Source organism: Belliella pelovolcani (assembly GCF_900156785.1).
Classification (GTDB): Bacteria; Bacteroidota; Bacteroidia; order Cytophagales; family Cyclobacteriaceae; genus Belliella; species Belliella pelovolcani.
Genome location: NZ_FTOP01000018.1, coordinates 1 through 57,671, shown reverse-complemented (window position 1 = coordinate 57,671; position 57,671 = coordinate 1). Strand labels below are relative to the sequence as shown.

General features: G+C 36.6%; 51 protein-coding genes. 36 read left to right on the top strand and 15 right to left on the bottom strand.

Annotated elements, in window-relative coordinates:
* Positions 1–139 precede the first annotated feature (139 nt).
* The 7 genes from BW935_RS15980 to BW935_RS15950 all read right to left on the bottom strand — a co-directional run bounded on the left by BW935_RS15980 (position 140) and on the right by BW935_RS15950 (position 9,761).
* Positions 140–1,654 (bottom strand): alkaline phosphatase family protein, encoded by a 1,515-nt coding sequence (locus BW935_RS15980; protein WP_076502791.1) that lies wholly within the window; start codon positions 1,652–1,654, stop codon positions 140–142.
* A gap of 53 nt (positions 1,655–1,707) precedes the next feature.
* A complete protein-coding gene (locus tag BW935_RS15975; protein WP_076502790.1) occupies positions 1,708–3,174 on the bottom strand; it encodes a SusD/RagB family nutrient-binding outer membrane lipoprotein in 1,467 nt (488 codons plus the stop codon).
* Between the two features lie 10 nt (positions 3,175–3,184).
* Entirely contained in the window at positions 3,185–6,643 is a 3,459-nt protein-coding gene (locus BW935_RS15970) for a SusC/RagA family TonB-linked outer membrane protein (protein ID WP_084565976.1), read from the bottom strand.
* A 78-nt stretch (positions 6,644–6,721) separates the two neighbouring features.
* Entirely contained in the window at positions 6,722–7,684 is a 963-nt protein-coding gene (locus BW935_RS15965) for a FecR family protein (RefSeq protein ID WP_076502789.1), read from the bottom strand.
* Between the two features lie 345 nt (positions 7,685–8,029).
* Positions 8,030–8,587, bottom strand: coding sequence for an RNA polymerase sigma factor (locus tag BW935_RS15960; RefSeq protein ID WP_076502788.1), 558 nt, complete (start codon positions 8,585–8,587; stop codon positions 8,030–8,032).
* 201 nt (positions 8,588–8,788) lie between these two features.
* The gene (locus BW935_RS15955; protein WP_076502787.1) at positions 8,789–9,169 is read right to left on the bottom strand and encodes a nuclear transport factor 2 family protein; all 381 of its coding nucleotides are present in this window, start codon (positions 9,167–9,169) and stop codon (positions 8,789–8,791) included.
* Between the two features lie 67 nt (positions 9,170–9,236).
* Positions 9,237–9,761, bottom strand: coding sequence for a DinB family protein (locus tag BW935_RS15950; RefSeq protein ID WP_076502786.1), 525 nt, complete (start codon positions 9,759–9,761; stop codon positions 9,237–9,239).
* Positions 9,762–9,810: 49 nt separating this feature from the next.
* Between BW935_RS15950 and BW935_RS15945 the strand changes: the two genes are divergently transcribed.
* From BW935_RS15945 to BW935_RS15930, 4 genes are all read left to right on the top strand, one after another.
* Positions 9,811–10,422, top strand: a complete 612-nt coding sequence (locus BW935_RS15945; RefSeq protein ID WP_076502785.1) for a CGNR zinc finger domain-containing protein — start codon at positions 9,811–9,813, stop codon at positions 10,420–10,422.
* A 93-nt stretch (positions 10,423–10,515) separates the two neighbouring features.
* The gene (locus BW935_RS15940) at positions 10,516–11,319 is read left to right on the top strand and encodes a helix-turn-helix domain-containing protein (protein WP_076502784.1); all 804 of its coding nucleotides are present in this window, start codon (positions 10,516–10,518) and stop codon (positions 11,317–11,319) included.
* Positions 11,316–12,149 (top strand): alpha/beta fold hydrolase, encoded by an 834-nt coding sequence (locus BW935_RS15935; RefSeq protein WP_084565975.1) that lies wholly within the window; start codon positions 11,316–11,318, stop codon positions 12,147–12,149. Before BW935_RS15940 ends, BW935_RS15935 begins: the two co-directional genes overlap by 4 nt.
* 5 nt (positions 12,150–12,154) lie before the next feature.
* Complete coding sequence (locus tag BW935_RS15930; protein ID WP_076502798.1) at positions 12,155–12,544, top strand: VOC family protein; 390 nt, start codon at positions 12,155–12,157, stop codon at positions 12,542–12,544.
* A gap of 36 nt (positions 12,545–12,580) precedes the next feature.
* Here the strand turns inward: BW935_RS15930 and BW935_RS15925 are convergent, their stop codons facing one another.
* The 3 genes from BW935_RS15925 to BW935_RS15915 are packed head-to-tail and all read right to left on the bottom strand — an operon-like array spanning position 12,581 to position 14,355.
* Positions 12,581–13,051 carry a GNAT family N-acetyltransferase gene (locus BW935_RS15925; RefSeq protein ID WP_076502783.1) on the bottom strand — a complete coding sequence of 157 codons (471 nt, stop codon included), beginning with the start codon at positions 13,049–13,051 and terminating at the stop codon, positions 12,581–12,583.
* Positions 13,035–13,922, bottom strand: a complete 888-nt coding sequence (locus tag BW935_RS15920; RefSeq protein WP_076502782.1) for a LysR family transcriptional regulator — start codon at positions 13,920–13,922, stop codon at positions 13,035–13,037. The genes BW935_RS15925 and BW935_RS15920 overlap by 17 nt, the downstream gene beginning before the upstream one ends.
* Positions 13,923–13,959: 37 nt before the next feature.
* Positions 13,960–14,355, bottom strand: a complete 396-nt coding sequence (locus BW935_RS15915; RefSeq protein WP_076502797.1) for a rhodanese-like domain-containing protein — start codon at positions 14,353–14,355, stop codon at positions 13,960–13,962.
* A gap of 471 nt (positions 14,356–14,826) precedes the next feature.
* On the opposite strand from BW935_RS15915, the gene BW935_RS15910 reads away from it, so the two are divergent.
* Positions 14,827–15,123, top strand: a complete 297-nt coding sequence (locus BW935_RS15910; protein WP_076502781.1) for a hypothetical protein — start codon at positions 14,827–14,829, stop codon at positions 15,121–15,123.
* A 50-nt stretch (positions 15,124–15,173) separates the two neighbouring features.
* Here the strand turns inward: BW935_RS15910 and BW935_RS15905 are convergent, their stop codons facing one another.
* From BW935_RS15905 to BW935_RS15895, 3 genes are all read right to left on the bottom strand, one after another.
* A complete protein-coding gene (locus BW935_RS15905) occupies positions 15,174–16,496 on the bottom strand; it encodes a RagB/SusD family nutrient uptake outer membrane protein (RefSeq protein ID WP_076502780.1) in 1,323 nt (440 codons plus the stop codon).
* Between the two features lie 126 nt (positions 16,497–16,622).
* On the bottom strand, positions 16,623–19,808 hold the full coding sequence (locus tag BW935_RS15900) for a SusC/RagA family TonB-linked outer membrane protein (protein WP_076502779.1): 3,186 nt from the start codon (positions 19,806–19,808) through the stop codon (positions 16,623–16,625).
* Between the two features lie 25 nt (positions 19,809–19,833).
* The gene (locus tag BW935_RS15895) at positions 19,834–21,477 is read right to left on the bottom strand and encodes a TlpA family protein disulfide reductase (protein WP_084565974.1); all 1,644 of its coding nucleotides are present in this window, start codon (positions 21,475–21,477) and stop codon (positions 19,834–19,836) included.
* A gap of 604 nt (positions 21,478–22,081) precedes the next feature.
* On the opposite strand from BW935_RS15895, the gene BW935_RS15885 reads away from it, so the two are divergent.
* The 15 genes from BW935_RS15885 to BW935_RS15810 all read left to right on the top strand — a co-directional run bounded on the left by BW935_RS15885 (position 22,082) and on the right by BW935_RS15810 (position 38,325).
* Complete coding sequence (locus BW935_RS15885; protein WP_076502776.1) at positions 22,082–22,318, top strand: hypothetical protein; 237 nt, start codon at positions 22,082–22,084, stop codon at positions 22,316–22,318.
* A gap of 1,489 nt (positions 22,319–23,807) precedes the next feature.
* A complete protein-coding gene (locus BW935_RS15870; protein WP_076502773.1) occupies positions 23,808–24,209 on the top strand; it encodes a helix-turn-helix domain-containing protein in 402 nt (133 codons plus the stop codon).
* Between the two features lie 387 nt (positions 24,210–24,596).
* Positions 24,597–24,794 carry a helix-turn-helix domain-containing protein gene (locus tag BW935_RS15865; protein WP_076502772.1) on the top strand — a complete coding sequence of 66 codons (198 nt, stop codon included), beginning with the start codon at positions 24,597–24,599 and terminating at the stop codon, positions 24,792–24,794.
* Positions 24,795–24,797: 3 nt separating this feature from the next.
* Positions 24,798–26,819, top strand: a complete 2,022-nt coding sequence (locus BW935_RS15860) for a site-specific DNA-methyltransferase (protein WP_076502771.1) — start codon at positions 24,798–24,800, stop codon at positions 26,817–26,819.
* 2 nt (positions 26,820–26,821) lie between these two features.
* The gene (locus BW935_RS15855; protein ID WP_076502770.1) at positions 26,822–27,886 is read left to right on the top strand and encodes an AAA family ATPase; all 1,065 of its coding nucleotides are present in this window, start codon (positions 26,822–26,824) and stop codon (positions 27,884–27,886) included.
* Complete coding sequence (locus BW935_RS15850) at positions 27,883–28,551, top strand: DUF4276 family protein (protein ID WP_084565973.1); 669 nt, start codon at positions 27,883–27,885, stop codon at positions 28,549–28,551. The genes BW935_RS15855 and BW935_RS15850 overlap by 4 nt, the downstream gene beginning before the upstream one ends.
* A complete protein-coding gene (locus BW935_RS15845; protein ID WP_076502769.1) occupies positions 28,548–31,202 on the top strand; it encodes a restriction endonuclease in 2,655 nt (884 codons plus the stop codon). Before BW935_RS15850 ends, BW935_RS15845 begins: the two co-directional genes overlap by 4 nt.
* On the top strand, positions 31,202–32,254 hold the full coding sequence (locus tag BW935_RS15840; RefSeq protein WP_076502768.1) for a DUF4917 family protein: 1,053 nt from the start codon (positions 31,202–31,204) through the stop codon (positions 32,252–32,254). The genes BW935_RS15845 and BW935_RS15840 overlap by 1 nt, the downstream gene beginning before the upstream one ends.
* Positions 32,255–32,568: 314 nt before the next feature.
* Complete coding sequence (locus BW935_RS15835; protein ID WP_076502767.1) at positions 32,569–34,311, top strand: DUF262 domain-containing protein; 1,743 nt, start codon at positions 32,569–32,571, stop codon at positions 34,309–34,311.
* A gap of 774 nt (positions 34,312–35,085) precedes the next feature.
* Positions 35,086–35,322: a DUF6364 family protein gene (locus tag BW935_RS15830; RefSeq protein ID WP_245802723.1), complete on the top strand. Its 237-nt coding sequence runs from the start codon at positions 35,086–35,088 to the stop codon at positions 35,320–35,322.
* Positions 35,312–35,743 carry a type II toxin-antitoxin system VapC family toxin gene (locus BW935_RS15825; protein ID WP_076502765.1) on the top strand — a complete coding sequence of 144 codons (432 nt, stop codon included), beginning with the start codon at positions 35,312–35,314 and terminating at the stop codon, positions 35,741–35,743. The genes BW935_RS15830 and BW935_RS15825 overlap by 11 nt, the downstream gene beginning before the upstream one ends.
* A gap of 428 nt (positions 35,744–36,171) precedes the next feature.
* Positions 36,172–36,519 carry an avidin-fold protein gene (locus tag BW935_RS15820; RefSeq protein WP_076502764.1) on the top strand — a complete coding sequence of 116 codons (348 nt, stop codon included), beginning with the start codon at positions 36,172–36,174 and terminating at the stop codon, positions 36,517–36,519.
* An 18-nt stretch (positions 36,520–36,537) separates the two neighbouring features.
* Positions 36,538–37,068 (top strand): GNAT family N-acetyltransferase, encoded by a 531-nt coding sequence (locus BW935_RS15815; RefSeq protein WP_076502763.1) that lies wholly within the window; start codon positions 36,538–36,540, stop codon positions 37,066–37,068.
* A gap of 134 nt (positions 37,069–37,202) precedes the next feature.
* Positions 37,203–37,337, top strand: coding sequence for a hypothetical protein (locus tag BW935_RS18795; protein WP_262484373.1), 135 nt, complete (start codon positions 37,203–37,205; stop codon positions 37,335–37,337).
* 286 nt (positions 37,338–37,623) lie between these two features.
* Positions 37,624–38,325, top strand: coding sequence for a DUF6438 domain-containing protein (locus tag BW935_RS15810; protein ID WP_076502762.1), 702 nt, complete (start codon positions 37,624–37,626; stop codon positions 38,323–38,325).
* A 78-nt stretch (positions 38,326–38,403) separates the two neighbouring features.
* Here the strand turns inward: BW935_RS15810 and ltrA are convergent, their stop codons facing one another.
* Positions 38,404–39,633: a group II intron reverse transcriptase/maturase gene (gene ltrA, locus BW935_RS15805; RefSeq protein WP_245802722.1), complete on the bottom strand. Its 1,230-nt coding sequence runs from the start codon at positions 39,631–39,633 to the stop codon at positions 38,404–38,406.
* Positions 39,634–40,342: 709 nt separating this feature from the next.
* Between ltrA and BW935_RS15800 the strand changes: the two genes are divergently transcribed.
* On the top strand, positions 40,343–40,777 hold the full coding sequence (locus tag BW935_RS15800; RefSeq protein ID WP_076502760.1) for a PH domain-containing protein: 435 nt from the start codon (positions 40,343–40,345) through the stop codon (positions 40,775–40,777).
* A 215-nt stretch (positions 40,778–40,992) separates the two neighbouring features.
* On the opposite strand, the gene BW935_RS15795 is transcribed toward BW935_RS15800, so the two are convergent.
* Positions 40,993–41,172, bottom strand: a complete 180-nt coding sequence (locus tag BW935_RS15795) for a hypothetical protein (protein ID WP_076502759.1) — start codon at positions 41,170–41,172, stop codon at positions 40,993–40,995.
* 173 nt (positions 41,173–41,345) lie between these two features.
* On the opposite strand from BW935_RS15795, the gene BW935_RS15790 reads away from it, so the two are divergent.
* From BW935_RS15790 to BW935_RS15725, 15 genes are all read left to right on the top strand, one after another.
* Positions 41,346–42,218, top strand: a complete 873-nt coding sequence (locus BW935_RS15790; RefSeq protein WP_076502758.1) for a helix-turn-helix domain-containing protein — start codon at positions 41,346–41,348, stop codon at positions 42,216–42,218.
* Positions 42,219–42,300: 82 nt separating this feature from the next.
* Positions 42,301–43,170 carry a nuclear transport factor 2 family protein gene (locus BW935_RS15785; RefSeq protein WP_175606684.1) on the top strand — a complete coding sequence of 290 codons (870 nt, stop codon included), beginning with the start codon at positions 42,301–42,303 and terminating at the stop codon, positions 43,168–43,170.
* An 11-nt stretch (positions 43,171–43,181) separates the two neighbouring features.
* Entirely contained in the window at positions 43,182–43,685 is a 504-nt protein-coding gene (locus BW935_RS15780) for a YybH family protein (protein ID WP_076502757.1), read from the top strand.
* Between the two features lie 742 nt (positions 43,686–44,427).
* Positions 44,428–45,372 carry a hypothetical protein gene (locus tag BW935_RS15775; RefSeq protein ID WP_076502756.1) on the top strand — a complete coding sequence of 315 codons (945 nt, stop codon included), beginning with the start codon at positions 44,428–44,430 and terminating at the stop codon, positions 45,370–45,372.
* Between the two features lie 321 nt (positions 45,373–45,693).
* Complete coding sequence (locus tag BW935_RS18480; RefSeq protein WP_175606683.1) at positions 45,694–45,867, top strand: hypothetical protein; 174 nt, start codon at positions 45,694–45,696, stop codon at positions 45,865–45,867.
* Positions 45,868–46,473 carry a hypothetical protein gene (locus BW935_RS15770; protein ID WP_076502755.1) on the top strand — a complete coding sequence of 202 codons (606 nt, stop codon included), beginning with the start codon at positions 45,868–45,870 and terminating at the stop codon, positions 46,471–46,473.
* Between the two features lie 615 nt (positions 46,474–47,088).
* On the top strand, positions 47,089–48,660 hold the full coding sequence (locus BW935_RS15765) for a type I restriction-modification system subunit M (RefSeq protein WP_076502754.1): 1,572 nt from the start codon (positions 47,089–47,091) through the stop codon (positions 48,658–48,660).
* On the top strand, positions 48,647–49,669 hold the full coding sequence (locus BW935_RS15760; protein ID WP_076502753.1) for a PDDEXK nuclease domain-containing protein: 1,023 nt from the start codon (positions 48,647–48,649) through the stop codon (positions 49,667–49,669). The genes BW935_RS15765 and BW935_RS15760 overlap by 14 nt, the downstream gene beginning before the upstream one ends.
* The gene (locus tag BW935_RS15755) at positions 49,666–50,796 is read left to right on the top strand and encodes a restriction endonuclease subunit S (protein ID WP_076502752.1); all 1,131 of its coding nucleotides are present in this window, start codon (positions 49,666–49,668) and stop codon (positions 50,794–50,796) included. Before BW935_RS15760 ends, BW935_RS15755 begins: the two co-directional genes overlap by 4 nt.
* Before the next feature lie 17 nt (positions 50,797–50,813).
* Entirely contained in the window at positions 50,814–54,476 is a 3,663-nt protein-coding gene (locus tag BW935_RS15750; RefSeq protein WP_076502751.1) for a YobI family P-loop NTPase, read from the top strand.
* A gap of 20 nt (positions 54,477–54,496) precedes the next feature.
* Complete coding sequence (locus BW935_RS15745; protein ID WP_076502750.1) at positions 54,497–54,949, top strand: DUF6998 domain-containing protein; 453 nt, start codon at positions 54,497–54,499, stop codon at positions 54,947–54,949.
* A gap of 376 nt (positions 54,950–55,325) precedes the next feature.
* A complete protein-coding gene (locus tag BW935_RS15740) occupies positions 55,326–55,715 on the top strand; it encodes a hypothetical protein (protein WP_245802721.1) in 390 nt (129 codons plus the stop codon).
* Positions 55,699–56,133 (top strand): helix-turn-helix domain-containing protein, encoded by a 435-nt coding sequence (locus tag BW935_RS15735; RefSeq protein ID WP_076502748.1) that lies wholly within the window; start codon positions 55,699–55,701, stop codon positions 56,131–56,133. The genes BW935_RS15740 and BW935_RS15735 overlap by 17 nt, the downstream gene beginning before the upstream one ends.
* Before the next feature lie 2 nt (positions 56,134–56,135).
* A complete protein-coding gene (locus BW935_RS15730; RefSeq protein WP_076502747.1) occupies positions 56,136–56,606 on the top strand; it encodes a hypothetical protein in 471 nt (156 codons plus the stop codon).
* 75 nt (positions 56,607–56,681) lie between these two features.
* Positions 56,682–57,608 (top strand): type I restriction endonuclease, encoded by a 927-nt coding sequence (locus tag BW935_RS15725; RefSeq protein ID WP_076502746.1) that lies wholly within the window; start codon positions 56,682–56,684, stop codon positions 57,606–57,608.
* Positions 57,609–57,671 lie beyond the last annotated feature (63 nt).

Sequence of the window (57,671 nt, the reverse complement as noted above, 5' to 3'; positions counted from 1 at the left end):
AAGTTTATTTTTAGAAGGATAAGTTTCCATGAATAAAGGGATGGGTAATATTGTGATAAACAAAAAACCACCCCTCTACACGTTTGAAGATAGGTGGCTTTCCAGAGTCGTCGTTTATTTGTTATTATGTTTACTCAAATCATTTTCTAATTGTAATAGCGTAATCAAAATATGACTTACCATCCCAGCTTGAATGATAAATTGTGGACTGATAAAGAGAACCACTTAAGCTGTGTTCCACATCAGATTGGGTAGGATTTGGGGCATTATAATTTTTTGTATCTCCTTTCAATACTTCTTTCAAAACTCTACCATCAACATTTACTGTATCAAAGGGAATATGATGAATATGAAGAATTGTGGGCATAATATCAATCAATGCAGTAGGTAGCGGATTTTCAAACTTATATTTAAAGCTAGGACCATAGGCAATGAAGGGGGTTTTCATCTCAAAAGGGCTTGCGGAACCATGGCCTGCTATGCCTCTTTGGTAAGAAAACCCAGCATAACCATACTCGTTTACTTCATCAGTCCAATTCACATCAACATAAATATCTGAGGCCCTCGCTTGATGATCCCAATAGATTTGATCTTGGCTATGGGTTCCTTGAAAATCATTGTTTCTTGTGGTTGAAGTAAAAATTGCTCCCACCCATTCTTGGGATTGTAGCAATCTTATGGCATCTGGAATTTGACTTTTATCTTTAAAATATATGGCTCCCCCTACAACCACAATATCATCTGACTCTTTATCCTTTTTCAACTTATTGGTAATGAGCAATTCATCCAAAGAAATTTCCCCCTTATGTGTACTGAAACCATGATCGGCAGAAATTATAATATTCACTTGGTCTTGTAAACCCTTTTCATTGATAAAATTTAAGATCCTTCCAATCTGTTGATCTACTCCATAGATAGCTTCAAGTGTAAGAGGCGAACCTATACCAGTGGCATGTGCTGTTCCATCGGGATCAGAAAACCAAATTGTGCTGATGGAATTTCTTGACGACTGTAAATCAAAAGCAATAAATGCATCAGTCACCCATTGATGTCTTGCCAAGTTTGGCCTTCCTCTTTCTGGGATGTCTCCAACTTTTTGGATCACTTCTTCTCTAAGTGAAGCTGGCAAAATCAACTCAGGGTTAATGATACCTCTTCCTTTTATTTTTTGGTTCAAAAGGTAAGATTGACCAGTGGTTCCTGTGCTGTAAACGGTAAAGTCAACATCCTTACTTTCCGCTACCCACTCTCCAAATGTTTTGGTGTGCAAGAGGTTTCCATTGAGTATTTGATCTGCTTCAATCAGTGCAGACACATCTCCGGTATTGATTCCTTTGGTTGGATTAACCTCAGGGAGATATATTGAATTCCCTAAAATACCATGTTTATAAGGGTATGAACCTGTGGCGTATGAGGTGGAGTTTACCCTTGTCAATGTCGGAAAAATGGAATGTGAGTTCTGTCCATTAACCCCTTCTTGCGCAAGCTTATAAAGATTAGGCGTATTTGTTTCATTGATGTAGTCAGGTCTAAGGCCATCAATGATTACGACTAGAGTTTTTAGAGGCTTTTGATCAACTCGATTTTCACTGCAAGCAGTGAAAACCAAGCCTATGAACAAAAAAGCGAGTATTTTTATATTTGATATGTGCATTTTTTCTTAAGATTAAATATGGTATTTCATTCAAGTTGATTGGATTTATGAAATTATTTTTCCCACCAAACTTTCGTATCTTGAGTATCTCCACCCATCCTAGCAACGGCAGCATCGAGATTCTCTGCATTAAGGGCTTGGAGATAATTCGGGTAAGTAATTCTTGAAGGGAATTGATTTTCTACTGGAATTCCAGAACCCCTGGGGAGGATAGGATATCCAGTTCTTCTTTTTTCAAACCAAGCTTGAAAATCATTGAAGTATAGGGCGAAGTATTTCTGTTGGATTATTTTCTCAAGAATCAATTCGAAGTTATCATTGTCTTGAAGTCGAACTTCGTCTTGATCGAAATAGGCGGCAGTGAGATTAACTTTCCACTGATTCATAGAGGCTAATACCCCATTTTGATAGTGGGATTGAATTGTATTCCCGGTTGAGAAACCTCTCAGGGCTAGTTCTGCCTTAATAAACTCTAGCTCTGCATAAGTCATCATTATTCCCAATTCAGGAAGTGTTTTCAATTCATCTCTATAGCTAGAGTGCGTATTGACAGTATATTCTACCTCACTTGGATAACCACTCTGGATTCCTTTATAAACTTGTTGGCCATTTTCGGTGATCGTTGTAGCCCAGACAGTCCTTCTTGGATCATTATTCCTATTGAGCCAATTGATGAAATATTCAGTATAATAGGTTCCTTCTCTCCAATCTAAAGTTCTGGCATTGAAATATGGGTTGAAGAATGGGAAGCTTCCAGGATATCTCAGGATAGCATCATCTGCATTTGACTCCATTAATGGATATTTTTCAGGATTTGATAGGATCATATTGATCTGTTGTGAAGCATTCACTTCTCCATCTTTGGCTAAAACTCTAAGCAACATCCTAAGTCTTAATGAATTTGCAAACTTTCTCCATTTTAGAATCCCAGCTGGGCCGTTGGTTTCAAAGATCAGATCACCTCCATACACAAAGGTATTTGACTGAGAAAGAAGCTCATTAGCACTTTCTAGATCCTCTAAAAGATTGGTATAAATCAACCTTTGTTCATCAAAACTTGGCTTAATGATTCCTTCCTCTACTCTATTCGCTTCTGAATAGGGAACATCACCAAATGCATCCGTGAGTAAAGAATAGCTCCATGACTTGAGAATCAAAGCCACCCCCATATAAGCCTTTGCATCAAGACGCTCTGAAACTTGATACATATCCTCTACATCAGTCATCAAGGCATAGTGGCTATTCCAAAAGCCACTAGAATTATTAGGTTCTATAAAATACCTATGCACGCCATTGTTGATACTTAACCTAGGTGCTGTCACTTGCATCAGTTCATGTGCAAACCCTCTCGCTCTACCAATGCTAGAATTCACTAACCTGTATTGTAATTGATCCAGAATAACTCCTGGGAAAACTTCTGTAGGTCTGTTTGGATCTAAATTGAGCTCTTCAAAATCATTGGTACATGCAGCCAAACCAAGCAAAATACATATAACTATTTTGATATTAATATTTTTCATTGTTTCGAGATTAAAATTTGAGAGAAAGATTCATACCCATGGTTCTTGTAGATGGAAATTGTGTCATTTCCACGCCAGGTAAGAAAGAACCAGAGTTTAACATGGCCACTTCTGGATCAAATGCAGGAAACTTGGTAAAGAGTAATAAGTCCCTTCCATAGACAGCCACAGAGGCCTGTTGAATTCCTATTCTATTGATGACTGACTGAGGGATGACATATTCTATTCTTGCTTCTCTAAGTTTAATAAAAGAGGCGTCAAAAGTATTCGTTTCTACATTGGAGTGCTTATAATACTCGTCATAAAACCTCGCGGCGGTTGTCCTGACTGTATTGGGTGAATAGGTACCATCTCCATTATCTACTACCCCTTCACCAATAATTCCATCTTCTCTTCCAGGAAGTGTAACTTTGGTTTTGCCAAGTGTATTCAACTTATGGTTTGTCATTGAGAATACAGTTCCTCCTAGTTGACCATCAATAAGAATAGATGCTCTGAATTTGCCAAAAGCAAACTGATTTAATATACCTGCTCTCCAATCAGGGAAAGCATTTCCCCAATTTTTTCTTTCTGGGTCTAGTTGAGCCGGTAATCCTGCACTATTGTAAATGATATCACCATCAGGAGATCTTTGAAAGCCCAATCCATAAAGATCACCCATCCTTCCTCCTACTCTAGCTTCAAGGCTTACAACTGAGTGTTGTCCGATGATTTGGTTGGTCAATCCTTCTGCGAGTTCAATTACATAACTTCTATTGTAAGACCAGTTGAAAGTTGAATTCCATGTGAAATTTGGTCTTGTCACCGGTCTTGTATTCAAGACTACTTCCAAGCCATTGCTGCGAATCAATCCTGCATTGGTCAAAATTCTTTGATAGCCAGAGGTGATATCTAGGGGTATAGCAAGGATTTGGTTTCGACTATCACTTTGGTATGCAGTGATATCCAGTCCGATTTTATTTTGCCATAGTCTTAGGTCAATTCCCGCTTCGTAGGCGGTTGTAATTTCAGGTTTGAGGTCTGCATTGAAAAGTGTAGCATTATTGGTGAAGCTAGTGGCATAAATCTGATCATAATACCTGGCAGTCTGGTAAGGCTGAGTATCATTTCCTACTTGTGCAAAGGACAACCTTACTTTAGCAAAAGAAACAGCAGTCGGTAATCTAAAAGCTTCATCCAGGATGAATGACGTACTGACTGAAGGATAGAAGAAGGAATTATTCTGCACAGGAAGTGTACTTGACCAATCATTTCTACCCGTGACATCCAGATAGATCATGTTTTTATATTCAAACTGACCTGATGCATAGAGTGAATTGATAGACCTTCTTAGCAGTCTAGGATCGGCAACTGGCTGATCTAAACTATTGCTAATCATGTAAAGTCCAGGCATGGCCAGTTGATCAGCATATACGCCATTGAAATTGTTATAATTGAACATGGTGTTACCCCCTGCATTAAAAGTAAAATTGGCTAGATTCCCAATGCTTTCTTTATAACTTAAAAGGAAATCAGAATTGATTTCATAATTAAAAACAGCCTGCTGTCTGAACATCCCTCGGGGATATTTGGTCATGCTAAAAGGCCTTCTTTGCGTTCTATTTTCATTGGATAAGTCTAATCCTGATCTCAACATTAAGCTTATTTTATCAGAAAAATCATAGGTAGCTGAAACGGAGCCGATCACTCCATGTTTATCAATTGTATTGAGCATTTCGTACACTTGGAGGTAGACATTGTCAGGTCCAGGATTAAAAGGATTTTTCTGCTCAATCTGCTCTAATCCAGGCTTCCAATAATCTCTAAACCAATTGATATCTGTACTAGGAGTGGTTCCTATGATCATGAAATACATGACAGTTTGATTGTTGTATCCTGCCATGGGAAGGTTATCACTCTTCTTGTTGACATAATTGACTCTTGAGTTGATTTTAAGTCTGTCACTGATTTGGTGGTCTAATGCAGTAGAGACAGAAAGCCTTTCGAAGCCTGTATTGGGAATAATCCAAGTATTGTTCAAATGGGTAATTGAAACTCTAGCTGAGCTTTTATCTGTGGCACCTTCAAGAGAAATATTGTTTGTAATGGTATATCCAGGATTAAAGAATCCTTTGATGTAATCATGATATGGTCTCCAAGGAGTTCTTTCGGTTGGCATGCCATCAGGGGAATCAGGGTTGTATTGGTAATACATTTGGCCATCGAATCTGGGGCCCCAAGCTCTTCCAGCTGATATATTGGTACTGGTGTTTGGACCATCTTCAGAATCTCCATAAGAGTAATAGTCAGAAGTTCTACCTTCACCATATTCATATTGGTAATCTGGCCATCTCAAGCCAGTTCTTTCAGTAGCTATGTTTGAATTGAAAGAAACACCTATTCCTTTCTGGGCTTTTTTACCTCCTTTAGTGGTGATAATCAGTGCACCATTGGCAGCTCTGGATCCATAAAGTGCAGCAGCTGCCGGGCCTTTGAGCACCGTGACACTTTCAATATCTTCTTGATTGAGATCAGAAACAGCAGATCCGAAATCTACAGGACTATCAGAGTTTAAGTGTCCTCCAAAGCCAGTTCCTGCTATTTGACCATTGATGGGGACACCGTCTACAACTATTAAGGCTTCATTATTATTTAGATTGAGGGAGGTTTCTCCACGTAAGGTGATTCTTTGAGAACCCATCGGTCCAGCTCCTGCACCTACTACTTGTAGGCCTGCAACCTTCCCTGCCAATGCATTGGTCCAGTTGTTACTCCTAGCATCTGTCAGTTGCTGATTACTGACTGCTTGAGTGGCATATCCCAAGGAGGCCTCTTCTCTTTTAATCCCCAGGGCAGTTATAATGACTTCTTGCATGGCTTGTTCTGTAGGAGACAATAGCACTCGCAGATCAGATTGATTTGAAGCCTTCATTTCTCTGGTTTCATAACCAATGAAAGAAATGACTAAAACATCATCATTTTCAAGTTCCAATGTAAATCTCCCATCTATATCCGTTGCAGTTCCTATGGATTTGCCTTTTACCAGGACATTTACACCAGGTAGTGTTTCACCAGAAATTTTATCAATGACAACTCCTGTTACATTGACTTTATCATTCATGATACTATTAGTTATGGGCTTTGCTAGGACTGCAATAGTATCATTGACAAACCTAAACTCGAGGTTCGTCTGATTTTCCATTGATTTAAGTAATTCTTCGACTGTGAGGTTTTGGCTACTCAACTTCACTTTGACATTCTTTACTGCATGGGTAGCATAAGAAAAATTAAAATCGGTTTTACTTTCTATCAATTGAAAGATCTCTGTTACGAATTTTTCTCCAGGTTCAATTTTAATATTTGTTTTGAACGCTCCTTGGTTACTTGAATTCAAAGCAATTGCTTGAAAAGAAGCAAATTGAAGCAGACAGAAGCTTGTGATAAATAGGAAACTCCTAAAGGGAGTGATTTCCAGTAATAATTTTTTCATAATTTTGTGTGTGTGTTGTGTTGATGGTTAATAAATCAAGCAGCATTAAAGCGGGGCTGTTGGCGCAGTTCCGCTTTTTCAATTGCAGGTTACTTTTTCAATGGTTAGCGTGTTGTTTTCCCATTTGTATTCCATTTTGATTGAGTAGTTGATGATTTTCAGAACTTCTTCTATACTTTGATTTTGGTATTTCCCATTGATGCGACAAGTATTAAAAGGCTGTGTTGTTTTGACTTCTATACCATACCAATCTTCGAGTTTTTCAGCCATTTCAGATAGTGTAATGTTATTGAATATTAGCGTATTGGATACCCATGAAAATGCTTCTTCTTGATCGGTTATGGTAGAGGGGAAGAGTTGATCTTGAAAAGTATAGACTCTTTGTCCTTTGGCTAAAATTGTCTGCTTGCTTCCCTCCTGTTGCTTTACTTTCACTTTTCCAGACTTGACTTCTACTCTTTCTTCACCTCCACTGTATGCTCCCACTGAAAATGAAGTCCCGAGTACTGATGTATGTAGTTTTTCAGTAAAAACCTCAAATGAAGTTTGCTGGAGTTTTTTTACTTTAAAAAAAGCAAGTCCATTTAATTCCACTTTCCTTTGTGCTAAAAAGTCAGTAGTGATTTTTATGGTGGTATTTGGAGCGAGAAATACTTGTGAACTATCTGGTAGGTAATAGGTAGCTCTTTCACCTTTGCCAGTTTGATAGACTACCCATTCCACATCACTGGGATCTTTTGTAGAAGACCAATCTGATATTTGAAACAAGGCAATTGCTGTCAAAGCGATCAGCGTAATTGTCGCAGCTATCCACCTGAAGCGAACATATAGGTTTCTTTGCTTTGTCTTGATAGCCTTATCAATCATTTGCAGCGCTTCCCGTTTATACTGTTTTGTATCAAGTGTGCTTGATTGCTCTTGGTATATTTTATGATACCATTCATTTATTCTATTCAACTCCTCGGTATTCGTGATTTTGCCTCTGAGTAGTTGATGAATCAAGGCCTTGGTCTCTGGATCAATATTGAATTTTGCTTTCATCAACTGGAAGTGTTGAGAAATCCATGAAACTACTCGGACTCTAGGTTATCAAAAAGTTAAATTAAAAAGTGAAATATGATGAAATGATAAAATTGAATAAGTATATATATGGATATACGGAACTTGGCCAGTAATGAAAATAAGCTTGGGTTTTCAGTTCAAATCGATGTTAATTGAAATTAGATACTTATAGCTATTGTATTAAAACAGCCATTTGTGTCAGGAATTGAGGCTACTTGTAATGGAGCGTATAATCATAAAATTTAATTTAGAATACTAATAAACACATACATGAAAGTCACAGCTGATCCATATATCTGCACAAACTGTATATGCAAGCTATCTTTAGCTAAAAAAAAGTAGTATTCCAGAAGTGTATTTCAAAGAATTCCTGAGAACCTTCATGGATTTATGGATAGAGTTGTGGACGGACTGTACATTGATATCAAGCGTCTGAGCTACTTCCGAAGCAGACATGCCTTGTAGTTTATTCATTCTAAAAATATGGGCGGCCATTTCTGGCAGCTCGTCAAGGGCTACTTCTAGTTTTTGATAAAGTTCTTCGAGCGGCAATACTTCTTCATGTGGCAGCAATTGAATCCCGTGGTATTCTTCTATACCAACTTCTAAATTTAGCTGGTCTATCATTTTGAATATTTGATACTTGACGGCAGTAAGTAAGTAAACATCAAGCCTAAACTTTATTTTGATAGTCTCTTTTCTATTCCAAAAATCAAGAAATACCTCTTGAACCACGTCCTTGGCAAGGTCTGCAGATTTCAATCTACCATAAGCGGCATGAAAAAGTAGGTCCCAGTACTGATCAAAAAGCTCAGTAAATGCTTTAGCATCTCCACTTTGGATCTTTTCCAACAACTGACTATCTGACTGAAAATGAGACATAACGTAAAGTTCATATCAAAATTAATCAAGATGTCCCGTAGATAAGCGCCAGGGTTTTTATCAAATTATTAAAATTGAGTTAAGTGGTGGGGATTGAGTTATTGGGGGATTGGGGAATTGGGTTAAGTGTTAAGCGTTAAGCGTTAAGTGTTAAGTGTTGAGAGTTAAATGTTAAGCGTTAAGCGAAGAGATTGATTGCTATTAGCTTTCATCTTGAATCTTGATAATCAATTTATCTTCAAAGGAGAATGTGCTTTTACCTTTTAGCTTCAAACAGTCGCCTTTTTTCATACCATTAGGAAAGTCTTGTTTTAGAATAGCCTCATAATCTATTTCAATCTGTACTAAAGTATCGGTAAGCGTCATATTAGTAATTACCTGTTTTCGACTAGAAAAATAATCTAAAGCTGCAATGGCCTGATTTCTAAAAGATTCAATCCCTTTAGTTTCAAAATCTATTTTTCCACCGCTGATATTTTGGAATTCAACTTCTTCATGTAGATTCTTTACCATACCCTCTACATCAAACTTATTATAAGCTGTGATGTAGTCTTCTACAATTAGCCTTTTTTCATCTTGCATTTTTTAATCTGATTTACAAATTGAAATTATTTAAAGTTTTGGTAGAAATGAAACAGAAATTCTGAATTCAACATGTATCGCCTGCTTCACTTTTTAGCATTAGAAACTTGATAGTAATACCGATTTGTCCTAAATGATAAAAGTCATGCTGAACAATTCCTTCTATTAAATTGCCAAAAGTAGAGCCTTCCTGATAGGAAGTATCCAAAAAAGTATCATCTCTTTCTTTTAGTAAACTTATCAAATTTAAGTTATTAGCTTCAAACTGTTGAAGTAAAGAATTCCAGCCAATTTCTTTGAGTACATCATTCTTACGCCAGTCTAGAGGGGTACCGACGCTTAAAGCAGTGGGCTTCTCTAGAATTCTATCAATTGCTGCCTCTCTCCAAACTAGCATATGAGAAACAAGTTCTGCCACCGAGTGCAGCTGCTCCAATGGTCTTTTAAATACCTGGTATTCGGATAAATGCATGACTTTTTTAACCAAATTATCATCAATCCATTTCTCCCCATTCCAAAAATCTTCTAGCAGACCAATTAGTCGGTTAACGTGCATACTACTTTTTTCTGTTATTCTTTGATCTTTTTTCATTCCCTACTTATTTTTACCATCTATACAAATATAGATAGTAAGAATAAAAATGCAAAACCATACAAGAGTAGAACAACTAAATCCAAATCATATCCCGGATATGCCCATCATTGGAGGGAATTTAGCGCTTGACTTTATCAATACTGTGGAGCACTGGAATATGGGTCCTTACAAGGAGTATCTTGCAATTGTACCCGATTGGGTTGATTGGTTGAAAAGACAGCAATTAATTGACAACAATCAAAAAATCTCAGGAGGTGAGAAAGAGCTGAGTTTAATCCGAAAACAAAGGAATCAGCTTTATTCTATTGTAAAAAATTATTTAGACAATCAGTCAATACATTCTTCAGATTTGTCATTAATAAATCAAAGGCTTCAGGATGCATACTCCAATCGATTAACCGTCTTTGAAAACGAAAGATTTATTTATAAATGGAGTTATGATCCTGAAAAGGCATTGTCTTACCTCCAACCTATCTTTATATCTTTGAAAAGCTTGTTACATAAGCTACCAAGTAAGAGATTAAAAGCTTGCTCTGAGTGTGGCTGGCTTTTTTGGGATAACACAAGAAGCAGTACAAAAAAATGGTGTGATATGAAGTTCTGCGGAAGCAGATCAAAATCTCGTGAACACTATCATAGAAAAAAGAAGAATTCTTAATATGTCGTAAATATTCTATTTTACTAATATTCAAATATGGAAATTTACTGCTTCGAAGAACAATTCAAACGATTTTAAACTCCGGTGTAAGTTATGAAAGTAATAAAACAAAGCCCTTCATTACAGTTAAAAAATATAGTTCATCAAATTGAGGTATTTGAAAATGATGATGGACTAAAAACCAAAACTCAAGAACTTATTCATTTTGCGAATGGACTCCCGGGGATATACTTTCAGATATCTGAACATCCTGTTAAACTTCGCTTTTTTGGTAAATGTCATCTCCTCCCTAAAGCATTTATATATGGCCAAAACCTCTATCCGAAGGTATCCATTATTCCACCATACTCAAAAGTAATCCTCTTTTACCTTCATCCTACTACCTTATCCTATTTCAAAAACATAACACCTGAAAATCTAGTTGATCAGTATCTTGACTTAGAAAATCAGCATCCTTTCAATTACAGTATCCTCTTCAAGCTCCTTAAATCTGAAGACAGTACTACAGCACAAGTGCAAACCCTAACAGATTACCTTATTGATTTGGTTGATCAACCTAAAGTCCATTTTATTAGTGAGTCAAAAAGCTTAAGGATGCTTGATTCCAAAAGTCCAATCAACCTTTCAATTCAAGGTGCCAAAAGAACGGTTCAAAGATTTTTTAAAGAACACATTGGCATTACACCGACCAAATATTATCAAGTCCTTCAATTCAATAGCGCACTGAAAAAGTTATTATTAGCTGATAACAAGCCTTTGGTGAGCATTGCGCACGAGACTGAATATGCAGATCAATCTCATTTTATAAGGCAATTCAAAACATTTACAGCCACTACCCCTAAGGAATTTTTAAGACAATCCCATCCTTATATATCTTTGATTAATCCCCTCAAATGAAATACATTTTATTCTTAGCCAGCTTATTGTCTTTTCAGACTATTCAAGCTCAAAACTTAAATTCAAAAAACATGATTGATTTACATTATGAAATTAAAGGAACAGGTAATCCAATCGTATTGATCCACGGTGGGGGCACTGACTCTAGGGTTTGGAGCGCCATTGTAGATCAGCTTGCTAGCTCTTTCAAAGTAATCACTTATGATTTGAGAGGACACGGCCAATCCCCATCTCCATCAAAACCAACCCAGCACATCGAAGACCTCAATATTCTCTTAGCCGACCTGAAATTAAATAATGTAAGCTTGATTGGTCATTCTTTGGGAGGTCAAATAGCCACTGACTTTACAATTTTAAACCCTAAGAAAGTGGATAAACTGGTTTTGATTTCTCCTGGTCTGACCGGCTTTAAATACGATGATTCCTATCAAGAAATGGCTAAGAGAATGTGGGCAGTGGTTCCTAATTCAGAAGCCATGTTGAAGATCATGCTTTATTCACCAGAAGCCTATGCGATGCAGGAAACAATAAAAAGTCCTTTTGCAGAGGAAATTGAACTTATCCATCAGGAGAATATTGAAAAATCATTGAAATGGAGCAATTTTGAACAAATATGGCCCCTTGAAAATACTGAAAAAAGACTGTCTGAGATAAAGATCCCTATTGCATTGATTATAGGTACTGAAGATAAAAAAGATATTTTTAAGATTGTTGAGAAGTTTAGTAAGTTAACTAATACCAAGCTCTACCAAATTCAAAATGCAGATCATGGTTTAATTGTCACACATGCCCAAGAGATTTATACTTTATTAATTAATTCCCTAAAATAATGAAAATGAAAATAGAACACATTGCTCTTTGGGTAAGCAACTTAGAAAAAGTAAAAGACTTTTATGTTAAATACTTTGATATGTCCTGCAGCCAGCGATACCATAATCCTAAGAAACAGTTCACTTCTTACTTTCTTTCATTTTCTGATGGAGGTGTAAGAATTGAGCTTATGCATAAACCCGATATATTGGAAATAGAAGCTAAGAAAAAATTCACTCAGGGTTTCGCCCATTTTGCAATCTCTGTTGGAAGTAAGGAAAAGGTAAACGAACTCACAGAAAGATTTCGAAATGAAAATATACCCATCGTAGGTGAACCGCGAACAACTGGTGATGGGTATTATGAAAGCATCATTTTGGATATTGAAGGAAATCTAATAGAAATTACCATTTAGGAGTTTATTGGTGTACATAAAAATAATAAACCCAATTCAGCTCCCTGACGTCATGTAAAACCTTTTCTTATCCTTTGAGATAGCACCATTATTTAAATAAAAATCAATGGCTCGAATATTCTCAATTGGAGTTTGCCATTGTATTTGTTCTATTTTCTGAGCATTTGCAAACTCCTTGATTTTTATTAGTATCTCTGATCCTATTCCATTTCCTCTAACTTTCTCTGTAATAAATAAACAATCCATATGGTAGTAATAATCTGCATCCCAAGTCGAAAATTCTAGAGAAAGTACCACATAACCTTCAAGAAACCCCTCAATTTCCACTACCCAACATTTTATTTTTCCTTCTTCTTTGAAAAAATGAGTTTGAAGTTTTTCCTCTTTCCCTGTCCTATTATATTTTGCACCTTCATACCATGCATGAGCCTCCGATAATTCTATTAAACGTGGAATATCTTTAGGCTCTAAGGCACGGATAAGGAAATCTTTATTTTTTAATGGCATCTCGAAGGTATTTTGTGAACTGGATTAGGTAATCTGGCTTGATAACATCCTTTCTAACTGCTGCATAATGTATTCTTTTCAAACCATGCTTTGAAATCTTCACAGTATGAATCTCATTGGAAATAAGATTTGGGTTAATGGCCCAATTTGCCATAACCATTATTCCCATATCTGCTTTTACCAACTCAATAGAGGCTTCTGTAAGGGGTAAGATAGTATAGGATTTCGGTTGAATGTTTTTTGGTTTCAATAGCTTACTGTAAATGGTCACCGTTTCAAGCGGTTCAGAATGAATAATCAAATTCTCCGTTTCAAAATCTATTGCTTCAACAAAAGCTTTTGATGCCCAATGGTGCTCAAAATGAACAATTGCAACCATTTCATCTTCAAATAACTCTAGATATTCTAATTTCTCATGGGCTATAGGATCGCTTGTAATGGCTAAATCTATATGGCCTTGCAGCAATTTCTGAATAGGTTTATGTGTTGCCTCAAATGCTATTTTCACCTCAATACCATCAAAATCCACTTTGTATTTTGATAAAACAGAGGGTAGCCAATGGTAACTCGTATAACATTCTGTACTCAGCAAGATTGAGCCTTTTTCTTCTTTAATCAGATCTTTAATTTGAAAATTCAGGGAATCTAATTCTTCCAGAATTTTTAAGGAAGATTGATAAGTTTTATCTCCTGCTTTTGTTGGGATCATTTTTTTATTTAACCGATTAAAAAGCTTGGTACCTAGAAGGTTTTCAGCTTCTTTTAACTGTTGGCTTAAAGCTCCTGGAGTCAGAAAAAGCGAATCGGAAGCTGCTACCAAAGTACCTTGCTCGTAGACTTCTTTGATCAGTTTCAAATATTTTGTTTCCATAAACCTTGAAGTTTTGCCCTCTCAAGAGGATATACATTTAGCAATAACATTTAACCATTTGGTTGGTTATCACAGCTTTTTCACCTTCGGTAGAATAGCCATCTCTTTTCCACCAATCTAATCCACCTATCAGTTCTTTAACTTTAAATCCTAACTGAGCCATTTTCAAAGCACCAAAAGTAGAAGCATTACAACCAATGCCATCACAATATGTAACATACAAAATATTTTTGTCTAAGTGAGCGGTAGTGCTTTCATTCATGTTTCTATGAGGTAAGCTGATTGCCCCTGGGATATGTTCTAAATTATACCCTTCCACTTTACGTGCATCAATTGCACTTATTTTTTCTCCCTTTTGTAAAGCTTCAAATAAATCCGCTGAATCCATTTCATAGCTTAACTTTTCCTGATAATGTTTGATTTGATTTTGCATATTTTCTGAATTTTTGATTGAATCAAAAGTAGAAGGAATATATAAACCAAAACAGCGAATTTTTCTATTGATAATCAATCAGAAAATTAAGGGTTATGCCACTAGCCCTCGATTGAAATAAGCTAATTGACCTAGTATTAATACAAAAAATTCAATGGCTCAAATGAACCATATTTTCGCTTAAGATTCAAATGGCTCAATTGGACTTTTGATTTTGGAAGAGGATGGGGAGATTTAGGGTATAGAGAGATTGGGTTAAGTGTTAAGGGTTAAGTGTTAAACGTTAAACGTTAAGCGAAGAGATTGAAAGGAGGTATGAGGAATAAGAAGTAAAAAATACGGGAAGTAGTCACTAGGTGATGGGCTTCCGACAGCAGGGGTAAGCAAAACCGGCCATTCCTCTCAAAAGATCATCTGGCAAGACAATAGATCGAAACAGCCGGGTATTGTAAGTATTAACAAAACAAAAATATGAAAACTTACGCTTTAAATTTAGTGAGAGGCGGAGTATTTGTACTAGCAGCAGCGTTTGCTTTTGCATTTACTCAGCCGAAAAATGGTCTAATGGACGAATTTGGTTCTGAAGATGGTGTCACTTGGTACAATGTAACAAATGCCACTCCTGGTATCGACTACGATTGTAACGAGGTGCAACTACCAATTTATTGTTTGTACGATGGCCCAAGTACATCAGCAAACCCAATTGGAGATATCGAAAGAGAATTTGTTCTTTTGAATCCAGAATTAGAACCTGTCGATTTAGATTAATGTGGTTTGAAAATCTAGGATACGCCATGTTGGCGTATCCTATTTCCTTTTTAATTTGCATCAAAAGCCAGCTCTCGAGGAGGAATCGGAATTACATATTTTGGTGAATTAGGTTCTAGTCTATATTCTTCACCCTCCACTATTCTGGTGATTGTTTTTTGAAATCTAGGGTCTTTATTTAATCTTCTTAAATCAGACCATCTTGTTCCTCTAAAGGCAAGCTCTTTTCTTCTTTCTGCTAGCACCAGATTAAGTAGCTCTTCCCTATTATTGATCTGATATGGTTCCCAACCACTTTCATATCTATTGATCAAGAGTTGGTTGAGGTAATTCAGTCCCTCGTTCACAGAGCCTACTCTCGCTTCAGCTTCGGCTGCTATTAAGTAAACTTCATTATATGCTAAGCCTCCAAAATGCCTAAATATCTGCGTATAATTACCAGTGAAGTTCGTGAATCCATTCGGCCTAAGTGTAAAAAACAGCTTGCTCCTGAGGTCATTGGTAGCATAGGAGGCTAATAAAGAAGGTTCTACTTGGCTCGTAAGCACAGCTGTAAAAGTATAATTTATTAGTTCTGCATATAATATAACTTCTGAATTGAAATTTTGAAAAGGTAAAATTCTAACAGGAATCTCATTATAATCCATCAGCATGTGATCTTCTGACAATGTCCTATTTGCATAAGTTAGCGCATTGTCATAATCCTCCATCGATAGGTAAATTCTAGCCAAAAGTGCATTCACTGCATTTTTTACAGGGCGAGTCGGATATTGACTGACTTCCGGAAGTAGTTCAAATGCTTCTTCCAAATCTGAGAAAATTTGATTGTATATTTCTACGCCATTCACATAATTGATGGGCTGATTAATATTAGGGCTTGTCCGCAATACTAGTTTTGCATCTGAACTTTGAAGCTCTGAATAGGTGGGTAAAAATATCTGAGACAATCCATAATATGACAAAGCTCTTAGAAAGAGTGCTGAACCTTTTAAGTCATTGAAAGCTTCTGTTGATAAGCCCTGTATTTTGGGGAGCTCTTCTAAGATTACATTCGCAGTAAATATCGTTTGGTACGGCGAAGACCAGTCGGCAATAAATTCATCAGGACCAAATGGACTAGGGTTCCAAATATACAGCTCTCTTAACCATTGACTTGAATAAACTCTAAGCCCTGCATCATTGGTTATAAATTCATCAGAACATAACACTGAAATTGAAGGAAGCCTGTTCAGTGATTCGGCGTTATCTAATAAAGCACGAAGGGCTTGTTCCGTATTTGGAGTAACGATATCCTTTGTAGGCTTGGCGTCAAGGAAGTCATCACATGAAGTACAAATGATGGCCAATATGTATATGATTATTATTTTTTTCATGATTTTATCTTTGAGTGTGATTGATGATTTTCATTGTGAGATTCTACATCATAGAGAATCAAAATATCAATGTCTATAGCTGGTAATTTGGGTTTATCGGGTTCCATATTTAAGTTCTTGAAGGTTTTAAAAATTGACCCTTACTCCACCTGCGAAGCTTGTCAATGGACGCATATTAGGGAAATCAGGATCTAAGGGGTCTTTGGTTTTCTTCCATATAATACCTAGGTTATTGACATAAGTATAAACTTCCGCACTTCGGAAAGGTAGGTTCCTCTTGCCATCAGTATTGATATTATATGATAATCGGATATCCTGCAATCGGATATGATCTCCTGGCTCTACAAGCGCAGAAGACATTCTGTAAAAGTTCTCTCTTGGAAAGCTAATGTTAGTAGGCTGAGCAGGGATATTTGTGATCATCTCATCGCCAGGTACTTGCCATCTATTTACAAAATCCCCATGTTCTATGACGCCACTCAGCAAGGAGTTATAATTGATGGATTGTCTTCTGTAGAAGTACCCTAGTCTATAGCTGATATTAAAGGAAAGGGAAAAGGCCTTGTAAGAGAAATTATTCCTCAATGCTCCAAAGTGTGTCGGTCGGGCCGAGCCATGAAAAACAATATTTTCGGGTGTAGCTGCTGCCATGATTGCATTGTAATTTGTACTGGGCTCTCCATCTAAAATCCCTCTTGGCTCACCTGTCTGAGGGTCTAAACCTCCCCATTCATAAGAATAAACTGACAACAAGGGTCTTCCCTCTAATGGAACAATAGCACCTGAAGAGCTATTGATATAATTGGCTACAGTTGCCCGCATTTCATAATTGGTCACTTTATCATTGAGGTGACTGTGCATGAAAACTGTGGACCATGAAAAATTAGAAGTTGAGATATTTTTACTTCTCAATTCTAGATCAAAACCTGTAGTTCTTGTATCGGCAAAGTTCCCACTTACGGTAGACCTTCCAGAAGCAGCTGGAAAAGGTATTAAACCAATTAGATCCATTCCATCCTTTCTGTAGGCTTCAAATGATCCTGACAGGATGCCATTTTTGGTTTCGAAATCCAAAGCAAGATTGATAATTTTAATTCTCTCCCATCTTAACTCTGGATTTGGTGGGTTGATTATACTTGCTCTGAGCTCAGCGGGTAAGAGTGGGTTTCCATTGATAAATCGAACTGTGGTAAATGCACTCAAGGATCTATCTATATTTCCATTGTAGCCGTAGGTAGCTCTTAACTTGAGGTAGGGAAGAAAATCCACCTGATAAAATGAATTATTACTTATCAACCAAGCACCACCTACTGACCATAATGGTACTCCTCGCATATTAGTCTCTACACCAAATAAGTTTGATTGGTCTTTTCTTGCACTAAGCGAGAGGATATAGGTGCGATCATATTCATAAGATGCATTGGCATAATAAGAGATAAACCGATCAACCAGACCTCTGTGGGGCACAGTTGCATTTGGGATAGTAGCCCTTGCACCTGGATTTACAAAATTCCTAAAGAGGGTAACATTATCTGTAGGGATACTCTGGGCGACATCATCATCATAGCCATAGAAAACATTGGCGTTGGTTTCTGACTGCCCTTCTTTTATTTCATAACCTCCAATGGCGTTGACATCATGCTTTCCTGCAATTTGCTTATTGTATCTCAATATTGCTCTTGCAGTATTAGAGTAGCTTCTGGCATTACTCAAATTCAAGATTCCTCCAACTGGAATTGGTCTTGTCAGCTGACCATTATCATCCACCTGGGTAAATTGATTGATCAAGTTTCTTGTAGTAAAAAGATCTATTGGGCTATGATTTCTATTTTGAGTTGAATTTGCCCAATATTGGTATTGAAGTTCTGCTGTAAGTCCAGAAAGCAATTGATAGCTTGAGTTCAGATTCAGTCTATAGTCGTTGGAATTGGTTCGAAAGTCCTGTTTCCCGATTTCATTAAGTGGAAAAAACCTCCAATCTAAGAGCCCCAATTCTAATCCAGAATTGAGTAATCTTTCATTGTATACATTTGTGATGCTTTGGGGATTGCCTAATTCATCTGTCAATCTATCATACGCATATCCGCTAGGTGTTTGGGTGGTTGTATTGATTCTTCCATTGGTGAGGTAAAGCCCTGCATCTAGTTTGAGTTTGTCATTCAACAATGCCCAATCGTTTCTCAGATTCAGGGTAAATCTTTCGCTGTTATTACCTTCAATTCCAGAGAAATTTCTGTCATATCCTCCTGCCACTAGAAACTTGTGGTATTCTGTTCCCCCTGATACATTTAAGGAATATTGCTGATTGACAGCGTTGCTATAATAATGTTCTAATAAGTCTCTTCTGAAATCCCTCTCTTTGAATTCATTGATTCTTCTTTCAACTTCATCGGCACTGATTTGACCATTCCTCTGCGCTAGTAAAGTTTCCACCACAGGGGAGAGTCTAGGCTGTCCAGGTGCATTGATATTGTTGTTATAAAAATTTTGACTAAACAAGGTTCTTTCTATTTCGATAAAATCGTCGATCGGCATCTGAGGCCTGTAAAAAAGGTCATTCTCTTCAATCACAGTGGTATTGGCATTAAAAGAAACCCTGACTTTACCTTGAGTAGCTTTTTTTGTAGTGATGACAATCACCCCATTTCCTGCCCTTGCGCCCCAAATGGATGCAGCAGCAGCATCTTTCAAAACAGTAATGGATTCTACATCATTGGGATTGATACTTTCCAAAGGTCCATCATAAGGAAAATTGTCAATTACAATCAAGGGCATGGTATTCGCAAACAGTGTACTTCGCCCTCTGATACTTATGGGATCTTCGGTAGCTCCTACCCTATTGAAAATCAATCCGGGGGTGACATCTTCCAATCTATCTAGGATGTTTGTACTGATTCTTCTGTCTACCAATTCATTGTCTATTTGTACAAAGGATCCTGTAGCTCTTTCCTTAGGTAGCTGTTGGTATCCTGTGGAGATCACCTCGACTCCTTCTAAGTCCATATCATCTTCCTCAAGGGTGATCCTGAGTTCTTCTTCCATGGGGATGGTGACTACTTGATCGTATGACTTGAAACCAATGAAAGTTACCATTAAGCTATACTCACCTGCTGGGAGTCTCATTGAGAATTCACCATCTGCTCCGGAAATCACCCCCATGTTGGTGTCTTTGATCCTAATAGATGCCCCAGGAAGGGTGATCTGATCAACCGCTGAAATCACTTTCCCTTTCAGCAAGAATGTGTCTTGCCCATAAACAGGGATGCATAGGAGCAAGAATAATGTCAATAAGAGTAAAATTTGATTTTTCATAAATGTGCATTTAAGGTTGTGGTTATTATTTGTTTAATGCTTCTTCAATTATTTCTTTCAAGGCTTCGGGATTTCTGGCAAAACTTCCTGATCGCAATATTTTCTGTTCCTTATCCAATAGTAATTGAGATGGGTAGCTATTGATATTATAGAATGTGAGCAGCTCTTTTCCTTGTTCTTGACCTGCAAAAAGGTTAGTTGCATGCTTGGAGGTATATCTTTCAGACTCTAGGCTTTTAAGCCATATTGATTGGTTCCTATCCGAATTGATAGAGACAAAAAGTACGTTGGGGTTATCTTTGAAGTATTCTTCTGCTGGCTTGATGCAGTTTTCGTAGTAATCGATGCATGCTTTACAACCTGTAAACCAAAAATCAATCAGTACTATTTTTCCCTCCCAGTCTGCAGAGGACACATGATCTCCTGTATGATTTGGTAGATTGACCCCAATGAAGTCTGCACCTACTGCTCTACTCTGACTGAGCTGGTTCAAGACTTCGTTTGTCCATGGCAGGGTAGCCCTTTCCATGGCGTAGCTTAAATATTCATTGGGGTTAGAGATGCTTTTAAAGTATTTACCCAAAAATCTGGTTGCCAATATTTCTCTTAATTCTAAGGGATATTGGTCAAAGGACTGAAGGATTGATTTGTAACCAGATCGGTAAAGCACCGATGCTTTTTCTAATAAGAAGTTTTGATATGCGTAAGCATATGTGATCAGGTTTGAGTTGAAATTCAAATTGCCAAGCGTATCAATTTGATTTACAAATGCATCTTTATCCCCTTCGATGTCTATAAGAAATCTGTTTAATGTATTGAGCGGTTTATAAAATGCTTTGCCAATCTGTTCGGCTAAGAACAATTCATATTGGTCTTCTGAAATTGTATTTTTATAGGTTTTCAATATGTCATAGCCTGGAATTACTTTTCCATCCAGATCAATTCTTATTTCATTCAAATACCCTTGCCTATCTTCTTTGGTACCTAAGAATCTGATAAGCTTGTTGATATCGTTATTTTGATTTGCGACTGCTTTTTCATACAACTTCTTGCTATTCTCCTCTTTAGTCATGGATTGAACAGTAGCACCAAACATTACTGGGTTTTGTAATTTGAGGGCCTTTTGGTTTTCTCTAGCCAAATCCAATTGTACTTGATAGGTATCTGAATTTTTGCCAATAAAATAGGATCTGGCATTGTCTCTATCTACTAGTAATTTTACTGTATCGCCTGGGAAAATGTATAAGTCCTTGAGTAGATAGTCGAAGCCAAAGAATGTATGTAATAATGCAGGATTGGAAATCGGTGGTGAGGTATATTGGTAAATTTCAGCCCCTATGTTTCCTGAAAATATGGTCCCCTTCTCTGCTTTCACTTCTGATACTGTAGGAGGTAGTGATTTGAAGCTGGCGTCAATGAAATATTCCCAGAAATAGAATTTCATCACAGAATCTGGCAAGTCTCTGCCTCTCAGTTCTACCATGATGTAAAATGGAGTCGGATTCGAGGAAAGCGAGGTAAAGGAAGATTCTGACGCTTCTTGAGCTGGGGATTGGGCGAAGGCTACTTTTACGAATAATAATAGACTGATGGTAAGAATTTTTTTCACCACAGATGAACACGGGGAGACACTGTTGAAATGTGATTTGGGAAGTTTAATTGGATTCATGGGATTAGGTATTTGGTTACTGGGTTAATAGTTATTTGCTCCGAGGGGTCGGGGTTGCCCCGAGGGGTCGGGGTGGTTGTCGGGATGCGTGGGAAAAGGGGGTTACACGCAGATTTCGCGGATTTCACAGATTTTTTCACCACAGATGAACACAGATGAACACTATTGATTTCAGCCCCGAGGGATCGGGGAGATTTCAGCCCCGAGGGATCGGGGAGATTTCAGCCACGAGGGATCGGGGAGATTTTAGATTGGGGGCTCTCGCGGATTTCGCGGATTTCGCAGATTTTTTTACCACAGATGAACACGGGGGGACACTGTTGAAATGTGATTTGGGAAGTTTAATCGGATTCATGGGATTAGGTATTTGGTTACTGGGTTAATAGTTATTTGCTCCGAGGGGTCGGGGTAGTGGTCTAGTGAAGACCTTCGAGGTTTTTGGAAACCTCAAAGGTCTCATCAAGAAGAAAGGGAGGCCGGCGGGGTTACGGTTGTTTGGGGTTGGTGCCGGCCTGGGGAGTGAACTCCCCCACTCCACCGTCCAGTAGTGTCGTCACCGTGTGTGTATCCGGACTACTTGGGTTTATATTCGTCGTTTAACCTTATGAGGAAAGTAGACGGGGAGGCCCTGGGGATTGTAGATTTCAGCCCCGAGGGATCGGGGAGATTTAAGCCCCGAGGGATCGGGGTGGGATTAGTTATTGGGTTATTAGGTGTTAGAAAGTTGGAAGGTTGGAAGGTTGGGGTCATAGATTGGAAGATTATAAGATTTGAAAATTGGAAGATTGGATTCGTGTTTGAAGGTTTGGAATTTGGTAGGTTTCGTGGGAAAGGAGGTTAAAGGTTTGAAAGTTGGGGGTTAGTGGTTCCCCGAAGGGTCGGGGTTGCCCCGAGGGGTCGGGGTGGTTGATTGAGCCCCGAGGGATCGGGGTGGGATTAGAAAGTTGGAAGGTTGGGGTCATAGATTGGAAGATTATAAGATTTGAAAATTGGAAGATTGGATTCGTGTTTGAAGGTTTGGAATTTGGTAGGTTTCGTGGGAAAGGAGGTTAAAGGTTTGAAAGTTGGGGGTTAGTGGTTCCCCGAAGGGTCGGGGTTGCCCCGAGGGGTCGGGGTGGTTGATTGAGCCCCGAGGGATCGGGGTGGGATTAGAAAGTTGGAAGGTTGGGGTCATAGATTGGAAGATTATAAGATTTGAAAATTGGAAGATTGGATTCGTGTTTGAAGGTTTGGAATTTGGTAGGTTTCGTGGGGGGTTGTTTTTTTGTTATTGGTTGATTGCCCCGAGGGGTCGGGGTGGGATTAGAAAATTGGGTTAATGGTTGATTGAAGTGTGTGCGTTAACCTTTGAGGTCTTTTTTTGACCTCGAAGGTTTTAGAGATTTGAGGAAATTGCCTCGACTTATTGAGTTTCGTGCTTGTCGACATTGAAGTAAAACCCCAGCGCAGTGCGCAGCAATGTGGACCGCTGCCAACCAGTTTAGCATTACTTGTTTTTAGGGTTAGAAATTGAAGACACTGGCTAGGGTTGTGACTTTAAATCTTAGATCTTAGTCCCGATAGCTATCAGGAAGATTTAAGATTTGGCATAGGGGTATCCTTTGATCATCTTGGGGATGATTGAGGCTTTACTTTTCACATTGTTCCTTGGGTTATGGATCCTTTCTTGTAAAAAAAGGGCATAGGTGTATCAGGCTAGAAAAACTTGCGGTTTTTTCAGCTGGTACGGGAACAGGGAAAAGTTCCTGATGGCTAAGAAATAGGTAATGGATCTTTCGGATGGAGCTTCATGCAGGAGCTTAGTGATCAGAAAGATTGCGAGCGCACCCATTAGCGTAGATAGGTTGGAAAAACGAAGTTCATCGGGGGCTCGTCTCGGATAAAGTAGTGTGATAAGGGTAGATACTGAATATATAATCCAAATTCCATCCTTACTATTTTACTATCAAACTGGAGACTTGATGATATTGCGCTGGATTTCTTGTAGAGAAACCATTCTAGAAATAAATTTAATGTTCATAGCTCCTCTTGAAAGTTTGCTTTTACAATAAAATTGACAAATACTTCTCAATAGGCACGTATATAAGAACAACAGTAAGCTGCTGATGCTCATATAACATCTTCCTTTTTCGGTATGTATTTGAACTAATATCATACACAATTTTAAGAACTTTTATTTGAAAAAAAGATTAATTGAAGTAGTTTAGAAGTTGCTTAAAGTAGTTTAAAACTACTTTTTAAAAGCATTTTGTTAAAAGGTTAATTATAACATCTTTTTAGTTTCATAATATCAAAATATTAATTAAATTAGTTTAAATAACGCAATTATCATGGGAGAAAATGAAGATTCTGGATTTACCGTCCTTGAAAACAAAAGTATAGGAAGAAACTTTTCAATGTTCCGCAAATTACGGGACAAGAAAGCTATAGAAGTAGCTGACTATTTAGGACTTAAAGAAGCTGCCTATACAAAATATGAAAGAGGAGAAAGCAAAATCACAATTGACATGATTCAGAGTGTTGCTGAGTTCTTAAATGTGGATCCACTTCAAATTATTTCCTCTCAACCAGGTCATATTATTGAGCATCTGACTAATTCTAATGTTGCATTTGGTGGAGGAAAAGTAAAAGCTAATTATGCTGATAAAAATCAAACTGAAGTAATGATGAAGATGATGGAGACAATGATGCAGATGAATGAAGCGATTAGGAAAATATTAGAAGGTAAGTAATTTAAGTTGTTGAAACCCCAAGATTAGTTTAGAAAGCTCCGATTTCAGGGGCTTTTTTAATATAAATACCCTGTTGGGGGTATTTTTTGTTTGTGGGGGAATGGGTAGGTTTGGTGATAATTAAAAAATATCCGCAACAGTTGCGCAAAGCATGCCATTTGGAACAAATAGCGCAATTATTTTCGGGGATAATCTCTTTGTGCAACATGCTAAAAAGCCAACTCACACTCAAGCACATTTGGTTTTTGCCGACACATAAGCAAACGCAAAAAACCAAAAGAGCTTGCCCCTTCCCACCGCACCCAAACAGGACGATAATTTAAATGCTCATTTAGTGAGATATTAAATGTTTATGTTTACTTTTGAAGACTATAAACAAGTTCAAGAATGAACCGAATAAAAGACGTTTTAGAACAGAAAGGAATTAAACAGAAGTGGTTGGCTGAACAATTAGGCAAGAGTTACAATATGGTAAACTCTTATGCCCAAAACAGACGACAACCAAGTTTAGAGGACTTATACAGGATTGCTGAAATTCTTAGTGTTGAAGTCAAAGAATTATTAATTGAAAGAAAAGCACACTAAAATATGGACGGAACAAGTCTGACACCAGAACAAGAAAAACTCAAAGCATTACGACAGGTATTGCCCGAAGTTTTTAGCGAAGGCAAAGTAGATTGGGAAAAACTAAAAGCTACGCTTGGAGAAGATATAAACTTCTCAAACGAACGATATGTATTGAATTGGGCAGGTAAAAGTGATGCTTTTAAAGTATTACAAATGCCAACGACCAAAACCCTTGTACCAGCTAAAGACGAAAGCGTAAACTTTGACGATACACAAAACATTTTTATTGAAGGCGAAAATTTGGAAGTGCTGAAAGTGCTACAAAAAAGCTATTTCGGAAAGGTGAAAATGATATACATAGACCCACCTTACAACACAGGCAACGACTCTTTTATTTACCCAGACAAGTTTAGCGAAAGCAAAGCCGATTATGAAAAACGTGTAGGCGACAAAGACGAAGATGGCTATATGACCAAAGATGGTATGTTCAAAAAGAACAGCAAAGAAAACGGACAATACCACAGTAATTGGCTAAATATGATGATGCCAAGATTGTATTTAGCTAAAAATTTGCTGCGACAAGATGGAGTTATGTTTGTCCATATTGATAATAATGAAGTTCATAACCTTAGAATGCTATTGAATGAGATTTTTGGAGAAGAAAATTTTATCGAATGTATCAATTGGAATAAGAGAGTTCCAAAAAATGATAAGGGAATCGGTAGCATCCACGAGTATGTTCTAATTTATGTAAAAGACAGTTCTTTAAAACACGAATTTTTAATGGCAAAAGAAGGGCTACAAGAAATTGAAGAACTTCTTTCAAAAATTAAAAAGAAAAAAATGCCTTTAAATGAGGGCGAAGATTTAATCAGAAAACTATATAACAAAAGAGGTTACGATAGAGGGATTACGCTTTACAATTCTCTAAATAGTGAATATAGGCTTTGGGGTAAAATAAATATGAGTTGGCCAAATGCAAATACATTTGGGCCTAGATATGAGGTAAAACACCCAAAAACAGGAAAACCTGTAAAGATTCCAGATAGAGGTTGGCGTTGGAAAGAAGATTCATTTAATGATGCTGCACTAATTGTTGATGGTAAGTTTACAAATGTTTTAGAACTACACGATGGGTCATTTTTATGTGGTAAAATTTGGTTTGACAAAGACGAGAATACACAGCCAAGCTCAATTAACTATTTAGATGAACTCGATAATTTGTTGCTCAGGTCAATAATTTCTTTAAAGAGTGACGGTGGAATTGAAGTTGAAAAACTATTTGAAGGTAAAAGCTATTTTTCATACCCAAAACCAACTTCTTTGGCTAAGCTTTTAATCAAATCTGTCAAGAATGGGCAAGATGATATAATTCTAGATTTTTTTGCGGGTAGCGGAACAACTGCCCACGCTGTTATGGATTTGAACAAAGAAGATGGGGGTAATAGAAAATATATTTGTGTTCAATTACCCGAACTTTTGGAGGAAAACAGTGAGGCTTTAAAAGCAGGATTTAAAAATATTGCTGAAGTCTCAAAAGAAAGAATTAGAAAAGCAGCAAAGGCAATCGAACAAGAATTAGAGGTAGAGAAAGAAAAAAAGAAAAGTCAAATTCAATTTGAAACGAATGTTGATACAGAGATTGATTTAGGTTTCAAATCGTTAGTTCTAAGTGACAGCAACTTCAAGCAATGGCAACAAATTGAAGGCAAAGATGCAAAAGCACTTGCCGAGCAAATGAAACTCTTTGTTGACCCTGTTTCAGAAACTGCCACTATTGAAAATATGGTGTATGAGCTTTTACTAAAAAGCGGAAAAGACTTGAACAGTAAAATTGAAAAGAAAGGCAGTTTTTACAAAATCAACAATACCGAATTGATTTTGCTTTTGGAGAAAGCAACGCAAGAAATCATTGAAACCGTAATTTTCGAAAAGCCTACCAAAGTCATTGCATTAGACAAACTTTTTAAAGGCAACGACCAATTGAAAACAAATACTATACTGCAAATGAAAGATGCAGGAATTGAATTTAAAACAATATAGCTATGCTTCAAAATATAAAAATAGAAGGATTTAAGTCTATCAAAACATTGGATTTGAAACTAAGTCCAATAAACCTATTGATAGGTTCAAATGGGGTTGGTAAGTCCAATTTCATTTCCTTTTTCAAGTTGGTAAACAACATTTACGAACAAAGGCTTCAACAATACTCCTTGAAAAGTGGTGTTGACAATTTACTTTATTATGGACGAAAAAATACTAATGAAATTAAGGGGTATTTGGATTTTGGGAATAATGCATATCAATTTAATTTGTTGCCTACTGATGAAGGTTCTTTATTTATTAGCAGAGAAGATAGTATTTTGAATAATCAATCTCAGTACAGCAAAACTTTTTATGACCAGAATATCAAGGAAAGTAGAATAAAAGAAAAGTACCGCATTAGGGATAATTACTTATCAGAACATCTTGAAAGCTACAAAATTTATCACTTTCATGACACCAGTATTTCAGCTCCACTTCGTTCAATTGCGAACATAAGTGACAACAGAGTTCTGGGAGCAGAAGGAGGGAATTTGCCTGCATTTTTATTCTATTTACAAGAAAAACATCCAAAGCATTTTAAAATAATAGAAATGGTAATTCAATCTGTGTTTCCATTCTTTGACAGATTTGATTTAGCTCCGTTTTTCTTGGATGAAAATAAAATTGAATTGGAATGGTTTGAAAAAGAGCATCCGGAACATCCGTTTTATGCAAGGCATTTTTCTGACGGTACTTTACGGTTTATTGCACTGACTACTTTGTTTTTGCAGCCTAATTTACCTAAAACAATTATTCTGGATGAACCTGAATTAGGTTTACATCCCTTTGCTATAGCCAAATTAGCAGGTATGATAAAAAAAGCTTCTGTTCATTCTCAAATTATCATCGCCACGCAATCAGTAAATCTTGTCAATGAATTTTCAGCTGATGATATCATTGTAGCCAATAGAGCAGATAATCAAACAGTATTTAAAAGACAGTCGGAAGATTCACTAAAGTCTTGGTTAGACGTTTACTCAATTGGTGAATTGTGGGAAAAAAATGTAATAGGAGGTAGATTATGATGAGAGGAATTTACATAATCTGCGAGGGACAAACTGAAGAAGAGTTTGTAAATGGTATTTTGAGACCCTTTTTCAATACTTATCAAATTTATGATGTGCGTCCTATATTAATGACCACAAGTAAAGGCCATAAAGGAGGTGATGTGAAATATGATAGACTTAAATTCAATATTGATAAGTTGTTAAAGAGCGAAACAGATATTTTAGTAACTACGTTTATTGATTTTTTCAGATTAAAAAATGATTTTCCAAAATATGAAGATGCTCAAGCTATTCAGAATAAAATTCATAAAGCTGATTGTTTAGAACTAGCTTTAGCAGATGCAATAAATAACCCTAGATTTATTCCTTACATTCAATTACACGAATTTGAGGGCTTATTGTTTGCTGCAAAAGATGGATTTGAATTTTTGCCAGACTTAAAGCAATCCAACCTAAATAGTTTATTATTGGCAGTTGAGGAAAAAGAAAATCCTGAGGAATTGAATGATGGCGAGTTAACAGCACCCTCTAAAAGATTAGAACAATTAATCCCCGGATTTGACAAAAACAAGCCGTTTTATGGCGGTTTAATCGCAGAAGTGAATACAATAAATCCAGTCCTCGATAGGTGTTTAAGATTTAATAATTGGGTAGAAACCTTAATTGAAAAAGTAAAAAAATGAAATTAACATTCGAATCCAATCTCAACTATCAGCAGGAAGCCATAAAATCCATAACGGATTTGTTCGAAGGGCAACCTTTGGAAGATTCCATTTTGGAGTTTAACCTAAAGGAAGAAGGCACGTTGAATTTGATAAATGGTGTGAGCAACAACCTTATTTTGTCAGAAGAACAAATTCTTACGAATCTGCAAAGCATTCAAGTCAACAACGAAATCAAGGTTTCGGACAGATTGGACGGTATGCACTTTTCTGTAGAAATGGAAACAGGCACAGGAAAAACTTATGTGTACTTGAGAACTATATACGAACTCAATAAATTATATGGTTTTAAAAAGTTTGTAATTGTTGTGCCTTCGGTGGCTATTCGTGAGGGAGTTTTGAAAAACTTGGAAATTACACACGAGCATTTTCAAACACTTTACGACAATGTGTCTGTTAATTTTCAGGTGTACGACAGTACCAAAGTTTCCACCTTGAGAGGTTTTGCAACCACTAACAACATTGAAGTTTTGGTAATCAATATTGATTCATTTGCCAAAGACGAAAACATTATCAATAAACCCAACGATAAGCTGAACGGCCAAAAACCAGTTGAGTTTATTCAGGCTACCCACCCTATTGTAATTGTGGACGAGCCACAAAATATGGAAACCGAAAAGCGTATGGCAGCTATCGAAAACCTGAAAGCACTTTGTACGCTTCGCTATTCGGCAACACACAGAAATCAATACAATCTTACTTACAGTCTAAACCCTGTAAAAGCTTATGATTTGGGTTTGGTAAAACAAATTGAAGTAGATTCTATCATTGAAGAAAATGCCTACAATGATGCCTTTGTTTCGGTAGAATCAATCACAGCAACTAAGACCAAAGTGACCGCCAAAGTTTCCATAAATAGCAACGAAAACGGAGGAGTAAAAAAGAAAACCATAACTGTAAAAGTGGGGGATGATTTATACAAACTATCCAACGAAAGAGAAATCTATGCAGATGGCTACATCATTGAGGAAATAGATGCAGTAAACCAATGTATTTCCATTTCAAACGGAAACTTATTATACAAAGGCGACAGCCAAGGCGGATTGACTGATGAAGTAATGAAGTTTCAAATCCGCAAAACAATAGAGGAACATTTAAAGAAAGAAAAGCGACTTAATAAATTAGGCATAAAAGTTTTGTCCTTGTTTTTCATTGACAAAGTTGCGAATTACCGAAACTATGATTCAACAGGAAATCCTGTAAAAGGAAAATTTGCCGAATGGTTTGAAGAAATTTATCAGGAATATGTTTCAAAGCCAGCCTTTAAGGAATTAGATAAATTTCCAGTTGAGGAAACTCACAACGGTTATTTCTCGCAAGACAGCAAAGGAAAAGTAAAAGACACTTCAGGAGAAACCAAAGCAGATGACGACACTTACAGTTTGATAATGAAAGACAAGGAAAAATTGTTGGGATTGGATAACTCTTTGCGTTTTATTTTTTCACATTCTGCCCTTCGTGAAGGTTGGGACAACCCCAATGTTTTTCAGATTTGTACGTTGAACGAAACCAAATCAGACATTAAAAAACGTCAGGAAATTGGTAGAGGTCTGCGTTTAGCAGTTGACCAAACAGGAAAACGAACCTATGACCAAAATATAAACCGCTTGACGGTTATTGCCAATGAGGCATATGACGATTTTGCAAAGGCACTTCAAAAAGAAATTGAAGACGATTGCGGTGTTTCATTTACAGGCAGAATAAAAAACAAGCAAGCAAGAACGGCAATCAAGTACCGTAAAGGTTTTGAAGCCGACCCGAAATTCTTAGAGATTTGGGAAAAACTGAAAAAGAAAACCACGTACCGAGTTGATTATAAAACAGACGAGCTAATTACTTTGGCTGCAAAAGCCATAAAAGATTTACCGGAAATCAAATCTCCCTCCATTCGTTCCACAAAGATTGGAATTACAATGACGGATGAAGGCGTAGGAACAAATTATGTAGGTGAAAAAGTTGAATCTTATGGCGGTTATTCTTGGAAAATTCCTGATGTTTTGGGCTACATACAAAGCAAAACAGAATTGACTCGTTCCACGATTGAAGAAATTTTGAGTAAGTCAGGAAGAATTGAGGACATAATTATTAATCCGCAATTGTTTTTAGACTTGGCTACAATAGCTATAAAAAGGACTTTGTACGATCTAATGATTGATGGAATAAAGTATCAAAAAATCGGTGGCTCTGAATATGAAATGGCATTATTTGAAGCTCAGGAATTGGAAGTTTATCTAAACGACTTTTCGTTTAAAGTTTCAGACCCTTCAAAAACCATTTATGAAGAATTTGTACCATTGGACTCAGGTGTAGAAAGCAAGTTTGCACAAGACTGTGAAACAAGCGAGCAAATAAAATTCTATTTCAAATTGCCGAATTGGTTTAAAATACCAACGCCAATTGGAAATTACAACCCTGATTGGGCATTGGTATTTGAGGACGACAAGAAAATTTACTTTGTAGCTGAAACCAAAGACACAGGAACGCCACAAGTTGACTTATCAAAACTAAGTGGAGACGAACAAATGAAAATAAAATGTGGGAAAGCTCATTTCAACGAGTTTGACGACTTAGAATATAAAGTAGTAAACAAAGTAGGACAATTAATTGAATAATGGCAAAAACCGAAATACTGACATACGACTACGTAATTGATTATTTGTCAAAGAACAACCGCCCAAAGCATTTGCTTTTAGGTAATGGTTTCAGTATGGCTTATGATTCAGGTATATTTTCATACAACGCTTTAAACAAGTTCATTGAAACAATAGGTAATCCACTTCTTAAAAAGCTTTTCTTTATTGTTGACAACAAGAATTTTGAGCTAGTAATGGAACAGCTAGATAATTTCCTTGAAATAGCAGAAATGTTTGGCACAGACAAAAAGTTGATTAGTCAGATTAAGAATGCAAGTGAAGAACTAAAAAACAGCTTAATTGAAGCTGTAAAGGAACTGCACCCCGAACACGTTTTTACTAAACCGGAAGAAAAGAGTACAGCTTGTTTTTATTGGCTCAATGAATACCTAGAAAAGGGTGGCAATGTTTTCACGACAAACTATGACCTTCTTTTATATTGGGTTTTAATGCGTAACGAATCCAAAAACCACACAGACGGTTTTGGTCGAGATAAAGAAGATGCTGATTACGTGCCATCAAATGAAGCTAACTACTCAGAGTTAAGATGGGGCAAGAATAAAAGTGACCAAAATGTCCACTATTTGCACGGTACATTACCATTTTTTGATGGCGGTATTGACATTATTAAGGAGGAATATACCACCAAACATTACCTTTTAGAAAATATTAAAGAGCGAATGGAAAACAAAGAATACCCAATCTTTGTGACAGCAGGTAATGGTCGTGAAAAGTTAATGAACATAATGCACAACAAATATCTAACATACTGTTACGAAAATCTTTGTGCTATTCAGGGTTCTTTAGTAACCTTTGGATTTAATTTTGGACAATATGACGACCATATAATTGACGCTATTAATAAAGCGACAAAGTTTAGAGAAGATTCTCAAGGTAACTTGACCAAATTATACAGCATTTACATTGGTGTTTATTCTGAAAGTGATGCTGAATATATAGAATCAATAAGGAAAAAATTCAAATGTAAAGTGAATTTATTTGACTCAAAAACAGCTAAAGTATGGGAATGATAATGTCAACGCTCAACAGCCACACACATTACCAAGTCGCACAAGCCAACGTTCAAACCAAAGCTTGGCAAAGAGTGTGTCTGTCTCTACGCACAACGAAACCGACAATTAAACTGACTGAAAAACAAGAATCACGATGCCCTAACAGCGTGTATGTGGCAATAGCGGGTGAAGTGGTAAATCGAAGGTCTGTGCTTCTAAGAAACTTTGTGCTAAACGGACATGAAAGTGCTTCTAATCCGCTACAGCTCTTATACTTGTCCGTTGGGTGCAAGTGTAGAGAACCCCGAAACACTGAACAATAAAATTAAAATATGAGCTATTATCCACCAATATCAATCAAACAAGCGATTGACAAAATTGACTACAACCAATATTTACTTCCGGCTATACAAAGAGAATTTGTATGGAGTGCAGGACAAATTGAATTACTTTTTGACAGCTTAATGAGAAACTACCCAATTGGCTCTTTGCTTATGTGGAAAGTTCAAGGAGAAAACAAAACTGACCATAGATATTATACCGTATTAAAAACATATCGGGAAAAATACAATACTCATTGCCAGGAAGTAAACACCTCTTCTATTCCTGACTTTGAAGCCGTTCTTGATGGACAACAAAGATTAACAGCTTTGTATATAGGATTAAAGGGTTCATATGCTTATAAAAAGAAAAATTTTGCTTGGAAAGACAATGAACACTCTATCCCGACAAGAAAACTTTATCTCTGCCTAACTGAAGATTCTATTGACGAAGATGAGAATGAAGATGGTAGAGTATATGACTTTAGATTTTTGACAAAGGAAGAACTACAAAACTCTGATAAAATATGGTTTGAAGTTGGTCAAATCCTTGCTCTCAATGGAACTTTTGAATTAAATCAATTCCTAAAGAAAAAAGAATGGGATTCAAACGAAAACATAAGTAATACGCTATCCAAACTACTTGATGTTATTCACGTCAAGACTTTAATTAATTACTATTTAGAACTTGAACAAGACTATGATAAAGCCCTGAATATTTTCATTAGAATAAATAGCGGTGGTGAAAAGTTATCATATTCTGACTTGATTATGTCAACCATAATTTCAGGTTGGACTTCTAGGACAGTTTCAGCCCGAGACGAATTTAATAATCTTATAGATGAAATTTGGGACTCAACAGAAATAGTGATAGACAAGGATTTAATAATCCGAGCTTACTTGTTGATTTTTAGCGATGATATCAAGTTCAGAGTTACTAACTTTTCTATAGCCAATGCCAAAGAGTTCAAGGAAAATTGGGATGGAATTAGAGCAGCAATTGTAGAAGCAATCGAACTCATTCGTGATTTCGGATATGCAGAAAGAACTTTAACTTCAAAAAATGCTCTATTACCAATCATTCACTATTTATTTATTAGTAATCGCACAAAACAATTTACCTCAAAAGTTGCATACAAAGAAGATAGAGAACTTATAAAGCGTTGGTTTCATACAGTTTTATTAAAACGCATATTTGGCGGACAAGCTGATACAGTTCTTAAACAAATAAGAGATGTAGTAAAAGACGAAGTGAAAAAAGGTGCTGAATTTTTTCCTGCACAAGCTATTGCCAAAAAGTTATCTAAGACAAGAAAATCAATCACAATGGATGATGAATCTATTGAAAACCTTTTATTCACAACCTATGAAGATAGATACGCCTTTCCTATTCTAGCATTATTATATCCGCATTTGGATTATAAAAATAACGACTTCAACAAAGACCATATTTTCCCAAAAAGCCAGTTTTCTGCCAAGAACTTAAAGAAACAGGGAATTGATTTGACCCAAGAGAGCGGAAATTATTATACAGACAACTGGTGCTTTAACGGAATAGTAAATCTTCAAATGCTTGATAGTAACGAAAACAAGTCAAAGAGCAACAAAACCTTTGAAGATTGGGCAAAGACAACCAAGATAAATTATGAGAAACAGATATTGCCTAAAATAACTGACTTTACACGCTTTATTGAGTTTGTTGATGAAAGATGGGATATGCTAAAATCAAAACTTGAAAAGGAATTAAAGTTCTAAATATGAACGGAGTGACAAGAATACCAGCACCCAACATTTAACCCACTAGCCAAAATCCCTCGAAAAAAGCCCTGATGGGAGAAAAAATCTATCAGGGTCCCAATAGCCATCGGGATACGTGGCTGCTGTGTGGCTGCGGCGTATTGACTGACATCCGCAGGGTGAAGGGTTTGGTAGGTAGAGAAGCTCTTTACTTTTTGTTCCCGTGATGCCACGGGACAGGCATTGACACAAAAAGTAACAACCCCGAGGCATCGGGGCAAGACGGAGATATTCCCGATAGCGATCGGGACAGGCTCTATCAGCGCTTGAGGCCACCGCTGGCCCGGATCTCCGTCATCCTACCCGCATTAGACGAGGCTTGGTAAGTTTTATGGTAATAAATATTCGGTTGAGCTGGGTTTTAGGAAGTAGTTGTTTTGGTTTGTGGTTCTATTTAGGAGGTTTTGGTTTGGGCATGGAATCCTATTTCCATTATTGGGGATTTGATATTCTAGCGTTTCTTGGATCCTACCCTTGATTTTTTGAATCCTGTAAGTGGATCAAGGAGGTGCGGGATTTGGTTTGAGGGGTTTTAGGAAAGAAAGTTGGGGGTGGTTAAAGGAATTGAAAGGGGAATGGGTAAATTGGGTCTGGCTAACGAGGATTGGAATTGAGCTTAAATTGAGGGGTATTGGTTACGTTAGTCAGCATTTAAAATGATACGTGTTGTAAATATGAAATATTACACGTATATTTATCAAAAATAATAATAGTATGAATACCAAATTAACTTTGACAATAGAAAAAGAGGTCATTGAAATTGCAAAAGAATATGCAAAGGAAAAAGGACAAAGTCTTTCGGAGATGGTTGAAAACTACTTCAAGTTTGTGACTGTCAAAAGAATGAAAATAAAGGAAAAACAACTTTCACCAAAAATTAGAAAACTAAGGGGAATCATCAAAACTGATGACAATTTTGACTACAAACAAATTTTAACCGAAGAACTTTCAAAAAAATATGGAGTATAAACTTTTTGTAGATTCGGACGTAGTTATTGACTTTTTTACTGACCGAGAACCTCACGCTAATCCTGCAAGCGAACTTTTTGAACTAAATGAACAAGGAAACGTAAAACTATATTTATCTGCTTTAAGTATCAATAATATTTACTATATCCTGAGGAGGTTTTTAGGACACAAAAAAGCTCTTGAAGTTGTTGAAACATTAACTGAAATGACCGAAATTGTTGGAACAACAAAAAGAGAGATTATTCAAGCCTTAAAGAATAAATTCACAGACTATGAAGATTCTGTTCAATATTCTTCTGCCCTAACGATTAAAGATTTGGATGCAATTATTACTCGGAATATAAAAGATTATAGAAATTCTTCAATTGCAGTTATGACACCATTGAATTTTCTGAAGATGAAGGAAAAAAACGAGAGCTAATCGAGTAGCCCGACCTAAGCCAAACGGCTCAGGTTGAGGCTCTCACACCATTCCCGAAGGCTTTCGGGATACGGGTTTCCCCGAATCAAGTTCGCGGCAGGCTGTACCTTCCCTGCATACTGATCCCTCGCTAAAATCTACCACTGGAATTTTTTTTAACGCTCAGTCCCAGTTCACTGGATTGTAGGTTGCGTCCGCCCGGCAGAACCAGTCGGACAGGATTTGAGGTGGTAGGAAAGCATGGATTCGTACCCTTTTCGTCTCAAGCGTGACAGGGTTATAGTAGTGATCAGAATCGGAGTTAAATTAATGGAGTTAAAAAGTAAATCGATAATTTGGGTCTGACTGACTAATGATGATTGGAAGTCAGCTCAAATTGAGGGGTATTGGTTACGTTAGTCAGAAGTGTAAAAAGACAGAAATAGACAATGAAACAAACGATAAACTACGATAGAAAAATTTTTAGACCGTCAATGAATTCTGAAAATGGAGAAACTTCAGATGAGACAACTTTCCATTACAAACAAGACGGAAGTATATTAACAGCGACCTATTCAGGTGGAAAAATTAAAATTGGACATCTAATAGGTTTAGTAGATGATTTTGGAAATATTGATTTGCGTTATCATCAAATAAACATCAAAAACGAACTGATGACAGGTATTTGCAAATCAAGACCAGAAGTTTTAACAAATGGAAAGTTGAGATTACACGAAACTTGGCAATGGACAAGTGGAGACAATTCAAAAGGCACATCAATCATTGAAGAGATTTAATTTTAAAAACTGAATAAAATGACAAACAAGATTTCTTTGAGACAAGAAACTAAAGACGACTTTAAAAAAGTTTTTGAACTTAACCAAATTGCATTTGGACAAGAAAATGAAGCTAAGTTGGTTGACGCACTAAGAAAAAATCAGACAGCTTTTGTCCCTGAACTTTCAATTGTAGCGACAGACAACAATAAAATAGTTGGGCATATATTGTTTACCAAAATCAACATAAAAGACGACACAGGAAACCTGAAAGAAAGTTTAGGACTTGCACCTATGGCAGTTAGACCTGAACTTCAAAAAAGTGGAATAGGCGGGCAACTAATCAAGAAAGGATTTGAAGTAGCAAAAGAATTAGGTTTCAAATCGGTAATCGTTTTGGGACACGAACACTACTACCCAAGGTTTGGGTTTCAGTCAGCAGACAAATGGAAGATAAAAGCACCTTTTGAAGTTCCGTCAAACGTGTTTATGGCAATTGAATTAGTAACTGATGGCCTTAGAGACATTTCGGGAACAGTAGTTTATCCGAAAGAATTTGAAACTGTATGACAAAAGAAAGAAATCAACGAACCGCTAACCTTTAGCCCACTAGCCAAAAGCCCTCAAAAAAATCCCTGATTGATGCATTCATCTATCAGGGATTTTATAGATAATTATGTTTGTTTTTTTAATGGCATCTATGAATGCATAGCATTTGGTTAGTGGCTGCTGTGTGCGCCTATGGCGTATTGACTGACATCCGCAGGGTGAAGGGCTTGGTAGGTAGAGATGCTTTTTACTTATTTGCTCCCGTGATTCCACGGGACAGGCCCCGATAGTGATCGGGACAGGCTCTATCCACCCGCAAGGCTTGCGCTGGCCTCCCACATGGGAGGAAATCCCGGATCTCCGTCGTCCTACCCGCATCAGACGAGGGATAGTAAGTTTTATGGTGAAAAATACCCTGTTGGGGGTATTTTTTGTTTGTGGGGGAATGGGTAGGTTTGGAGGATCCAAATAAACCTGATAAATTTTATATAAAAATCAGGTTTAGTTATCGATCGGTGGTTGGCTAAGCCTGAAAATTGTCATGGTTATATAAAAGTTATGGGCAATTAGACGAATATGAAAAATCTATACCTTTTATTTTTTAGCATAATTCTTTTCTCCTGTAATAATGGAGAAGAGGAAGCCATAAAGGTTAATCTAAATGGTATTTGGTATGGTGAGCAAACTATATTAATTCAAGACTCAGTTATGACAAATCCATTCTGGGATAGTTATGGATTTTTCTATTATTCGATTAAAAATGATACTTTAATTGTTGAAGGTTCTGAATTAGAAAGTGTAGGAAAAATAGATTTCGTCGATAATAATCATATTAAAATAACTGACTTTCAACGAGATAATTATATTTTAGAATTTGAAAGGATAACAATAAGTAACCCAAGAAAATTTGATTATCTAATCTTTGAAAGTGGGGATGTTAAAGGGAGATTACCTTTTTTTAGTATGCATATTGATAGCAATGGACTTGTGACTTATGAAGGAGAACTTTACTCTGCCCTAAAAGGAAAACAAAATTTTCAATTGGATACCTTGACTCTAAATCAACTAAATCAATTATTTGAATTGGTTGATATTTGGAATTATCCTGAAAAAGAATTTTTACCAGTTGCAGGAAGTGGTGAAATAAATTTAACAATGAAATACCCAGAACATGAAATAATTAAAATTGAGAATGGCCTTTTCGAAGGAAAATATTTTATACTTCAGAAAGTCTTTAATCGATTTGAAAGTCTACTTATAAAGAAAAAAAGCCCATAATCGAGTAGACGGCCGTGAGCCATAAGCTCACGGTGCGCCTCTCACACCACCGTACGTACGGGTCTCGTATACGGCGGTTCACTGGATTGTAGGTTGCGATTTGAGGTAATAAGAAAGCATGGATTCATAACCTTTTCTTCTTAGTCGTGACAAAGTTATCGTAGTGATCAGAATCGGACTCTGGGCAACAGCCCATCCCCCTTTCCTGGTTCTACTCCATGCATAGGCATGGTCTTGGTCCACTCCCAATCTGATCAGGTTTTTACGTTTCCGCTCGGGTTTCTTCCAGTCGTGCCAAATACAGTATCGAAGTCGGTTTCTTAGCCACTCGTCGAGTGATTTCAGCTTTGCGGAGATTCTGGCAAGACGGTAATTGTTTACCCATCCCCGCCATACCTCTGCCAGCTTTTTGAGTCTTTCCTCAAAACTGTAGGGTTTGGTTTTCTTGGTGATCTGCTTGAGCTTGCGTTTCAGTGAGTCCCAGCTGTTTTTCTTCACCACCAACTGATATTTTCCTTTGACTCCTTTTTGGTACGTTGGAACAAATGCATGACCCAAGATTTCAAAATTGGACGGTCTTCGGATGCCGCTTTTCTCCCTGTTGATGGGAAGTCTGAGTTTTTCCTTTAGAAAAAGGTAAATCTCGTTGCCCACTTTTCTGGCTTCCTTCTTTGACTTGGTGTAGATGCTGAAATCATCTGCATATCGGACGTATTTCAGGTTTCTTCGTTCCAGATCCTTATCCAGTAAATCCAGAAGGATATTGGATAAAAGCGGACTGATAGGAGATCCCTGTGGTACTCCTTTTCTACGCCTGTGCAGTTTCCCGTTGATCTGGATAGGTGCACGCAGCCACTTTCGGATAAGCCTTAGGGTAGTCGGACATTTTACCCGTTGGTAGATCAATTGAAGTAGAACCGAGTGGTCAACCTCGTCAAAGAATCCCTTAAGGTCGATGTCCACTATATCCTGATAGCCATCATTGATGTTTTTCAGAGCTTGTGTTACAGCCTTATGGATGTTCTTCTCTGGGCGGAAGCCGTAGCTGTGCTCTTCGAACGTAAGTTCGTATTTAGTCATCAGCACTTGGCTTAACGCCTGTTGGAGCCATCTGTCTACTACTGTGGGAACTCCGAGCAATCTTGTCTTTCCGTTACTCTTGGGTATCTCGACCCCTTTGATAGGTTTGGGTACATAACTGTGGTTGAGGATGGATGTGGCAATCCTATCCCTGTTGCTTTCCAGAAAGGAGAGCAGTTCGGTGACCTTCATGCCGTCCACCCCTGCCGAACCCTTGTTCCGCACCACCTGTCGGTATGCTTTGTAAAGGTTCTTACGGTTGAGTACTTTTTCTATCATAACTTAATCTGTTAACCCTGTCCGCTTAAGATAAGGCTGCCACAAAAGTTGCTCCCTATCGAATTTGGACGTAATCCAATGTTCAGTCCTTCGCTGCCCAGTGAGACCTCTGTAGCTCATACAGCTCGTTGCCGGCAACTACTATGACCTCGGCTGACTTCTTTTAGGTGTTCCCGACACCCAAAGACCTCCCTCGGTAAGGTGAATATCCTTGTGTCTATCTCTGCCATATCTACTACTTCGGTACTTCCTCCCTAGCGGAAGGTTTGGACTTCGGTGTGCTGTGCCACCTCATCCGACCTCATAGCCTCCGTATATGGTTTCCCGATTTTCGGGACAGGCTCTGTTCGTCAGTACAGACACCGCAGTCTGGCTTACTTCACTGCATACCTCACGGCAAACCAGCTTGCCACTTGCTTGGCTTCGGGACGTTACCCCCGCGCTTAAGGGACTTTCACCCGTTGGAACGGTCAACTTTTTGACCTATATTCACCATTCAAGGCACACACAGCACCTTGGATCCAGCGGGCGGTTCAAAGTAAAATGAAAGTTCACTATCTTTAAGAAGTTAGGAGTAAGTTGGGAGGGAACGGCTTCGAATGCCCGCCGTCTCCAATCTGAATCACGTTGCCAGTAATTTAAGAAAAACGCAAACTGAATGAAAATTTATAAAGCAAATAGAAAAGGATTTATCAATTATTTACTAATTGGTTCTTTGATATTACCTATAGCAATTTTCTTTATGGATAAGAGTACATTCTCGGAAAAACCGTTTATTCTTTTACCATTATTGAGTCCACTAATCTTAATATTTTGGATTTATTTTGACACATCTTATAAAATTGAAAATAATGAATTAATTTATAGGTCGGGATTTTTGAGGGGAAAAATAGGAATTCCAAACATAAAGGAAATACTGAAAGGAAAAACTATGTGGAGCGGGATAAAACCAGCACTGGCGAGAAATGGAATGATTATAAAATTCAATAAATATGATGAAATTTATATAGCGCCGGAAAATAATGACGAACTGATTTCGGACTTAGTAAAATTAAACTCTGAAATAAAAATAACGGAATATAAACCTAAATGAATAAAAACTACTGGCAACATTTAGCCCACTAGCCAAAAGCCCTCAAAAAAATCCCTGATTGATGCATTCATCTATCAGGGATTTTATAGATAATGTGTTTGTTTTTTTAATGGCATCTATGAATGCATAGCATTTGGTTAGTGGCTGCTGTGTGCGCCTGTGGCGTATTGACTGACTTGTGCGCCGTGGCGTACATCCGCAGGGTGAAGGGCTTGCTAGGTGGAATAGTCGGCTGGTTGGTGGATTTTAGGAAGCGGTTGTTTCTGTTTTTCGATGACTTTGGGAGTTTTTGCTTTGGTTTGGGCATGACTTCCCCCACCCAACACCTGGGGATTTGAATTTTCGGCATGTCTTAGACCCAACCCTTGATTTCTTGGATCCTGTAATTTGATCAAGAAGGTGCGGGATTTGGTTTAAGAGGTTTTGTGAAAGAAAGTTGGGGTTGGTTAAGGGAATTGAAAAGGGAATGGGTAAATTGGGTCTGGCTAACGAGGATTGGAAATCAGCTCAAATTGACGGGTTTTGGTTGGGTTAGTCAAAACCCTAAAAGACGACACCACAACAGACAATGAAGTCCGACATAAAAAAATATTCATTCAAACAAGGACTACCACAAGAATTTGAATTTGTTGGTATAGGCGAACTTTATAAACACCATTCAGACACATTGACAACTTCACATCGGACAGGCTTTTATCACATTCTTTGGTTTCAGAAAGGCAATCCGACACATTTGGTTGACTTTAATCCTGTAAAAATTAAACCAAATACCATTCTATTTTTAAACAAGGACACCGTTCAACAGTTTGACAAGAAAGGCGGGTTTGACGGTAAGGTAATTTTGTTCACTGACATATTTTTCTGCAAATCTGAAAGCGACACCAAGTTTTTGAGAAGTACTATTTTGTTCAACGACTTGTTTGCTGTTTCTCAAATTCAATTGAGCAAAACGGCTTCTCTATTTGCTGATTTGTTTCAGCTAATGGAAACGGAATTAGAAAATGAAAAGGACAGTTCACAATCCGACATTCTAAAAAATCTGTTACATAACTTATTGCTTCTTTCCGAAAGAGAAAGGCGAAAGCAAGATTTCACGGAAATTAAAAATGGTGCTGACCTTGACTATTTAATGCTCTTCAAAGACTTATTGGAAACCAATTATCGGAGACTAAAAAAAGTAAGCGATTACGCTAAAAAAATAAGCGTAACAGAAAAGCGGTTGAACCAGGCAACATCCAAGATTTTAGACAAATCGCCAAAGCAAATGATTGACGAAAGAATAATGCTTGAAGCCAAACGACTTTTAGCACACACCAATGAGAGCGTAAAAGAAATTGGTTTTGACTTAGGCTTTGATGAGCCGACTAATTTTATAAAATACTTCCGAAAACACAGCCATTCAACACCAGTTGAATTTAGAGAACAATTTGTCTCGGCTTAAAAGTATCATTCAAAGGACTGTTTCTACCTTTTCCATTTTTGTGCATCGTTGCACCTTTGTATCGTATTTAAATCAATTCAAAATGAATAAAACGATACTTAGTGCAGCGATAAATTTAGGAGTTGAATTTTCTGCCTGCACCACCCAAAGCAACTCAAATTCACAAACACAAAAAGTAGAAAAAATGGAAATTTCAAACAAACAAAAAGTAGTTGCTCTTTTAAAGAGCATAGAAACAGCAGCTCAAGAACCCGTAGGTTACATTAACCCTGACAAATACATTCAGCACAACTTGGGAGTTGCTGACGGACTTGCAGGATTTGGGGCAGTATTGCAACAGTTACCACCCAATTCAGCAAAAGTAAATACTGTTAGGGCATTTCAAGATGGAGATTATGTCTTTACTCACACCGATTATAACTTCTTTGGACCGAAAATCGGGTTTGACATTTTCCGCTTTGAAAACGGAAAAATTGTAGAGCATTGGGACAATTTGCAAGAGACCCCTGCAAATCCAAATCCAAGCGGACACACTATGATTGACGGTGCAACCGATATCAAAGACCTTGACAAAACGGAAGCAAACAAAACCTTGGTTAGAAATTTTGTTGACGACATTTTAGTAAACGGAAGAATGGAAAAACTTTCCGGATACTTTGACGGAGATAACTACATTCAGCACAATCCAAATATTCCTGACCAACTTTCAGGACTTGGTGCAACACTTGAAGCCTTAGGAAAACAAGGCATCTTTCTGAAATATGACAAAATTCATAAAGTGCTTGGCGAAGGTAATTTTGTTCTCGTTGTTAGTGAAGGACACTTCGGAAAAGATTACAACGCTTTTTACGACTTGTTCCGAGTTGAGAACGGAAAAATTGCCGAGCATTGGGACGTAATTGAACCAATGACACCAAAAGAGAATTGGAAGAATAACAATGGTAAATTCTAAATCTTGCAGTTATGGAGAAGCTACTCGTAAAATTCATTGTAAGTATTATAATTTTGGGAACCTACGGCATTCAAAGTTTTGGGCAAACTTCCCATAAAGATGCAGAAAGAGACGCCATCAAAAGGGTACTTGATGACTATATGATTTCCATAAACGAAGCAGATACTGTTTTGGGAAGCAAAGTTTTTCTTACGAGTGAAAAGGTTAATTTTATTCATCCCCGAAAGCATGAAATGGGATGGGAAAATATCAAAAGTGGTATATATGGCATGTTTGGCAGTAGATTTTCTAAGCGCAATTTGAAGAGCACTGAAGAAATTATAACCTTCTTTGATGATGTGGCCATTTTGGAGTTCTACTGGGTTTTTGATGCCATATTTAACGATGAAGATGCCACCCCCCTTCAAACAAAGGGTCGTGAGACCCAAGTTTTGAAAAAGTATGGGGACGATTGGAAAATTATCCATGTTCATTATTCCAGTATGCCAGTTACAGGTGAAAGAGAAGGGTTTTGATAGGGGTTCAATTTCAATAATGGTTATACGTTAATCAAACTTTATTAACTTTAAAAAGCCTTGAAAATAGAAAGTCAGGGCTTTAGTTTATTTTTACCGACTGAAAAACAAAGAAGGGAAGCCGATAATCGAGTAGCCCGACCTGAGCCATTTGGCTCAGGTTTAGGCTCTCACACCACTCCCGAAAGCTTCGGGATACGGGTCTCCCCGAATCAAGCCTGTCTGCTGGCAAAGGCAGGTTCGGGGCAGGCTGTACCATCCCTGCATACTGATCCCTCGCTAAAATCTACCACTGGAAGATTTCTTAACGCTCAGTCCCAGTTCACTGGATTATAGGTTGTGATTTGAGGTAGTAAGAAAGCGTAATTGTATGATTGGAATATGTATCAGAAAACCAACAAAACCTGCTATGCCAAGAACTAAGCAACGATGGCAATTTTTTTATTATCAAAATACTTAACAAAAATTTTATTGTCAAATTTTTCATTCAGTAATGCGAATGATATTGGGTTGGCTCATTTAATATTGGGGGGGGTTAGGAGAATCTTTAAATCAGGATTCAATAACTAGAGGGTAAGATTAGATATATCCAAAATTCGCGGCTTAATTTCTTACTTATTGAAAAAGAAGGTTGGGCTAATTTATAAAAATTAAAAAAGAAATCTATAAATTGGGTCTAACTAATCAAGATTGGAAATCAGTTCAACTTGAGGGATTTTGTTTACTTTAGTCAGAATTTTAAATGACCGTTTACATAGACCTAAACATCTTTGACAGACTTGAAAAGTTTGACAAAATACCTGAATCTGATAAACCAAACTATCAGTTATTGCTTACCTTGCTAACAGACAAGAAAATCAAAACGGCATATTCAAACGCTCATTTGAATGACCTATTTAGAGGTTTCCAGAAAAATCCAGATTACATAGACGGTCATTTGAACAATATCAAAAAAAACACTGACAACTTGTGTATTTGTCAATATTGGGGTGAAAAGGAAGTTAAGTGGCATTATAGAGACATATTTGAGTTTTTTAAGGAAAAGGCAGAAGAATGGGATTTTGAACCTAATTCATTTGACGAATTATTTAAGGACGAACCGTTAATTCAAAGTGCTTTAAACTTGTATAAACTTGTTCCCTTACCCCCAGAATTTAAAAAGGGATATATTGAACCTATATTCGGTATTATGTTTCCCCTTTCAAAAGTTTATAATACTCAATACTCATTGCAAGCGGACATCTACAACTTTCAATCAAGACTAAAATCGGATTACGGACTATACAAAGCATTTAAAGCATATCTGCTGACAAGCCTAAATAAAATAAAGAATAAGCCGGAGCTTATTAAAGCTGTGAAATCAAACTTTAAAGACTTGCCCACGCATCTTGAACTGACCGACATTTTTGACGCCTATACACCGAATAATAAAACAAGTGACAATGTAATGTATTCAAAAATTATTGACACGTTCTTTAAATTTGACCTAGCGGGTTATAAAACAGACGGACACTTCAACAATATGTTTGATGACGCACTGCATACATTTTATGGTGCTCATTTTGACACATTCATTACGAATGACGATCGTTGCAATTACAAAGCTAAAAAGACATACGAGCGACTGAAAATAAAAACCAAAGTAATTACAATCAATGAAGTCGAGACAATACAAAACTGCCTGTAACATATAGTCCACTAGAGAAAAGTCCCCAAAAAAAGCCCTGATTGATGTAAAAATCTATCCTAGTTCAGATAGATATCAGAATAGTGGCTGCTGTGTACGGCGCGGCGTACATCCGCAGGGTATAGGGTATGCTAGGTGGAATAGTAGGCTGGTTGGTGGATTTTAGGAAGCGGTTGTTTTGGTTTTTTGGTTGAATTTGGGAGTATTTGGTTTGGTTTGGGGATGGTGTCTACTAAGAGTTAAAAATCATAATGTCAACCCATTTACATATACCACAATAATAATAAAAATCGTATATTTGTATTAAATTGTTTTAGAGTTATGAAAAACAAACAAACATCTTTGCTTCTTGCTTTAGCCAAAAAGCTCAAAAAAGAGACTTCAACCAAAGAATTAGCTATTAAATCTTTGAGCTCTGCTGGTATTGTCACAAAAAATGGAAAATTAACAAAATCTTTTCCAAATCTAAACCGTGTTTTTTCAGTATCTGAATAGATGTATAGCAACAGATCAAACCTCTTAATTGGATTTCATGGTTGTGATGAATCTGTTGCTTTTGAACTTTTGAACAAACCCAAAAAAGTAAAAATAAGTGAAAAACCTTTTGATTGGCTAGGACATGGCTTTTATGTTTGGGAAAACAACTATGCTAGGGCATTGGAATGGGCAAAGGATAAGCAAAAACGAGGTAAAATTAAGAAAGCATCTGTTATAGGTGTCGTTTTCACCCTTGATCACTGCCTTGATTTGATTGACAATGAATTCATTGGCATAATCTCAAAGTATTACGATTTGATGAAGGTTGATTTCCAAAGTTTAGGTAAAGAATTACCAAAGAATAAAGATGTCAAAGAAGATGAACATAAGGATTTGTTGATAAGAGAATTAGATTGCGCTGTTATTGAATACCTTCATCAAAAGATAAAAGAAGCTATAGAAAGTGGTGAAGAACCTAGTTTAAAAGAGTTTGATTCAGCAAGAGGTGTTTTTATTGAAGGAGGCCCTGCCTTCCCAGGAGCTGGGGTACAGAAAAAAAGCCACATACAAATCTGCATAAGAAATATGGAATGCATTAAGGGATTCTTTATCCCAAGAATATGACCATTTGCTAGGTCTGACTTTAGTTAGGATACAAAAGCAATCAAGAGTGTTTTCATAATCTAAGCTATGATCTCTAATTCTATTTCACTAAAGTTAAGCTTAGTGTATTGCCAAAATTTTTATTATCATATTTTTTGACAATTCATTTATTGCTACACATCAACTCTTTGCTTTATCAAAACATTCCTATCTCTCTGGAAATTCCGGAACATAACCTATCTCGATTTTCGGGATTGACCCCCTTCTGATGATTTAAATTGACCCCCAGCTGGTGATGCAAATTGACCCCCGTCAGAATTTGTTTTTATGGAATGGAGTAAGAGGATATTTTGAAGCACAGTTTTCTCCGATGCTCGGGATTGACCCCTCTGATTAATGGGTTTAGTTTTTTAGCAAATCCTAAACATAACGGTTCGAATTGTGCCACTCTTTTCGGTCTAAATGTGCCAGTGTTGAGAGCGAAATCTTCGAAGTGCATGAAAATTAGGTTTTGATTTGCATTAAGCCTCCCCTCTCTCCCCAAGAAAAAAACTCCGACAATTCTTGACAGCAATAGGCATTAACAAGGTTTATTTTGATAATATTACTTAGTTTTAAACAAAAATACCTTTTTCGATGGCTAAGCAAGTAGCAGCAAAAAAACAAAAATCCATAGAAGAGAGTCTTTGGGACTCAGCCAACAAACTACGTGGCACAGTAGAATCATCAGAATACAAGCATGTGGTCTTGGGTTTGATCTTCTTGAAGTTTGCCTCTGATAAATTCGAAGAGAGAAGAAAGGAACTGATCGAAGAGGGGAAAGAAAAATACCTGGAGATGAAGGAGTTCTACAATATGAAGAACGTCTTCTTTCTCCCAGAAGAATCCCGATGGTCAGCCATCATCCAACATGCCAAGCAAAATGATATTGCTTTGCGGATAGATACTGCTTTGCATACGGTAGAAAAAAACAACCCTTCCCTCAAAGGAGCGCTGCCTGACAATTACTTTTCTAGGCTCAATATGGATGTCAGCAAGCTCGCTGCCCTACTCGACTCCATCAATAATATCGATACACTCAAGGATAAGGAGCAGGATATTGTAGGAAGGGTGTATGAATACTTCTTGAGTAAGTTTGCTTTGGCAGAGGGAAAAGGAAAGGGAGAATTCTATACTCCAAAATCCATCGTCAACCTGATTGCCGAATTGATCGAACCCTATAAGGGCATCATCTATGATCCTGCTTGTGGTTCTGGGGGGATGTTTGTCCAATCCATCAAATTTATCGAAGCCCATCACGGCAATACCCGTGAGGTCTCCATCTATGGGCAGGAATATACCGCTACCACCTACAAGCTTGCCAAGATGAACTTGGCCATCCGTGGGATAGCGGCCAACCTCGGTGATGTGCCGGCTGATACCTTTGGCAAGGATCAGCATCCTGATCTGAAAGCTGACTTTATCATGGCCAACCCACCATTCAACCAAAAAGATTGGCGAGCAAGCAATGAACTCACGAATGACCCAAGATGGATGGGCTATGAGGTCCCTCCTACTTCCAATGCCAATTATGCCTGGATCCTGAATATCGCTTCCAAGCTTTCTGAAAATGGCGTGGCGGGCTTTATCCTAGCCAACGGAGCGCTTTCTGGAGGCGGTGAAGAATATAAGATCCGCAAAAAGCTGATAGAAAATGGCTTGGTTGAAGCGATATTGGTATTACCTAGAAATATGTTTTATACCACAGACATTTCTGTTACACTTTGGATCCTTAATAAAAACAAAAAAGCAAAAATCGTCGAACTTCCTGAGGAAACTAGGAAATACAGAAACAGGGAGCATGAAGTTCTCTTTGTTGATCTGAGACAAAAAGGGATTCCTTTTGAAAAGAAATTCACCCAATTTTCCGAGGAAGACATTTCAAAGGTTACAAAAACCTATCATATATGGCAGTCTGAGCGCTGCGCTGAGGAATATGAGAACATTCCTGAGTATTGCTATGCTGCCAGCTTGGAAGAAATCAGGGCCAAGGACTATTCACTAGTCCCTAGCAAGTACATTGAATTTGTCAATAGGGATGAGAACCTTGATTTTGATAAAAAGATGAAAGCTTTGCAGAGCGAATTCAAGGAGCTGCTTAAGCAAGAAGAGGCTAGTAAAAAGGAGTTGATGGATGTCTTTAAAACTTTAGGCTATGAAATTGGATAAAGGATTAAATCAGGTAGCACTTGACATAAAGAATATCCTTCTTCAAGCAAGACAAGATGCTTACAAGGCAACTGCTTCAGCTATGATAGATGCATATTGGCATATTGGTAAGCGAATTGTAGAAGAAGAACAAGCAGGAGCAGATAGGGCAATCTATGGATCAAATTTAATCAATCAACTTGCTGAAGAACTTGGAAGAGGGTTTAGTGCCCGATCACTTAGAGATTTCCGTCAATTTTACCAGACCTTCAGTGATTTAAAAGATTTGGCACACATGTGTGCCAATTTGAATTGGTCACATTTTAGATTGATTATGCGTATTGAAAATGAACAAGCCCGGAACTATTATCTGAAAGAAGCGACGGTACAAAACTGGTCAGTCAGAACACTAGATAGAAATATTTCTACGCTTTACTACCAAAGATTAATTTCATCCCAGAAAAAATCAATCCTTCAGGAAGAGATGGAACAGCAAACTGCGGATTTGAAGCAAAATCCAGATGATTTCATCAGAAACCCGGCTGTTTTAGATTTTTTGAATTTACCGACAAGTAAGTCTTACACCGAGCAAGAATTAGAACAATCTTTAATTGATAATTTGCAACAATTCCTGCTTGAACTAGGCAAAGGGTTTTCATTTGTAGCAAGACAAAAATTAATCAGAACCGAAACTTCTGAGTTTTACATTGACCTTGTATTTTATAATTACATGCTCAAATGTTTTGTTTTGGTAGAGTTGAAGACCCACCGCATTACACATCAGGACATTGGACAATTGGATATGTATGTGAGGATGTTTGATGATTTGGAGCGACCTGAGGGCGACAATCCTACCATTGGCATTCTACTCTGTACTGAAACTGACAGTACAATTGCCAAATATTCAGTACTGAATGAAAGCAAACAGCTTTTTGCAAATAAATACCTGCCTTATTTACCTTCTGAAGAAGAGTTGGTCGCTGAGATCGAGAGAGAGAAATTGTTCATCAAACAGCAGCTTGGGAAATGAGAGAAAGTTATCAAAAACTTGGCAATTATATCCAACCTGTTGTCGGACGGAACACTGAATTAAGGGATATTCCTTTGATGGGATTAAGCATCAACAAGGTATTTTTTCCTTCTATTGCCAATACCATCGGCACCAATATGGGGACCTATCGAATTATCAAGCGAAACCAATTTGGCTATGGTCCAGTAACCTCACGAAATGGTGAGAAAATCACAATAGCTTTATTCAAAGATCATGATGAAGCATTGATTTCACAGGCCTATACACCTTTTGAAGTCAAAGACAAAAACAAGCTGGATCCTGAATACCTGATGATGTGGTTCCGCAGACCAGAGTTTGATCGTTATGCCAGGTTCAAAAGCCATGGAAGTGCTAGGGAAATTTTTTCTTGGGACGAAATGTGTGATGTCATGCTTCCCATCCCCTCCATAGAAAAGCAGCGAGAGATCGTCGCAGAATACCAAGCCATAGAACAGCGCATCCAAATAAACCAAAAACTGATCGAAAAACTCGAAGAAACTGCACAGGCGATTTATAGGGAGTGGTTTGTGGAGTTTGAAAACTATGAATCCACATTTCTTGAAGAATATATTGAAACAAACCCTAAACTTGAGTTAAAAAAGGGGGAATTGACGTCATACATAGAAATGGCCAACCTTTCCGAGACTTCAATGTGTATAAATGGAAAAACTGAAAGAGGATATCAAGGCGGCTCAAGATTTCAGAATGAAGATATTCTTTTAGCTAGGATTACACCTTGTTTAGAGAATGGCAAAACAGCATTTGTAAACATCTTAAATCCAAATGAAGTTGCTGCTGGTTCAACCGAATTTATAGTAATGAGAGCAAAAAAGAATATTAGTCCTTATTGGGTTTATTGTTTAGCAAAAGATGATGAATTTCGAGCCTATGCCATAAGTAGTATGATTGGATCATCTGGGAGACAAAGAGTTCATGAAAAATATCTTGAAGAATATTCGCTTCCAAAAATTGACCCACAAAATATGATAGATTTTCACAAATCAGCAAGACCTATTTTTGAAACAGTGAAATTAAAATCAAAAGAAAATCAAAAGCTAACTGAACTTAAAGAGCTTGTATTGGCAAAAATGGCACAATCAGGGTAAACAAAATCTGCAAAAGAATGAAAGATAGGATCTTGAAATTAAAATCATATGTAGTTACCAATTTATTCGAATGGATAAGAGGATGGTACATGCCTATCCTTAAAAAGCAAATAGAGGAAACTTCTCCTATTTTATCTTTAGCCCCAAAAGTACTTACAGAGGAAAAGGATTTAAAACAAATAGCACCATACCTAACCCTTTTAAAAAAAGCACTCCATGATAAAGACATAACAAATATTGCTATTTCCGGCAATTACGGATCTGGGAAAAGCACCATAATTAAAACATTTCAAGCTCAACATCCCGAATTTAAGTTTTTGAATGTTTCTTTAGCCTCTTTCTATGAAAATGGTATCCCGGAAGAGTTAGAAAAAAAGCTTGAAGTAAGTATTCTTCAACAAATTTTTTATCATGTCAAACCTACAAAAATTCCTGATTCAAAATTTAGGAGAATCATAAGTTTAAGTACTTGGAAGTTAATTGGACTAGTACTTGCAATTATTACTTGGCTCTATTCTCTTATTAACATATTCCTTTTTAATGAGTTAAGTAAATTTAATTTTAATACATGGTCTGGAAACGAATCAATCGACTGGTTATACCTAACTACTTTTTTATTTTTTTTACTTGGGCTGGGTTTTCTAATAGCACAGGTAATTAATACTATGATCAATTCGAAAATAAACAAATTAAACATTAAAGGGGAAATAGAAATAGGAGACAAAGTGAAAAAATCCGTTTTTAATGAGCACTTGGAAGAAATACTTTACTTTTTTGAAAAAACAGATTTTAACGTACTAGTAATTGAAGATGTAGATAGGTTCAAAGGAACCCAAATTTTTGAAAAGCTCCGAGAAATTAATACACTTCTTAATAACTTTGAATCTGTTAAAAACAATAGAAAAATAAATTTCATCTATGCTGTTAAAGACGAAGTTTTATCTGAGAAATCAAATAGGGTCAAGTTTTTTGATTTAATAATTCCAATCATTCCTTTTATAAATCAATCAAATGCTGAAGATCAGCTTTTAAGAATTCTCAAAGAAAATAATTTAGATGATAATTTATCAATTGATTTCACTAACGAATTAGTATCTTTTATTAGTGATATTGATATGCGTCTCCTGACAAATATTATTTTGGAATATAAAATATTTAAGGAGAAACTTACCTCTGACCTGAGTCAAGATTCAATCTTCGCTATGGTAACCTATAAAAATATTTTTCCTGATGACTTTGCGAAACTTTACAATAAGGAGGGTGACCTTTATGATTTTCTTTCTCAAAAGGAGAAATATATTGAAGATTTAAAGCAAAATTTAAAAATAGAATTAGAAGAAATTAAAGCTGAAATTGATCAAATTGAACTAGAAAAAATAGAAGTATTACAAAATCTAAGGAGGATATATCACTCAAAAATTCTTGAAAAATTTCCATTGATTCAGAAAGTTATGATAGGTAAGGCCTATATATCTATTCATGAAATTTTAAAAAGTGAAAATTTCCTCAAAATGATAGAACAAGAGAAATCTAATTATACCTCTATAAGATTACAAAACAATCCATATTATTCAATAGAAAATGGAATTTTGAATTTTAAAGAAATAGAAAATGAAGTCAATAAAAATAAAACATTTAAGGAACGCGAGAAATTAGTTACTGCCAAGGAAACAAAAATATTAGATCAGCTAAAAATTAATCTTACCAAAATCAATCAAAAAATTAATGAAATAGATAATTACAACATAGCAGAAATATTTAATGAATTAGAGATAAATCAATTTTTAAAAGGAACTACACAACATGAAATTGTTAAATACTTATTGATTAACGGTTATATCAATGAAAACTACAAAAGTTACATTTCAAATTTCCATGAAGAAACTCTCACAAACAATGACTTTAAGTTCCTAAACTGTGTATTGAGTGGTGGAGTCCTTGGCTATGGACATGAATTGTTTTCAATCGAGAACTTGATAAAAAAAATCAAACCAAAATATTACAAAAGAATATCGATATTAAACTTTTCATTACTAGATGCTTTATTAACTAATCCTTATTTCAAAGATCAAAAAGAACTGTTTTTAGACTTTCTATCTCTAGAAAATGAACCTCAAAAAAAATTCATTTTAAGTTATATTAATAGAAAGGAAAACTTAAATATTTTCTTCAAGGAGATTTCAAAATGTTGGGCAGGTTTATGGGATTTGATTGTATTAAGTAAATTACCTGACAAACAAGTTAAAGAATTACTTAAGATAATAATAGATTTTGTTGACCTAGAGGACATTAAAGATTTTGATTCTGGCGTTGAATCCATCAGAAATCATATAAATCTTTCCCCTGATTTTTTACATTTAGTTAAGGAAGTGAATGATGATAAGGTTTTGAAAACACTTAAAACATTGAAGATAAAGTTTGAAGTATTACCACCATTAGACTCGTCTATTGAATCATCTTATTCTTATGTAATCAAACACAATCATTATGATTTAAACCTTGAAAATATATTAGTTCTAATTGGGCAAAAGAAAAGAAGCAATTCACTTTACACTGAAATAATTAATTCTGAAAATACTGATTTAATCAATTATGTTGATGACAATATTGAAGTCTTTGTTGAAACTATTTTACTTGTTAATATAGATTCAATTCAAGAATCAGCTGTAGCTTTTCAAAGGCTTTTAAATCACCCTAAAATATCCTTAGATCTCACACAGGAAATCATTGAAATACAGGATGGATATATTGAAGAACTTGATAAAATTGAAGATATACATGTCCAAAAGCAATTATTGAAAGGACTCAAAATTGTTCCTAATTGGAAAAATGTAGCTGTTTATTATAAAAGTTTGGAAGAAGAAAGATTTGATGAAACGCTTATTGAATTTTTAAATGAAGAACAGGTATATAAAATTTTGGCGAATGAAAAAATTTCAGATCAAGACAAAAAAGTAACCAGTAGCATATCTGACAATATAATACATACCATTGAGCTAGGTTTAGATAGTTTTAAATCTTTAAGAAATAGTATCCCGTATTGGTACAAATGGTTTGATTTTTCAAAATTATCCGAAGGTAAAATTACATTTTCAATAGAAACTGGTTTGCTTAGCTTCGACGTTGAAGGATTTAAAAAACTTTCTGAAAGTTACCCAAAAATAGCGATCCTTTTGGCTGAAAAATATCCTGAAAAATTTGTAGGCAATTTTAACGAACTAGAAGTGGATGATAGTTTAGTTGCAGATTTTCTGAAATCCAGGAATATCAAACTAGAACAGAAATATGAATTACTAAAAGTGATTGACCTTGACCAATCAATTAAAGATATTTGGGTAGCAGAAGCAGCATGCGATACTCTAGCAAATTCAAAGTTCTTCTCTTTGAGCTTTGAACAGCTTGAAAGAATGTTTAAATACAATCATAACTGGGAAAGTAAAATGAAACTACTATTAATGCATTTTGATAATTTAGACTATGACGAGATAAAATTATTAACTGAAAAACTCACTGCTGATAAGTACTATTCAAAATTATTTGAGAATCGAAAACGTCCAACTTTTAATAAAAACGAGCTAAATAAAAATCTATTCGAAAAGCTTCTAAAAAAAGGTTATATAAAGAGTTTTGATACCAATCCAAAAAATGTCGAAGAAATTAGAGTCGTAGCAAACTATTAACTATTATAAAGTTTAGGAAAATGAAAGAAATATTGCACCTGCTTCAAATCACCAAATCCTTAAAAGAACAATATGGGAGGAATTTCACTTTAGACGGGCGACTTATTGGAGATATTGGAGAGGTATTAGCAGCTGAAAAATATGGATTAGAATTACTTAGTGAGAATAACCAAGTTCATGATGCCAAAGAAAAAAGCACTGATCGGTTGATACAGATTAAGTCTTCTATGAAGGGTAATTTTTACTTTCCTGTAAAACAGGTTCCCGAATTTATACTATATCTATTGATTAAAGAAAATGGTGATTTAGAAGAGATCTATAATGGACCTGGAAAATTTTTGTCCGAGGAGTATATTCAAAAAAGAAACTTAAAAGCATTTAATAACACCTATTACACTTTATCCAAAGGCATGCTTTTGAAGTTAAACAAGGAAATAAAAAATGAAGATAAAATTAAGATTGTCCATTGTTAGTTGATCTTTACTATCGTTATTAAAATGTCCAGTTTTTTATTTAAAAAAACTGGACATTTTACTTTTGACTTAAACCTTTTACTTGCAATATAAAAATATTGATTGTATGACTTTTACGAGGGTGAGGCTTTCAATAAGAATGTATTCACCTTTGAAGGTTTTACCTATGATGTGAATCCAATTTTAAAAAAACATTGCATCAAGGTAGCTTCATTTTGGCAATGGAATTAAGTTCTAATTGATCAAGTATTTACTATTTTTAACCATACGATAAACGTTTTTATAAATTCATTTCTTATCTTGAAGTACAAACACTTTTGAATAAATTAGGAAATAATTAAGCAATAGGTTAATTTTGTCGTCCCGAAAAGCTATATTGATAAAGAAATCAGAGAATGGAAGAAAAGCCATTTATATAGATGCAGACAATGCTGATGAAATCAAGTCCTTCATTTCAGCAAATCCAACAATCCAGGAGAAGTTTAAGTTAATTACTAGACTGATCTTAGAAGAGAACAGACCACCAAGAGATCTTTACGACAAAGAGAATTTTGAAAAAGGTTGTGAACACGTCACAGCAATGAAACCTGCAAAGGGCAAAAGCAATCCAAGAATTTATTGTCAACAATTTGCACGTGAAGACAAGCAATTATATGTCATTATTATGGCTGAATTGTTGCAAAAGAAAACCTCACAAGGTTTGAGCAAAAAAGAAAAACAAATCATTAGACGAGTAGCCTCCTATACCTATGAATTTGAAGACTAACCAAATACAATCTGCATTCCAAGATTTATTCAATACTAGTTCCAAAGAAGAAGAGTTGGCTTTCAAGGAGCAAGTATTAGTAATGAAGTTTTTAGGTGAAATAGATGAAGTAATGGCTGAGAGAGATTTAAAGAAAAAAGACCTTGCTGCAAAAGTAGGAACATCGGCCTCTTATATCACTCAGATATTCAGAGGGAATAGAATCCCTAATCATCAAATCATCATCAAGATGGCAGATGCACTAGAAATTGATTTTGTCATCACCACGAAAAAGAAACATGATCAATTACTGCATATTCCCAAGGCAGATAAAAGTGGGATGTATTACTACAAACCTTTTGATTTTGATTTGAAAAGTGACGAAAACTATTCCAAATCACTAGACGCTGATACTTATTCCGAAATATTAGTCGCATAATCATGTTTGAAATAAAAAAATCTCCTCTACAACTTCTTGAGTTTTTCCTTCTGGAAAATCAATTTTTTGTTGATAGCAACGGAATATCAAGTGGTGATGAAATAGATGCTATTTTTGACTCTTATCCTGTTTCAGTTGATTTTGCCCATCATGATGGAGAGGGTGATGAATTTCAAGTCTTTGTAATTATTGACATCAACAAAGACAGAAAAAAACCAGGCTACTCCATGTACTGTACAGGTATGGGTATCTTTAAGCTTCCGACCGAAGAAATTGACGTGAATTCGAGCGTTTATAAAAACCTGAAACTATACTCTACTGTCAATATGGTTATCAATCAGCTTCGAAATATTCTTAGTTTGCAAACTGCGTACGCACCACATGGAAGGTTCAATCTCCCTCCTATTGACATAGGCGATTTATTTGCCAAAAAATCTGAAGCTACAAAATCTAAGAAAGGTTCAAAAAAATAAGTCTTAATTGAATTCATAAATAATCCTTCTAATTTAACTTTTTTTCTTAATTTGATCTTTTAGTTTAATTGATCCATGTTTACAGAAGCCAAGTTAGAGTCACTTATTATAGATTTGCTACAAAAGAAGGGCTTTGAGCACCTCAGTGGCAAGGCTATTCAAAGAGACCTATCTGAGGTTTTGCTGAAGGATGATCTGAGGGATTTTTTGCGAATACGCTATGGTCATGTTGGCATCACTGCCAATGAAATAGAGCAGGTCATCCGTAACCTGGAGCAACTCCCCTCCTCTGACCTCTATGCCAGCAACAAGACATTTATGGAATGGCTCAATGATGGCTTTGTACTGAAGCGAGAGCATGCAGCAGATAAGGATATTTATATTCAACTGCTAGACTATGGTATTGTGCATCGTGCACATCAAGCTGCTGAGGCAGTCAGTGAATCAATCAATCTTGCAGCAGAAGATCCATTTGTTGGCTACAGCACTGACCGCAATATCTACCGCATTGTCAATCAGCTGGAGATTCAGTATCAGGAAAAGAGAATTCCGGACAGCATCTTATATATCAATGGCATACCCTTGGTGGTGTTTGAGATCAAAAGTGCCATCAGAGAAGAAGCTACATTGTATGATGCATACAAACAACTTTCCACGCGATACCACAGGGACATCCCAGAGCTTTTCAAATACAATGCTTTCTGTGTCATCAGTGATGGGGTAAATAGCAAGCTGGGATCTTTCTTCAGCAAGTATGATTTCTACTATGCATGGAGAAAAGTAAGTGGCTATGAACATGATGCCAATGGCATTGATTCCCTTTTCTCCATGATCGACGGGGTGTTTGAGCCCAAGCGCCTGCTTGACATCATTCAGAATTTCATCTACCTACCAGACAGTTCCAATAAAGAGGATAAGATCGTCTGTCGCTACCCGCAGTATTATGCCGCTCGGAAGTTATACCACAATATTCGTATCCCTCCGACCAACCCCATCTTGTAAAGAATGGATTTTATTTTGGACGGTATTCTTCCCAGTTTGATGGGAGAAGTTGATAAAGGTCTT

Excerpts from the sequence above, each read along its gene's own strand:
- BW935_RS15980 (WP_076502791.1), bottom strand. The coding sequence starts at position 1,654 with ATGCACATATCAAATATAAAAATACTCGCTTTTTTGTTCATAGGCTTG.
- BW935_RS15975 (WP_076502790.1), bottom strand. The coding sequence starts at position 3,174 with ATGAAAAATATTAATATCAAAATAGTTATATGTATTTTGCTTGGTTTG.
- BW935_RS15970 (WP_084565976.1), bottom strand. The coding sequence starts at position 6,643 with ATGAAAAAATTATTACTGGAAATCACTCCCTTTAGGAGTTTCCTATTT.
- BW935_RS15965 (WP_076502789.1), bottom strand. The coding sequence starts at position 7,684 with ATGAAAGCAAAATTCAATATTGATCCAGAGACCAAGGCCTTGATTCAT.
- BW935_RS15960 (WP_076502788.1), bottom strand. The coding sequence starts at position 8,587 with ATGTCTCATTTTCAGTCAGATAGTCAGTTGTTGGAAAAGATCCAAAGT.
- BW935_RS15955 (WP_076502787.1), bottom strand. The coding sequence starts at position 9,169 with ATGCAAGATGAAAAAAGGCTAATTGTAGAAGACTACATCACAGCTTAT.
- BW935_RS15950 (WP_076502786.1), bottom strand. The coding sequence starts at position 9,761 with ATGAAAAAAGATCAAAGAATAACAGAAAAAAGTAGTATGCACGTTAAC.
- BW935_RS15945 (WP_076502785.1), top strand. The coding sequence starts at position 9,811 with ATGCAAAACCATACAAGAGTAGAACAACTAAATCCAAATCATATCCCG.
- BW935_RS15940 (WP_076502784.1), top strand. The coding sequence starts at position 10,516 with ATGAAAGTAATAAAACAAAGCCCTTCATTACAGTTAAAAAATATAGTT.
- BW935_RS15935 (WP_084565975.1), top strand. The coding sequence starts at position 11,316 with ATGAAATACATTTTATTCTTAGCCAGCTTATTGTCTTTTCAGACTATT.
- BW935_RS15930 (WP_076502798.1), top strand. The coding sequence starts at position 12,155 with ATGAAAATAGAACACATTGCTCTTTGGGTAAGCAACTTAGAAAAAGTA.
- BW935_RS15925 (WP_076502783.1), bottom strand. The coding sequence starts at position 13,051 with ATGCCATTAAAAAATAAAGATTTCCTTATCCGTGCCTTAGAGCCTAAA.
- BW935_RS15920 (WP_076502782.1), bottom strand. The coding sequence starts at position 13,922 with ATGGAAACAAAATATTTGAAACTGATCAAAGAAGTCTACGAGCAAGGT.
- BW935_RS15915 (WP_076502797.1), bottom strand. The coding sequence starts at position 14,355 with ATGCAAAATCAAATCAAACATTATCAGGAAAAGTTAAGCTATGAAATG.
- BW935_RS15910 (WP_076502781.1), top strand. The coding sequence starts at position 14,827 with ATGAAAACTTACGCTTTAAATTTAGTGAGAGGCGGAGTATTTGTACTA.
- BW935_RS15905 (WP_076502780.1), bottom strand. The coding sequence starts at position 16,496 with ATGAAAAAAATAATAATCATATACATATTGGCCATCATTTGTACTTCA.
- BW935_RS15900 (WP_076502779.1), bottom strand. The coding sequence starts at position 19,808 with ATGAAAAATCAAATTTTACTCTTATTGACATTATTCTTGCTCCTATGC.
- BW935_RS15895 (WP_084565974.1), bottom strand. The coding sequence starts at position 21,477 with ATGAATCCAATTAAACTTCCCAAATCACATTTCAACAGTGTCTCCCCG.
- BW935_RS15885 (WP_076502776.1), top strand. The coding sequence starts at position 22,082 with ATGAGGAAAGTAGACGGGGAGGCCCTGGGGATTGTAGATTTCAGCCCC.
- BW935_RS15870 (WP_076502773.1), top strand. The coding sequence starts at position 23,808 with ATGGGAGAAAATGAAGATTCTGGATTTACCGTCCTTGAAAACAAAAGT.
- BW935_RS15865 (WP_076502772.1), top strand. The coding sequence starts at position 24,597 with ATGAACCGAATAAAAGACGTTTTAGAACAGAAAGGAATTAAACAGAAG.
- BW935_RS15860 (WP_076502771.1), top strand. The coding sequence starts at position 24,798 with ATGGACGGAACAAGTCTGACACCAGAACAAGAAAAACTCAAAGCATTA.
- BW935_RS15855 (WP_076502770.1), top strand. The coding sequence starts at position 26,822 with ATGCTTCAAAATATAAAAATAGAAGGATTTAAGTCTATCAAAACATTG.
- BW935_RS15850 (WP_084565973.1), top strand. The coding sequence starts at position 27,883 with ATGATGAGAGGAATTTACATAATCTGCGAGGGACAAACTGAAGAAGAG.
- BW935_RS15845 (WP_076502769.1), top strand. The coding sequence starts at position 28,548 with ATGAAATTAACATTCGAATCCAATCTCAACTATCAGCAGGAAGCCATA.
- BW935_RS15840 (WP_076502768.1), top strand. The coding sequence starts at position 31,202 with ATGGCAAAAACCGAAATACTGACATACGACTACGTAATTGATTATTTG.
- BW935_RS15835 (WP_076502767.1), top strand. The coding sequence starts at position 32,569 with ATGAGCTATTATCCACCAATATCAATCAAACAAGCGATTGACAAAATT.
- BW935_RS15825 (WP_076502765.1), top strand. The coding sequence starts at position 35,312 with ATGGAGTATAAACTTTTTGTAGATTCGGACGTAGTTATTGACTTTTTT.
- BW935_RS15820 (WP_076502764.1), top strand. The coding sequence starts at position 36,172 with ATGAAACAAACGATAAACTACGATAGAAAAATTTTTAGACCGTCAATG.
- BW935_RS15815 (WP_076502763.1), top strand. The coding sequence starts at position 36,538 with ATGACAAACAAGATTTCTTTGAGACAAGAAACTAAAGACGACTTTAAA.
- BW935_RS18795 (WP_262484373.1), top strand. The coding sequence starts at position 37,203 with ATGCATAGCATTTGGTTAGTGGCTGCTGTGTGCGCCTATGGCGTATTG.
- BW935_RS15810 (WP_076502762.1), top strand. The coding sequence starts at position 37,624 with ATGAAAAATCTATACCTTTTATTTTTTAGCATAATTCTTTTCTCCTGT.
- BW935_RS15800 (WP_076502760.1), top strand. The coding sequence starts at position 40,343 with ATGAAAATTTATAAAGCAAATAGAAAAGGATTTATCAATTATTTACTA.
- BW935_RS15790 (WP_076502758.1), top strand. The coding sequence starts at position 41,346 with ATGAAGTCCGACATAAAAAAATATTCATTCAAACAAGGACTACCACAA.
- BW935_RS15785 (WP_175606684.1), top strand. The coding sequence starts at position 42,301 with ATGAATAAAACGATACTTAGTGCAGCGATAAATTTAGGAGTTGAATTT.
- BW935_RS15780 (WP_076502757.1), top strand. The coding sequence starts at position 43,182 with ATGGAGAAGCTACTCGTAAAATTCATTGTAAGTATTATAATTTTGGGA.
- BW935_RS15775 (WP_076502756.1), top strand. The coding sequence starts at position 44,428 with ATGACCGTTTACATAGACCTAAACATCTTTGACAGACTTGAAAAGTTT.
- BW935_RS18480 (WP_175606683.1), top strand. The coding sequence starts at position 45,694 with ATGAAAAACAAACAAACATCTTTGCTTCTTGCTTTAGCCAAAAAGCTC.
- BW935_RS15770 (WP_076502755.1), top strand. The coding sequence starts at position 45,868 with ATGTATAGCAACAGATCAAACCTCTTAATTGGATTTCATGGTTGTGAT.
- BW935_RS15765 (WP_076502754.1), top strand. The coding sequence starts at position 47,089 with ATGGCTAAGCAAGTAGCAGCAAAAAAACAAAAATCCATAGAAGAGAGT.
- BW935_RS15760 (WP_076502753.1), top strand. The coding sequence starts at position 48,647 with ATGAAATTGGATAAAGGATTAAATCAGGTAGCACTTGACATAAAGAAT.
- BW935_RS15755 (WP_076502752.1), top strand. The coding sequence starts at position 49,666 with ATGAGAGAAAGTTATCAAAAACTTGGCAATTATATCCAACCTGTTGTC.
- BW935_RS15750 (WP_076502751.1), top strand. The coding sequence starts at position 50,814 with ATGAAAGATAGGATCTTGAAATTAAAATCATATGTAGTTACCAATTTA.
- BW935_RS15745 (WP_076502750.1), top strand. The coding sequence starts at position 54,497 with ATGAAAGAAATATTGCACCTGCTTCAAATCACCAAATCCTTAAAAGAA.
- BW935_RS15735 (WP_076502748.1), top strand. The coding sequence starts at position 55,699 with ATGAATTTGAAGACTAACCAAATACAATCTGCATTCCAAGATTTATTC.
- BW935_RS15730 (WP_076502747.1), top strand. The coding sequence starts at position 56,136 with ATGTTTGAAATAAAAAAATCTCCTCTACAACTTCTTGAGTTTTTCCTT.
- BW935_RS15725 (WP_076502746.1), top strand. The coding sequence starts at position 56,682 with ATGTTTACAGAAGCCAAGTTAGAGTCACTTATTATAGATTTGCTACAA.